At 41.0% G+C, this 57,671-nt stretch carries 45 protein-coding genes and 1 pseudogene (2 of these 46 cut by a window edge); 9 read left to right on the top strand and 37 right to left on the bottom strand.

Translation table 11 applies throughout. The features are described 5' to 3' along the window. From ptsG to BN997_RS04605, 3 genes are all read right to left on the bottom strand, one after another. A protein-coding gene (ptsG, locus tag BN997_RS04615; protein ID WP_042530090.1) for a glucose-specific PTS transporter subunit IIBC crosses the window boundary here: on the bottom strand, positions 1-698 show its start. Its footprint begins 1,342 nt before the window's first position; only the first 698 of its 2,040 coding nucleotides appear in the window; it begins with the start codon at positions 696-698; the stop codon falls past the left edge of the window. 205 nt (positions 699-903) lie between these two features. Further along, entirely contained in the window at positions 904-1,764 is an 861-nt protein-coding gene (glcT, locus tag BN997_RS04610) for a glucose PTS transporter transcription antiterminator GlcT (RefSeq protein ID WP_042530088.1), read from the bottom strand. Positions 1,765-1,973: 209 nt separating this feature from the next. Next, positions 1,974-4,139 carry a DNA topoisomerase III gene (locus BN997_RS04605; protein ID WP_042530086.1) on the bottom strand — a complete coding sequence of 722 codons (2,166 nt, stop codon included), beginning with the start codon at positions 4,137-4,139 and terminating at the stop codon, positions 1,974-1,976. A gap of 260 nt (positions 4,140-4,399) precedes the next feature. On the opposite strand from BN997_RS04605, the gene ytaF reads away from it, so the two are divergent. Continuing rightward, a complete protein-coding gene (gene ytaF, locus BN997_RS04600) occupies positions 4,400-5,035 on the top strand; it encodes a sporulation membrane protein YtaF (RefSeq protein ID WP_042530084.1) in 636 nt (211 codons plus the stop codon). 105 nt (positions 5,036-5,140) lie between these two features. Here ytaF and BN997_RS04595 read toward each other — a convergent pair whose 3' ends face one another. Both BN997_RS04595 and BN997_RS04590 read right to left on the bottom strand, forming a co-directional pair. Further along, on the bottom strand, positions 5,141-5,797 hold the full coding sequence (locus BN997_RS04595; protein ID WP_042530082.1) for an HAD family hydrolase: 657 nt from the start codon (positions 5,795-5,797) through the stop codon (positions 5,141-5,143). Between the two features lie 31 nt (positions 5,798-5,828). Continuing rightward, positions 5,829-6,725 (bottom strand): AEC family transporter, encoded by an 897-nt coding sequence (locus tag BN997_RS04590; RefSeq protein WP_042530080.1) that lies wholly within the window; start codon positions 6,723-6,725, stop codon positions 5,829-5,831. A 998-nt stretch (positions 6,726-7,723) separates the two neighbouring features. On the opposite strand from BN997_RS04590, the gene BN997_RS04585 reads away from it, so the two are divergent. Continuing rightward, positions 7,724-8,584, top strand: a complete 861-nt coding sequence (locus BN997_RS04585; protein WP_042530079.1) for a CvfB family protein — start codon at positions 7,724-7,726, stop codon at positions 8,582-8,584. 57 nt (positions 8,585-8,641) lie between these two features. Here BN997_RS04585 and BN997_RS04580 read toward each other — a convergent pair whose 3' ends face one another. Together BN997_RS04580 and argJ are read right to left on the bottom strand one after the other, a co-directional pair. Then, entirely contained in the window at positions 8,642-8,926 is a 285-nt protein-coding gene (locus BN997_RS04580; protein ID WP_042530077.1) for a hypothetical protein, read from the bottom strand. 105 nt (positions 8,927-9,031) lie between these two features. Further along, positions 9,032-10,222: a bifunctional glutamate N-acetyltransferase/amino-acid acetyltransferase ArgJ gene (argJ, locus tag BN997_RS04575; RefSeq protein ID WP_042530075.1), complete on the bottom strand. Its 1,191-nt coding sequence runs from the start codon at positions 10,220-10,222 to the stop codon at positions 9,032-9,034. 1,242 nt (positions 10,223-11,464) lie between these two features. Here argJ and BN997_RS04570 point away from each other — a divergent pair. Then, positions 11,465-13,162: a M3 family oligoendopeptidase gene (locus BN997_RS04570; RefSeq protein WP_042530073.1), complete on the top strand. Its 1,698-nt coding sequence runs from the start codon at positions 11,465-11,467 to the stop codon at positions 13,160-13,162. Between the two features lie 112 nt (positions 13,163-13,274). Then, the gene (locus tag BN997_RS04565; protein WP_042530071.1) at positions 13,275-14,060 is read left to right on the top strand and encodes a Cof-type HAD-IIB family hydrolase; all 786 of its coding nucleotides are present in this window, start codon (positions 13,275-13,277) and stop codon (positions 14,058-14,060) included. 62 nt (positions 14,061-14,122) lie between these two features. On the opposite strand, the gene BN997_RS04560 is transcribed toward BN997_RS04565, so the two are convergent. The 26 genes and pseudogenes from BN997_RS04560 to ilvD form a co-directional block, all read right to left on the bottom strand. Continuing rightward, on the bottom strand, positions 14,123-15,271 hold the full coding sequence (locus BN997_RS04560) for a mannitol-1-phosphate 5-dehydrogenase (protein ID WP_042530069.1): 1,149 nt from the start codon (positions 15,269-15,271) through the stop codon (positions 14,123-14,125). After that, the gene (locus tag BN997_RS04555) at positions 15,271-15,711 is read right to left on the bottom strand and encodes a PTS mannitol transporter subunit IIA (protein WP_042530067.1); all 441 of its coding nucleotides are present in this window, start codon (positions 15,709-15,711) and stop codon (positions 15,271-15,273) included. Before BN997_RS04555 ends, BN997_RS04560 begins: the two co-directional genes overlap by 1 nt. A 50-nt stretch (positions 15,712-15,761) precedes the next feature. Next, positions 15,762-17,855 carry a BglG family transcription antiterminator gene (locus tag BN997_RS04550; protein ID WP_042530066.1) on the bottom strand — a complete coding sequence of 698 codons (2,094 nt, stop codon included), beginning with the start codon at positions 17,853-17,855 and terminating at the stop codon, positions 15,762-15,764. A 78-nt stretch (positions 17,856-17,933) separates the two neighbouring features. Next, positions 17,934-19,364, bottom strand: a complete 1,431-nt coding sequence (locus tag BN997_RS04545) for a PTS mannitol transporter subunit IIBC (protein WP_042530064.1) — start codon at positions 19,362-19,364, stop codon at positions 17,934-17,936. Positions 19,365-19,643: 279 nt separating this feature from the next. Continuing rightward, positions 19,644-20,171, bottom strand: a complete 528-nt coding sequence (locus BN997_RS04540; RefSeq protein WP_042530062.1) for a chromate transporter — start codon at positions 20,169-20,171, stop codon at positions 19,644-19,646. After that, on the bottom strand, positions 20,168-20,731 hold the full coding sequence (locus BN997_RS04535) for a chromate transporter (protein WP_042530061.1): 564 nt from the start codon (positions 20,729-20,731) through the stop codon (positions 20,168-20,170). The genes BN997_RS04540 and BN997_RS04535 overlap by 4 nt, the downstream gene beginning before the upstream one ends. 40 nt (positions 20,732-20,771) lie before the next feature. Further along, entirely contained in the window at positions 20,772-22,382 is a 1,611-nt protein-coding gene (locus BN997_RS04530; protein ID WP_042530060.1) for a gamma-glutamyltransferase family protein, read from the bottom strand. A 210-nt stretch (positions 22,383-22,592) separates the two neighbouring features. Next, on the bottom strand, positions 22,593-23,078 hold the full coding sequence (locus BN997_RS04525; RefSeq protein ID WP_042530059.1) for a DUF751 domain-containing protein: 486 nt from the start codon (positions 23,076-23,078) through the stop codon (positions 22,593-22,595). After that, on the bottom strand, positions 23,075-23,866 hold the full coding sequence (locus BN997_RS04520; RefSeq protein ID WP_042530057.1) for a DUF3100 domain-containing protein: 792 nt from the start codon (positions 23,864-23,866) through the stop codon (positions 23,075-23,077). The genes BN997_RS04525 and BN997_RS04520 overlap by 4 nt, the downstream gene beginning before the upstream one ends. A 77-nt stretch (positions 23,867-23,943) precedes the next feature. Beyond that, positions 23,944-25,212 carry a M20/M25/M40 family metallo-hydrolase gene (locus tag BN997_RS04515; RefSeq protein ID WP_042530055.1) on the bottom strand — a complete coding sequence of 423 codons (1,269 nt, stop codon included), beginning with the start codon at positions 25,210-25,212 and terminating at the stop codon, positions 23,944-23,946. 217 nt (positions 25,213-25,429) lie between these two features. Continuing rightward, positions 25,430-27,274: an asparagine synthase (glutamine-hydrolyzing) gene (asnB, locus tag BN997_RS04510; protein ID WP_042530053.1), complete on the bottom strand. Its 1,845-nt coding sequence runs from the start codon at positions 27,272-27,274 to the stop codon at positions 25,430-25,432. Positions 27,275-27,460: 186 nt separating this feature from the next. Further along, positions 27,461-28,141 (bottom strand): ribose-5-phosphate isomerase RpiA, encoded by a 681-nt coding sequence (rpiA, locus tag BN997_RS04505; protein WP_042530051.1) that lies wholly within the window; start codon positions 28,139-28,141, stop codon positions 27,461-27,463. A 1,927-nt stretch (positions 28,142-30,068) separates the two neighbouring features. Next, positions 30,069-30,416: pseudogene (gene tnpA, locus BN997_RS23435) on the bottom strand (IS200/IS605 family transposase); the annotation flags it as partial. Between the two features lie 245 nt (positions 30,417-30,661). Next, positions 30,662-32,509: an oligopeptide ABC transporter substrate-binding protein gene (gene opp4A, locus BN997_RS04490; protein WP_042530047.1), complete on the bottom strand. Its 1,848-nt coding sequence runs from the start codon at positions 32,507-32,509 to the stop codon at positions 30,662-30,664. Positions 32,510-32,635: 126 nt separating this feature from the next. Further along, entirely contained in the window at positions 32,636-33,529 is an 894-nt protein-coding gene (locus BN997_RS04485) for an ABC transporter permease (protein WP_042530044.1), read from the bottom strand. A 30-nt stretch (positions 33,530-33,559) separates the two neighbouring features. Next, positions 33,560-34,522 (bottom strand): oligopeptide ABC transporter permease, encoded by a 963-nt coding sequence (opp4B, locus tag BN997_RS04480; RefSeq protein WP_042530042.1) that lies wholly within the window; start codon positions 34,520-34,522, stop codon positions 33,560-33,562. Positions 34,523-34,529: 7 nt separating this feature from the next. After that, on the bottom strand, positions 34,530-35,462 hold the full coding sequence (locus BN997_RS04475; protein ID WP_042530040.1) for an ABC transporter ATP-binding protein: 933 nt from the start codon (positions 35,460-35,462) through the stop codon (positions 34,530-34,532). Then, the gene (locus BN997_RS04470; protein WP_042530038.1) at positions 35,449-36,456 is read right to left on the bottom strand and encodes an ABC transporter ATP-binding protein; all 1,008 of its coding nucleotides are present in this window, start codon (positions 36,454-36,456) and stop codon (positions 35,449-35,451) included. The genes BN997_RS04475 and BN997_RS04470 overlap by 14 nt, the downstream gene beginning before the upstream one ends. Positions 36,457-37,447: 991 nt before the next feature. Next, positions 37,448-38,464, bottom strand: a complete 1,017-nt coding sequence (ilvA, locus tag BN997_RS04465) for a threonine ammonia-lyase (protein ID WP_042530036.1) — start codon at positions 38,462-38,464, stop codon at positions 37,448-37,450. A gap of 77 nt (positions 38,465-38,541) precedes the next feature. Next, positions 38,542-39,123 carry a 3-isopropylmalate dehydratase small subunit gene (gene leuD, locus BN997_RS04460; protein ID WP_042530034.1) on the bottom strand — a complete coding sequence of 194 codons (582 nt, stop codon included), beginning with the start codon at positions 39,121-39,123 and terminating at the stop codon, positions 38,542-38,544. Positions 39,124-39,135: 12 nt separating this feature from the next. Beyond that, positions 39,136-40,542, bottom strand: coding sequence for a 3-isopropylmalate dehydratase large subunit (gene leuC / locus BN997_RS04455; RefSeq protein WP_042530031.1), 1,407 nt, complete (start codon positions 40,540-40,542; stop codon positions 39,136-39,138). 210 nt (positions 40,543-40,752) lie between these two features. Then, on the bottom strand, positions 40,753-41,859 hold the full coding sequence (gene leuB, locus BN997_RS04450) for a 3-isopropylmalate dehydrogenase (RefSeq protein ID WP_042530029.1): 1,107 nt from the start codon (positions 41,857-41,859) through the stop codon (positions 40,753-40,755). Between the two features lie 389 nt (positions 41,860-42,248). Further along, on the bottom strand, positions 42,249-43,286 hold the full coding sequence (ilvC, locus tag BN997_RS04445) for a ketol-acid reductoisomerase (RefSeq protein WP_042530028.1): 1,038 nt from the start codon (positions 43,284-43,286) through the stop codon (positions 42,249-42,251). Between the two features lie 44 nt (positions 43,287-43,330). After that, complete coding sequence (gene ilvN, locus BN997_RS04440; protein WP_042530026.1) at positions 43,331-43,858, bottom strand: acetolactate synthase small subunit; 528 nt, start codon at positions 43,856-43,858, stop codon at positions 43,331-43,333. Position 43,859: 1 nt separating this feature from the next. Then, positions 43,860-45,581, bottom strand: coding sequence for a biosynthetic-type acetolactate synthase large subunit (gene ilvB / locus BN997_RS04435; protein ID WP_042530023.1), 1,722 nt, complete (start codon positions 45,579-45,581; stop codon positions 43,860-43,862). 847 nt (positions 45,582-46,428) lie between these two features. Continuing rightward, entirely contained in the window at positions 46,429-48,114 is a 1,686-nt protein-coding gene (gene ilvD / locus BN997_RS04430; protein WP_042530021.1) for a dihydroxy-acid dehydratase, read from the bottom strand. A 502-nt stretch (positions 48,115-48,616) separates the two neighbouring features. Here ilvD and BN997_RS04425 point away from each other — a divergent pair. Beyond that, positions 48,617-49,774 (top strand): pyridoxal-phosphate-dependent aminotransferase family protein, encoded by a 1,158-nt coding sequence (locus tag BN997_RS04425; protein ID WP_042530019.1) that lies wholly within the window; start codon positions 48,617-48,619, stop codon positions 49,772-49,774. Positions 49,775-49,777: 3 nt separating this feature from the next. Continuing rightward, positions 49,778-51,364: a phosphoglycerate dehydrogenase gene (serA, locus tag BN997_RS04420; protein WP_042530017.1), complete on the top strand. Its 1,587-nt coding sequence runs from the start codon at positions 49,778-49,780 to the stop codon at positions 51,362-51,364. 104 nt (positions 51,365-51,468) lie between these two features. Here serA and BN997_RS04415 read toward each other — a convergent pair whose 3' ends face one another. Continuing rightward, on the bottom strand, positions 51,469-52,251 hold the full coding sequence (locus tag BN997_RS04415) for an HAD family hydrolase (RefSeq protein WP_042530015.1): 783 nt from the start codon (positions 52,249-52,251) through the stop codon (positions 51,469-51,471). Positions 52,252-52,390: 139 nt separating this feature from the next. Here BN997_RS04415 and BN997_RS04410 point away from each other — a divergent pair, with 139 nt between their 5' ends. Further along, a complete protein-coding gene (locus BN997_RS04410) occupies positions 52,391-53,485 on the top strand; it encodes a branched-chain amino acid aminotransferase (protein WP_042530013.1) in 1,095 nt (364 codons plus the stop codon). 250 nt (positions 53,486-53,735) lie between these two features. Here BN997_RS04410 and BN997_RS04405 read toward each other — a convergent pair whose 3' ends face one another. Together BN997_RS04405 and BN997_RS04390 are read right to left on the bottom strand one after the other, a co-directional pair. Next, complete coding sequence (locus BN997_RS04405) at positions 53,736-54,653, bottom strand: aldo/keto reductase (RefSeq protein ID WP_042530011.1); 918 nt, start codon at positions 54,651-54,653, stop codon at positions 53,736-53,738. 643 nt (positions 54,654-55,296) lie between these two features. Further along, positions 55,297-55,497, bottom strand: a complete 201-nt coding sequence (locus BN997_RS04390) for an alpha/beta-type small acid-soluble spore protein (protein ID WP_042530005.1) — start codon at positions 55,495-55,497, stop codon at positions 55,297-55,299. Between the two features lie 170 nt (positions 55,498-55,667). On the opposite strand from BN997_RS04390, the gene BN997_RS04385 reads away from it, so the two are divergent. Together BN997_RS04385 and BN997_RS04380 are read left to right on the top strand one after the other, a co-directional pair. Beyond that, positions 55,668-56,129 carry an SRPBCC family protein gene (locus BN997_RS04385; RefSeq protein WP_042530003.1) on the top strand — a complete coding sequence of 154 codons (462 nt, stop codon included), beginning with the start codon at positions 55,668-55,670 and terminating at the stop codon, positions 56,127-56,129. 81 nt (positions 56,130-56,210) lie between these two features. Next, on the top strand, positions 56,211-57,077 hold the full coding sequence (locus BN997_RS04380) for a YitT family protein (RefSeq protein WP_042530001.1): 867 nt from the start codon (positions 56,211-56,213) through the stop codon (positions 57,075-57,077). A 65-nt stretch (positions 57,078-57,142) separates the two neighbouring features. On the opposite strand, the gene BN997_RS04375 is transcribed toward BN997_RS04380, so the two are convergent. Continuing rightward, positions 57,143-57,671 carry the 3' portion of a dipeptidase gene (locus tag BN997_RS04375; protein WP_042529999.1) on the bottom strand. It continues 413 nt past the right edge of the window, so 529 of the gene's 942 nt are visible here — the last part of the coding sequence; its start codon lies beyond the right edge, outside the window; the stop codon is at positions 57,143-57,145.

Genomic DNA, 57,671 nt, shown 5'->3' with positions numbered 1-57,671 from the left:
GGAGAGTGAAAAATATGATGCAGTCCAAAAGGAATCAATAGACGTTTAATAAACCCAAACATAAATACAGCAATATATGTACCTTCTTCAATCAGCCAATAGGAAGCGCTGTTCATGATATGTTGGATTGTCGGCCAGATAAACATTAATAAAATGCCAGCAAGGAAAGAAACAGCTGCAGTCACGATGGGGACAAACCGTTTTCCTGCGAAGAATCCTAAGTAGGATGGCATCTCCATATGATGAAACCTGTTAAAACAATAGGCAGCTATCACCCCGGCAATAATTCCGCCAAATACACCGGTCTGTAAGGTTCCTATTCCAAGCACGCTTGCAAATCCGGGATCCTCCGCTATCAATTCTGGGGTTACCTGCATAAACGAACCCATTACCTGATTCATCACCAAATAACCTACCAGCGCAGCAAGACCGGCCGTTCCGTCACTTGCCAGCCCTATTGCCACACCAATCGCAAAAAGCAGCGGCAAATTATCAAATATAATACCACCGGCGTCTTCCATTACCGTTGCAGTCAGCTGAATCCAATCCGCTTCCAAAAAAGGAAGATAGCCAAGCATGGTATGCTGCTGGGCAGCATTGCCAAATCCAAGCAAAAGACCTGCCGCCGGCAAGAGTGCTACCGGCAGCATAAGCGCTCTGCCGACTTTTTGAAGACCTCCAAACGTTTTTTTGAACATCTATAACACCTCTTTCTCCTTCTTTCCGGCAATAAAAAAGGCATCAGTAAAAACACAAGGATAGCGCATACAGATACAGAAATACTGTACCCGCCGTTATCTTAGTATTCCTACTCATGCCTGATCGAATCAGTCACACGTATAAGAGGATGTGCACAAAGACCAATAAATAGCACTTTACGGGCAGAGACTACCAGTGCGAAATTTAATTCGTTTTTGATTTTAGCTGGATGTTTTCATGCAGCCGCTGCAAATGAATCGTCAAATAGACTGATTCCGCATCAAAAACAGGTTTCTTTAACGTCTGCTGCATAATTTTAATCAGCTTCCAGGACAGATTATAGAACACGGGATATTCTTCTTTTAGCAGGTCTGCCATTTTTCGCGGCTCCTCTACCTTGTCCCCATTTAACACTCGTTCTATCGTGTACCGGAGATGTCTGACAAAACGGACATAATCCATACTGTCTCTATCTAATGTTATAAATAGCTGATCCTCGATTATCTTGATTAAATTAGATACAAGCTGTGAATACCGGTTGATTTCATTTAGTGCTGTTCCCTCCATTGCACTATGAACGTGTAATGCAACAAAACCAATTTCTCCCTCCGGCAAATGAACTGGTAAAAATTGATTCATATATTCTACAATTTCGGAGGCAATTTCATATTCAAATGGATAGAGCACCTTCGTCTCTGCTAAAAATGGATTACGAATTTCTAACCCCTGCTGCAAACGGGCAATCGCGAAAATAATATGATCGGTCAACGCAACCAGCGTATGCTCATCCGTGAATGTATTGATGCGTTTTTTGATTATTTCTATCGAATCCACAATACTCTGCAGTGTTTTTTCATCGATATTGTCAATTATTTTTTTATAATTTTCCTGTTCCTCTCTATCCCGAAGAACAAACAGCTTCTCCACGGTTTTGGATTCAATGAGATCTCGCTTCTTTTTAGCAAATCCGATGCCCTTCCCGATAAGGATAACTTCATTTTGATTCATATCTTCGGCAATAAGAACATTGTTATTGAGTGATTTGATTACAGAAAAGGCATCCATATCAATCATCCCTTCTACATTTTAGCCGTCTCTTCTTCCTATTATATAACACTTAAATCAAACTGCAAATTATGGATTTTTCAGGAAATACGGTCTTTTTATTCAGGCACATATTACTGCTGCTTCGTCAGATTTCCTGCTTCTCTTTTCTCTGCGTTTTACTTTTCCAGCAGAAAAGCCCCCGTTTTTCATACGGGGACTTCACTGCCTTATTTATCTTTTAATTTCGCAAGCGCATCCGCAAGTGCGTTATTTTTAAAATCATCCTGCTTTTTCATATACTTATTAACATCTTTTTTAGACACCTTCTGATTCTTTTCCTTCTCTTTTCTCGCTTGGAAGGTGGAAAGTTTTTCACGGTGACCGCAGGAGCACGTAAACATCTGACCTTCTCCCTCACCACGGAGCTCTAGACGCTTATGGCAATTAGGACAGCGGGCATTCGTATACTTTGCGATATTCTTTTTCCCGCCGCAGCTGCGGTCCTGACAGACGAGTCGTTTCCCGTGCTTGTTTTTCACTTCCAGCATCAGCTTGCCGCATTTCGGGCATTTTGTCCCTGTCATATTATCATGCTTGAACTTTTCCTCACTTGCTTTTATTTCTTGGACTGCCTGTTTGGTATATGTCTTAATTTCCTTTAAAAAGACATCCTTTTTCAGCTTGCCTTCTGCGATCTGTGCTAATTTTTGTTCCCATTCTGCCGTTAAAATAGGAGAACGGAGCTTTTCTGGTGCTAATTCTAGTAATTGTCTGCCGGTTGAGGTCAGATAAATATACTTTCCTTTCAGCTCCATATATTGATTATTGAACAGCTTTTCAATAATATCCGCACGTGTAGCAACTGTTCCAATACCGCCAGTCTGCTTCATTGTTTTCACAAGCTCTTGTTTTTTCGTTTCCATATATTTTGTCGGGTTTTCCATTGCCTGCAGGAGGCTTCCCTCTGTAAATCGTTCCGGCGGTGTCGTCTGCCCTTCTTTGATAGTAAAGCTGAGCGCCATTTCCTCCCCTTTTGTTACTTGAGGGACATTGGAACGAATCTCTTCTTCATCGTCTGCTTGATGCTGATAAATCTCCTTCCAGCCTAAAGCAACAACTCTGTTTCCTTTTGCTTCAAAGATTTCTCCGGCAGCTTCTACCGTAATACTTGTTTGTTCATATTCATACGGCTTGGAAAGTGCTCCTAAGAAACGTTGAACAATCAGCTGATAAATTTTCCGCTCCTGATTAGACAGCGCACTATAATCCACTGTTTCTTCTGTTGGGATAATCGCATGGTGATCGGTTACCTTGCTGTTATCCACAATAGCTTTGCCAGTGCGTAAATCATCTTTTAAAATTTTATTCGCTGCTTTCGCATATTCATCCACACCACATGCCCTTACACGTTCTTTTAATGTAGAGACCATATCCGTTGACAGATGCCTTGAATCTGTTCGCGGATAAGTGACAAGCTTGTGCTGCTCATATAATTTCTGCAGGACAGATAGGGTTTGTTTTCCGGAAAATTGATAAATCCGGTTGGCATCCCGCTGTAAATCCGTTAAGTCATATAAGGTTGGTGCATGTTTTTTCTTATGCTTTTTATCCACATGCTGAATAAATGCTTTTTCCTTCGATACCTTTGCCTTTAATTTATCCGCTGCTTCTTTCGAGAAAATACGGGACTGGTTCTTTTTGTCCTTCCACGTAACGGCAAACCCGCCTTTTGTTTTTCCCTGCAGCTGATAATAGGTTTTTGGCTTGAATTGATTGATTTCCTGTTCACGCATCGCAATCATTTCCAGCGTCGGCGTCTGGACGCGGCCGCTGGATAAGGAAGCATTATGCTTGGTGGTTAAAGCTCTTGTTGCATTTAATCCAACATACCAATCCGCTTCCGAACGCGCTACCGCAGATTGATACAGATTCCAATACTGATTTCCAGGCTTTAAATTTCGAAAGCCATCCTTGATTGCTTTATCCGTAACCGAGCTGATCCACAAACGCTGTACCGGCTTCTTAACACGCGCTTTTTCAATAATCCATCTGGCAACGAGCTCCCCCTCTCTCCCGGCATCAGTGGCAATCACAATGTCTCCTACATCCTGACGTGACATTTGCTGCTTCACCGCTTGAAATTGCTTGCCCGTCTTCTTCATGACCACTAATTTCAAATGCTCCGGAAGCATCGGCAAATCTTCCATATTCCATGTTTTATACTTAGGGTCGTACGTTTCGGGATCTGCTAATGTAACTAAATGTCCCAATGCCCATGTCACAATATACTGTTTTCCCTCTTGATAACCATTTCCTTTTTTGTTACATCCGAGGACTCTTGCTATATCTCTGCCTACAGACGGCTTTTCTGCTAATACCACTGTCTTACTCATATCTATCCCTCATTTTATCGATTTCTAGTCTGATACTACTTTAACATATTTCCTTCTAATACGTTCACCCAAGGCACACATTGCACCCAAAAACATAGAATATCATACACAAAAATTACAGGAATGACATGGCTTCATACTCTTTTTTGAAGCTTTTACTTCTACTTATTAGAGGATGCTCAAAAAACCCCCGAATAATAAGCAATGAACGCTTTAGTTGACTTTTTTGAGCATGCACTATTAGAAAGAGGATGTTACGTATGATATATACAGGTATGCTTTTACTCGTTATTGCGGTAAGTCTGGATGGATTTAGTGTAGGAATAACCTATGGGATGCGGCAAATCAAAGTGCCTCTTCTCTCTTTATTTGTTATTATGTTCTGCTCCGGTTTGATTGTCTTTCTATCGATGGAGGTAGGCGATTTCTTACGTTCCTTTATTTCTCCTCAGGGAGCCAGCATGCTTGGCGGAGGTATTCTTATCTTTTTAGGTGTCTTCTCCCTTATTTCCATGTTTCGCTCACGAGAAACGGAAGCAGCCAAAAACGGAGATCACGCTTCCTCCAATGTTAAATTTGAAAATATGAAAACGGTGCTCACTCGTCCAAAAGAAGCCGATTTAGATAAGTCAGGTATTATCTCTATTAACGAATCCATTCTATTAGGTTTCGCTTTAGCTCTCGATGCATTCGGTGCCGGAATCGGCGCTGCGATGCTTGGATACTCCCCGTTGATTACCGCGTTATTAACAGCCGGCATGAGTGGATTGTTTTTATTTAGCGGAATCATGTTCGGAAGTTATTTATGGAGAATACCTGCCTTACAGCGTTTATCTTTTTTACCATCTGTATTTCTGATTACGCTGGGGTGCTGGAATATCTTCAGCGGTTCTTAAAACATTAAATGTTGCATTAGGGCAACCTTTTGGAAGAAAAGAAATCCACCGTATAAATACATTCATGATACGGTGGATTTTTATCGTTTTATTATTCCATCACACTTATTTATTTAAAGAATGGATTACTTCCTGTAAAGGCATATCCATCATCGAATTTAGTTTTAAATGATAATTTTCAAAAGGCAGGGAAGCCGTTACAGGATTCGGAACGATAACGGTTGGAATATTTATTTCCTGTGCAGCGATAAGCCCATTTAAAGAATCCTCAAAAACAATTGCTTCATGAGATTCCAATTCTAATTTTTCAAGTGCTTTTAAAAATAAATCCGGTGCTGGTTTAACTCTGTCTACCATATCCTTTGTCACTACATAATCAAAATAAGAAAGCAGATTTAAATGCTTTAAATGCGATGTTGCCCATGAAGTATCTGAGCTGGTTGCCAGCGCAACGCCCAGCCCTGCATCCTTTGCATCCCGAAGATACTCGGCCACGCCTTCTCTGGCTTTTTCATTTCTGATATATTGCGTGTGAAGCGCTGCAGCCTGATACTGAATATCCTCTATATTCAGCTGATTTCCTAATTCCTTTTGCAAATAAGGATAAAACTGTTTGTCATCTGAACCAACACTTTTCACAAATTCCTCCAGCGGGAGTTCAAACTGAAATTGTGATTGCAGCACTTTTTTAAAAGCATGATACCAAGCAGTTTCTGTGTCTAAGATAAGCCCGTCGAAATCAAAAATAACACCTTTTATCATGAATTTCCTCCTTCACCAACGTCTTTCTTTTTTAAGTAATAATATTTAATAGAATCGTAACCGTAACAATACTGACCACCGTCGAGATAAACGTAATCGTTGATACAAGCTCCGGCTCCGTATCAAATTCAATGGCATACATCGTGGTTGTTGCGGCTGTCGGCATGGCAGAAATAATAATCAATACTGTCCCGATTAACGGGTCCATCGGCACAAGCCAGACAAAGATGGCTGCCAGAATCGGTGCAGCAATCATTTTTAAGGTAACGGAAGAAAGCACAACCTGCCAATCTATCTTTAATGCTGTTAATGATCCCAGCTGCATACCGAGCATAATCATCATCACCGGAATAGCGGCGTCTCCGACCATTTCAATCGTAGAATGGATATAATCTGGTATTGTAATAGATTGCAGCGAAAAGAAAAAGGCTAATATCGCCGCATAGGTTGTCGGCATTTTTAAGATATTCATAAATGCTCTCCGCATCCCGCTCGTACTTCTGGATGCATAGTAAATGCCAAAGAAATTATTCTGCAGGGATTGAACTACCATGATAAAAATGGCATAAGGCACTGCCGCATTGCCGATACTATATAAAACTACCGGCAGACCATAATTCCCCGAATTCATAAAGCCAGTTGAAAGAATGGCAGCACTCTCTTTATTCCCGTCCCAGCCAAAAATTTTTGCCAGCATTTTATTAATAAATACCATGACATAAAATAAGGCAAACATATAAATGAGAATCACTAAAAATCCAGAATCAAATTCTGCATCATACAACGTTACAAAAACAAGTGCCGGTGAAAGAATATATAAACAGACAGCAGACACCGACCGCACATCCAACACACGGATACGCTGCAGGATAAATCCAGTTGCAAAAACAGCCATAATCGGTAAAATAACTTCAATAAATAATAACATATGTACATCTCCACGCTTTTTTTCAATTAATTCAAGTGTATCATATGGCGTCAACTCTATTTTTATGCCAAACTGTCATCAGCTGTAAATTCCCTTCAAAATAAAGTTTCTATATAAATTGAAGTAAGAAATTACACTTTTATTTTCATATAAAAATGGCGAAACAATGATTGAAAACAGTAACTAGCGACGGTTTTTGATGGGGCGAGTAATCGCAATGGTTTTCGGTGGGACGAGTAATCGCAGTCCCAGTCCCAGAAGAAAAACACGGAGACTCCTGGTCGGCTAAGAACGGTCACGTCCTGTGACCAACGACCGACACTAGGACGTCCTGTCCATCGTGGGAAAGCGCGGAGGGAAGACCCCGCAGAAAAAAAGCGAACTTTTTTTCTACCCGCGGGGCATAAGTGCGACTTTGCTTCTGTCTGCGCCTGACGGCTTGCCAATCAGCAAGTCTTCTTTAAAGGAGATGAGCTCGGGGCCCACGGAAAGCGTAGTGTTTTTCTGTAGCGGTAGCTATTAATATTAATTTCAACTTAAATATTTAGTTATCATTCCTTAAGAAAATCCTCACAAACTAAAAAAAGTTGACAAATCGAAAGAAAAAGTACATACTAGTAAAGTTAAGAAGTAACAGTTGTGATTTGGCATTCTGTGAAGCTTTTTGTAAATGCTTATTCACACTGGCGCGGCTAAGGGGCCGCAAGGATGCAGCAGAAGGTTTGGGGCTGCATTGCTTAAGTTAGAAAAGATGATTTTAGAATATTTACCGCGGACATTCCGTAAGCGTTATACGGATAGATGGCTCAGCAAATCTAACTGAGTCAGGACAAATAAACGAATCATATGATTTAGGAATGGATTTAATTTCTCCTGAATTTTATGTTCCAACTTAAAATTAATTTTGATATCACGTGTTACTTTAATCATAAAGGGGTACTCTTTAAAGAGAGTATCCCTTTTCCAAATTTCACATATTTTTGAAAGGAGCATCTAATATGCCGACAGACTTGCCAATCGGTTCCATTATAGCCATGACCGTTTTACGAAAAATAGATACCGGATATGTTTTATCTGCTTATGGAGAAGAAGTGCTGCTTCATCATAACGAAGCACAATCCGCCTTAGAGCTGGATCAATCTGTGGATGTCTTCCTCTATGTAAATAAAAAAGGACAGGTAAATGCCACTACATATTTGCCCTCTGTCACACTTGGATTATATGACTGGGCGGAGGTTGTGGGTGTTCTTCCCCGTTTAGGTGTTTTCGTCAACATCGGCACCTCGAAGGATATTCTTGTCTCCAAAGACTCCCTGCCTTTATTTCAGGAAAGCTGGCCGCGCTCCGGAGACCGTTTATATATCACGCTGCAGCTTGATAAAAAAGGACGCCTGTTAGGTGTGCCTGCTTCTGAAAACATTATTGCGAATAATGTTTTTGCCGCACCGGAACAACTGAACCAGCAAACGGTTATTGGCACAGTTTATTATACGAATAAAGAAGGGGCAGCGATTATCACCAGTGAAGGCTATCGCGGTTTTATCCATCGAACAGAGCGAAAAATGGAACCTCGCGTCGGACAGGTGATTGAAGGAAGAGTGATTGCCGTGAAAGAAGACGGATCCATTAATGTCTCTCTCCGCCCGCTGAAGCAGGATAGTTTATCCGATGATGCAGATGCTATTTTAAAGCATCTGGAAGCGAATAACGGCGCCATCCCTTTTCATGATAAAAGCGACCCCGAAGAAATCCGGGCCACGTTTCAAATCAGTAAATCTGCTTTTAAACGTGCAGTAGGAACATTATTAAAGCGGGGACAAATCAAACAGGAAAATGAACAAATCATTAAAGTGGAATAATCCAGTCATAAAAATAAAAGCAATGTCTGCTTTTTCGTACAGACATTGCTTTTATTTTTATGCTGCTGTATTTTTGTAAGAATCTAAAACTGCTGATATAATGAACCCAATTGCTCCCGCAAACATACAGGCAATTCCGATTCCGCCAAATCCAGCTCCTGCAAAATCAACTTTTGGTGCGATTGATGCTACAAGAATCAATAAAATTCCCACAAGTGCCAAGAATAGATTTGGATAATAACCAGCATGGGATTCTTTGGAAGTCATTCTAACGAGAAAAATACTGATAAGTGCTGTAATCGCTGTTAAAATAGCTCCAAATGTGATAACCGCTTCTACCATTTCCTCACCCCGCCATTAATTAATTACACTACTTTTAGTCTACAATTGAAGAATAAGAAAGTCAATATTCATCTCATCTGCACAAGGAGGAATATTGAAAAGGTATCAGGTTGTATATTCGCCATTAATCCGCACATAATCATAAGACAGATCGCATCCCCAGACAGTAGCCTGATCTGTCCCCAGCGCTAAAGACACCGTTATCTTTATTTCCGGATTCTCCAGATAGGATTGAATTTGGTCCAGGTTCTCCTTATCGCCAATCGGTTTTCCTTGATAAATTAAGGTATCTCCAAAATAAATTGCTATCTTTTCCAGATCCACTTCTATTTCATCTTCACATTTTCCGATTGCCATGGCGATACGCCCCCAATTGGCGTCTTCTCCAAAAATAGCCGTTTTCACAAGTGGCGAATTAACAATGCTTTTCCCTATCTTCTTCGCTTGCAGAAAACTGGAAGCTTCATTTACAGTTACCTCCACCAGCTTGGTTGCTCCTTCTCCATCACGGGCAATTTCTTTAGCCAGATCGATACTCATTGCTGTCAGAGCTTCTTTGAATGCTTGTAAATCTACCTTTCCAGCAGCCCCGTTTGCCATAATTGCTACCGTATCACTTGTACTCGTATCCGTATCAATACTGACCATATTAAATGATTGATTGACCGCTTCCTTCAATAATTTCTCCAGCTCATCTGCAGAAATAGCTGCATCTGTAACAAAATAAGAAAGCATCGTAGCCATATTCGGCTCTATCATTCCAGAGCCCTTCGCCATTCCAACCAGGGTAGCATCACCGATTTTGCACATTTTTAGTTTGGGATAGGTGTCTGTTGTCATTATTGCTTCCGCCGATTTATCTAATCCGCCTTCCACCAGATTATTTTTAAGATTTTTTATGCCTGCCCGCATCTTATCCATTGGCAGCTGGTACCCTATCACTCCTGTCGATGAAGGTAAAATATCCTCTGGAGCGATGTCTAATTCCGCAGCAATTAATTCGTTTAACTCGATCACATTTTTTATGCCTTCTTCTCCTGTCGCTACGTTTGCATTTTTACTATTGATCGCAAAGCATTTTAATTTTCCATTCGCAACATTTTGCTTTCCAATAGGAATAGGCGCTCCGCAAAATCTGCTTTGTGTAAACATGGCAGCCGCATTTGCCAGCTCTGTTGATAAGATAACCGTGAAATCCAGCGTTTCATCTTTGATTCCCAGGCTTTTCGAACATGTATAAAAACCTTCAGGCATATTTTCTAAAATATATTCCTTATCTTTCAGTAAATTTTTCATTTTTATGTACTGCCCCTTTTATTTAAAATCTCAACTTTCGCACATTAAAAAGTAACTTCATTTCCATAGAAACAGGAGTTGATTGTTCCTTCGCTAACACCCTTGATAAAGATTATAGAAGGTGAAGTGTAAAGCACCGCTGCGGCGACCATTTAGCTTCCCTAGGGGCACGCTCTTCAGCTAACTTTTTCCAAGAAGAGCACTTAGCAAAAGTGGATCTTCAGATGGTGCTGATCCCTCAGGAGTCAAAACGGTCCGCCTCCGCTAGCAGGATATTCTATGCGTGAAAAACAACTCACCAAACAGAAGTTTAATCAGATAGAACCTATTTTTCATGCTGCATGGTAACATGATCCGCCAAGATTCCTTTCTGTGCATCGAAGCGATTCCCTGTATTTCATATCCATGCTGTCATGATTGGTTATTCAGGCGAAAGCTGCTATTTCCTTCAGCTTATTAAAATCTTATTTCTTTCATTCGCTGTAGAATCCTGTCAGAGCGCAGGCCAACCACGCAGACTCCTATGAGAACAGGGCGAGCTGAAGATCCACTTGAAAAGCGGTTTTCTTTTCAAGTTAGCTGAAGCCGTCCCCATGGCAGACTAAAAGCGCAACGTCCTGGGGTTGCGATTACTCACCCCATCGAAAAGAGTTGTTGCAACGTCTGCACTAGTACGTCCTGGGACTGCGATTACTCGTCCCATCGAAAACATTTGTACGTCGGAAAGCGGAGTGGTTGGCCGGAGCGGAGCTATGCACCATCATCAATTCCAAAAAGGCCGGATATTTCACCAAAATGCAAGCATGGTAATGAAGAACATGTTCATCTTGGAATAGCAATATATATTTGCTTATTCTTAGGTGCGAAAATTGAGTTAATATCTTAAAATATACTAATCTATAGTTGTCGTAAGAAACTTTCTGATGAAAAATAATATATAATAAATATGCACTAAAATGATTAAATATGCAATATGTATTTTGAAATTATTCGAATAAATAGACGGGTAACATGCAGGGGACCCAAGATAGCACTTTTTCTTCTAAAGAAAACATGACATTCACAAATGCTTTAGCTAGGACTCGGACTGCGATTACTCGTCCCATCAAAAGCACTGCACTTATACTTTATTCCTTTAATTCTTTATACTTAAAGTGCAAAAATAGAATACAATTCCCATAAATGGAGGTATACTTATAATTGGTATATATTTCTATGATATGAATATAAGGAGGAGGAAATATGCAAACGTTCGCAAATTACGCCTATGAACGACCGGATCTCCCGAAAGTGAAAGAGGATTTTTATCAAAAGCTGGAGCAATTCCAAAACGCTGCTTCCATGGAGCAGGCAATCACTGCTATTGATACCATTAACGCGATTCGGAATCACCTTTCAACCATGTATAACCTTGTATTCATCCGTGCTTCCATCGATACCCGCGATGCATTTTATCACGAAGAACGGGATTTTTTTGATGCGCATCTTCCGGAAATTCAGGAATTATCTACCGCATTTTATAAAGAACTCCTGAAATCTCCTTACGAAGCCCAGCTTCGAGATAAGTATGGTTCCCAATTATTTGATTTGGCGGAATGCGAAATCAAAGCTTTCTCGAAAGAAATCATTCCACTGCTGCAGACAGAAAATAAGCTGACCTCTGCTTACTCCAAATTAATTGCATCTGCCGACATTGAATTCCGGGGTGAATCATATACGCTGGCACAGCTCGGCCCATTTGCAGAAGACCCGGACCGCCAAACCCGAAAAGAAGCATTGGAGGCCAGACAAAGCTTTTTTGCAGACAATAAAGAAAAGCTGGATCGCCTCTATGACGATTTAGTGAAAACACGTCAACAAATTGCGGAAAAGCTAGGTTTCAAAAACTTTGTTGATGTTGGCTATCTTCGCATGCAGCGTGTTGATTATAACGCAGAAATGGTCCAGCGTTACCGCAAACAAGTGGAGGAAGTCATTGTACCGATTGCCACAAAGCTTTATGAAAAACAGGCTAAACGAATTGGTGTAGATTCCTTGAAATTCTATGATGAAGCCTTTGTTTTCGCTTCTGGAAATGCCGCTCCGAAGGGCAATCCAGATTGGATTATTAAAAATGGCAAGCAAATGTATGATGAATTATCAGAGGAAACCAGTGCATTCTTTCAGTTTATGCTGGACCGCGAGCTGCTGGATTTAGAGGCAAAAAAAGGCAAGGAGAGCGGCGGATATTGTACGTATATAGAAGATTATCAGTCTCCGTTTATTTTCTCTAATTTTAATGGAACCTCTGGAGATATCGATGTCTTGACGCATGAAGCAGGACATGCTTTTCAAGCTTATTCCAGCCGTCATTTTTCTGTGCCGGAATATTATTTTCCGACAAGCGAATCTGCTGAAATTCACTCCATGAGCATGGAATTTTTCACCTATCCGTGGATGGAAAATTTCTTTCAAGAGGATGTGGACAAATATAAGTATGCACATCTCTCTGACGCGATTCAATTTCTGCCATATGGCGTTGCAGTAGATGAATTCCAGCACCTTGTTTATAAAAATCCAGACTGGACATCAGAGGAGCGTAATCAGGCTTGGCGCAATCTGGAGAAGAAATACCTGCCGCATCGCGATTACAATGGAATAGAAAGCTTAGAATCAGGTGCTTTCTGGCAGAAGCAGGGGCATATCTATGAGGATCCGTTTTATTATATCGATTATACGCTCGCACAAATCTGTGCCTTTCAATTTTTAAAGAAATCACAGGAAAATCGGGAAAAAGCATGGCAGGACTATCTGGACCTGTGCAAACTCGGCGGCTCCAAGCCATTTTTAGAGCTTGTTCAATCTGCCGGTTTAGCGTCTCCTTTTGAAGAAGGAACGGTCGAAGCGGCGGTTGATTTTATTGAAGATTGGCTTGATCAGGTTGACGATCAGGCGCTATAACACATTTAGGTGAGAAGCTGATAAAGAAGGCTTCTCTCTTTTTTTGTCTGCTGGGTTTTGCCCTGACATTATGATAAAATAGGAGTAGTTTTAAGGAGAAAAGGAGATTACAATGACTTATCGCGCATTATTTTTAGATATTGACGGAACCATCCTGCAGCCGGACCACACCTACACGCCGTCCACGCAAGAAGCAATCCGGCAAGTAAAATCTGCTGGGTTAGATGTGTTTTTATGCACAGGCAGACCGTTTGTGGATATCCAAAATTTAGCCTCTAATTTTGAGATCACCTCCACGGTTACCTATAATGGCGCCTACGCGCTTCATCAAGGAGATGTTATTTTTAACGCACCGATGAAACAAGAGGATGTAGAGAAAATGGTATCCATTGCCGGTCAAAGTGAAAGTGAGCTGGTGCTCTACACAACCGAAAATAATTACTTCACTTCTCTAACGAATCCGTATGTGAAGGATTTCAATAACGTATTCCAGCTGCATCAAAATAAAATCTTCAGACCGGATGTCGCAGATAAAATTGTTTCAGCTTCCGCAATTAATGTGACAGAAGAGCAGGTAAAGGACTTTGAAATCACCGAGGATTACCACCTCTCCAAGGTCAACGTGCCTCATGCGAGTGAATCCTATGATGTGCTTCGGACTTCTGTCAATAAAGGGATTGCTATTAAACACATGCTGGAGCATCTGAATATCTCTCCTTCTGAGGTAATTGCTTTTGGAGACGGAATGAATGATAAAGAAATGCTCCAGTTTGTCGGCACAGGCATTGCCATGGGAAATGCCGATTCCAGATTAGTGGAATATGCGGACTTTCAAACAACATCAGTGACAGATTCAGGTATTTTTAACGGATTGAAAAAGCTTGGTCTGGTGAAATAGGTTAACGAAAAAGCATGGAAAGGCAGTATTTCCATGCTTTTTCTATCTAGCTAATATATCATTTAGCGCAGCTTCTCATACTCCAGCATGACCGCTTCCGTAATCGGATGATTCTGTTCTAATCCGCTTACCTCTGCAAAAGCTGCCGCCGGCCCTTTTTTTTGAATCATTCTTTGAAGCTTCACTGCTTCTTCATCGCTTTTATTTTGAAACCGTAAAGCAGCTGCCATCGCTTTGGCTAAATATGTCGGCGCAGCAGATGTAAATTCCAAATACATACTTGCCGGTCGTACAAATCTGTCTTTCGGCCCCAGCTTGCGAACCGGTCCTCTGCCCACACGGGTAACTTCATCGGAAATATGCGGGTTTTGGAATCGGCCGATGATTTTTTGGATATAGTCTGCATGCGCTTTGGCGTCAAATCCATAGGCTTCTATTAAAGCCTGGCCAGTCTCCTGTAATACGCCGTTTAAGGTATCCATCACCGCTTCACCCTGTAGTGCTTCATCAATGGTTTCATATCCATGGCAGCTTCCCAAATAAGCTGTCGCTGCATGCCCGGTATTGACAGTGAACAGCTTGCGCTCAATATATGGCCCAAGTTCTTCAACATAGGTGATTCCTTTAATATCAGGTAGCTCGCCTTGAATAAATGTCTTCTCCACGACCCATTCATAATAAGGCTCCACACGAACATCCAGCAAATTCGCATTTGTTTGATTCGGTACTATTCTATCTACTGCCGCATCTGGAAAACCAAATAAATCGTCAAAGCCTTCCTGATCTGTTTCACTGATTTCCTGGTAAACATATTCCTTTAATAACGTACTGCCGCCAATCATATTTTCGCAGGCAATGATGGCAAGCGGCTCGCGGTGAATATCGATTCTTTCCACAAGTCCTTTGGCAATCGCTTTTGCGATGACAGGCAAAATATTCGGCCCGACAGCGGTTGTAACGATATCCGCATCGATGATAGCATTCGTCACAGCCTTCGGGTCTTCTATACTGTTAATACCAGAAATATGTTCTACAGTGACCGCATCACTTGTTTCATCTGCAAAATGAACCTGGTATGATTTGTGTTGATTAATGCTTGAGATAATTTCATCGTTAACATCTACAAAGGTAACCTCGTACCCTGACTGATCCAGTAAAAGTCCAATAAAGCCCCTGCCGATATTTCCTGCACCGAAGTGAACCGCCTTCATCAGTCATTCACCTCATTTAGGGTTGCTATAATTTCCTCCTTAGTAGCTGCCTGTGTCAATTTCTCCACATTCTCTTCTTCTGAGCAGATAATAGCAATCTGCGATAATATTTCTAAATGCTCATCCCCTTTTCCCGCAATACCAATCAACAGTTTTACGATATTTCCATCGCCAAAATCAACGCCGTCTGGAACCGTGACAACTGACAGTCCGGTTGCTAAAACTTCTTTTTTCGCATCTTCTGTCCCGTGCGGAATAGCTAATGCATTTCCCATAAATGTCGTTGCAATCGCTTCACGCTCCAGCATCTTATCAATATAGCTTTCTTTCACATAACCATTATTTAATAAAATGCCGCCAACGTAACGAACCGCTTCCTCCTTAGATGCGAGCTGTACACCTAATTCAATATTCTCTGCGCTTAAAATTTCTTTTGTCATGGATATGCACTCCTTTTTTAAAACTTGGATAAAGTAACTACTTATCTTAATTAACGGTTTTCCTCTTGGTAAAACTTTTCCTGAATAAATAATTGAAACTGCTTTGTCAAAGCTTGCTTAATTTCTTTTTCTTCTGCTTCCTGAAGCAGCTTCAGATACGTATCATCCTGAATAATCAAACCGCTGATAAAGCTTAAAATATCTAATGCTTCCGGATGCACGGCTTCCGGAGCAAGCATGATCAAAATACGTGATACATCCATCTTTGTTCCGTCCATTGCCTCTACTTCTTCCTTCTTAGGTAATTGAAAAACATAGAATCCCGGCCCGTTAATCGTATCTGATCTGGTATGAAATAAAGCAAGCTTTGAATCAGGAATCCCTAAACCGCCCTGAGCTTCTCTCTTGGTCAATTTTTCAAACAGAATTTTTTGATTTTCAATCAGGCCGTGCTGCTGTAATTGAAGACAAATAGATGCCAAGAAACGCCGCTTCCCTTCTTTCAGATGAAATAATTTAAACCGGTTTAACACCTGTAAAATGGTGTCTGAATAACGATGCATTTCTTGAAGGTTTACTAGAAAATCTCCTTCCATCATCTTATTTGTTTTCACTGATGATGAAGGCCGTGTTAATGCTGCTTTTCGGATGGCTGTCTTCACTTTGGCAGCCTCGTCCTCTGTCAGCATCGGTGAAATGTGCACATAGCTTTGATTCAAATTTTCTAAAAGAACGGTCGAAACAATGACATCATATTCTAAAAACTCCTCTTGCTTTAAATCAAAAATGGATTGGTGCCTGGCCAGCTCTATTTCTGGAAATTTACGTTCTAATTTGGTGGCCAGCATTTTTGATGTCCCAATCCCTGTGGAACAAATAACCAGAACACGTACATCTTGACGCTCCTCGGTCTGCAGAAGTGTCGCTGCAAAATGCAGGACAATATAAGCAATTTCTTCTTCCGGAATCTGCAACTCCGGAAAGACAGATGCAGTACATGCTTCAATTATTTCGAAAAGCTCCATATAATCCCGTTTGATTTCTGCCAGCATCGGATTATGAATATTCATCTGCTGTTTCATTCGATAGATAGCTGGCTTTAAATGCGTGGTTAAATCGTTTAAAAAGCGGTTATTTGCCGATAAATCAATCTGCAGCTCTTCTCCTGCTTTGCGAATGAGCTCCTTCACCCGATGTGCCAGATCCATACTGGCCTCTTCCAGCAAATAGGATTGATTTTCTCTAAGCTTTGCTCCCATTAAATGCATCGTAATATAGCCAATCTCGTCCTCCGGAATCTCGATGGAAAAAGCAGTCTCCAGTTTTTCAATTAATTTAGCTGCAATGTGGTATTCCTGCTTCCCCTGAATCTCCTGTTTATACCCCTCATCAAAATGGATGGTATCTCCTTTTTGCAGTCTTTCAATCGCAAGCGCCAAATGAACAACCAGCCCGACATACGCACTGTCTGCCAAATGATAAGGAAGCTCCCTGCCGATTGCCTGCACCTGCTCTTCTATTTTCTCTAATTTCAGCGGGTCAACGAGACCTAATAACCGGTCAGAAATTGTTTCACCCTTTGCTTTTTCTTCCTTATTTTTTGCTTTGATTTTCTCCACAAATTCAAATAAATCAATATGACGGGAGATTAAATTACTTAATACAGCCCGTTTTTTCACTTCATCCCCTTGAATTTCTACGCCATATCCTTTTTTCCGGACAAGCTCTAAATCAAAAGTCTGGATACGCTTCTCAATGTCATCCAAATCCTGAGAAATTGTAGCGATCGTCACATTCAATTCACTGGAAAGGGTAAATAATTTAATCGGCTCATGAACTTGAATCAATGTATTCAATAAAATAGATTGTCTTTCTTCTTCCGATAATTCGACCCCGTCCAGCAGTGCAACCTGTTCTTTTAATTGCTGCTTCTGCTGCAACTTTCCGTTAATCCTAATTCCAGAACCTGCCTTTTTATAAAAAGTCAGCTGATAAGCCGCTAATACATCCTCTAATTTCTTTAGTTCACGGTGAATGGTTCTGGTACTGACGTTCAGTTTATCCGCTACTTGTTTTACTGTTTTTTCTTCTTCATCCGATAGTAAAAAAGACAGGATATTTCGTTCACGACTAGTAAGATACATTGCCATTCACCTCCCTTCCGCAGATAGCCTTCCCTTTACAGAGAAGGCTATTACTTTATTATAACTGCACCAGCCACATCAATCCTTTAATCGTTCGACCAATTCATCGTAGCGCGGGCTGTTTAAGAAATTATCGACAGAAATATGCTCTGCATCCGGACGTTTTGCTTTCGCCCTGTCTGTCAGTGTTTTTTGCGTAATGATAATATCTGCATCATCCGGAATTTCATTAATTGCTTTATTCGTTACATCGATGGCAATATCGTTTTTCTTGAATTTATTCTTTAACAACGAAGCGCCCATTGCACTGGAGCCCATTCCGGCATCACATGCGAAAATAATTTTATTTATTTCTGCTGGGTCCTTCACAGGTGTTTCGATATCCGCTTCTTCCTTTTCTCCTGTCAGAGAACTGCTGACGCTGCTTTTCTTTCCTTTCATTGCTTCCATTTTTTCTGTGGAAGCGGTAAGGTCCTCTTCCCCGCCTTTTGAAGTCTTCAGGATAAAGGAAGCGATACCAAAGGAAACGGCAGTTGCTATAATCACACTTAAGATAACTCCGACATAACTGTTAGCAGGTGTCATGAATATAACAGCGAAAATACTTCCTGGTGAGGCAGCAGCTCTCAACCCTGCATCAAATAATTGAAGTGTAAATATTCCTGACATACCACCAAAAATGGCTGCAATAATTAACGTAGGCTTCATTAAGATATAAGGGAAATAAATTTCATGAATACCACCTAAGAACTGAATAATTGCTGCCCCTGGCGCAGATGCTTTGGATACGCCTTTTCCAAAGAAAGCAAAAGCAAGTAATATTCCTAGACCAGGTCCAGGATTCGCTTCAAGAAGGAACAGAATAGATTTTCCTGTTTCTAATGACTGTTCTGATCCAAGCGGTGTCAGAATACCGTGGTTAATCGCATTATTTAAAAATAGTGTCTTGGCAGGTTCGAGAATAATACTGGTTAACGGTAATAACCCCGCACTGACAATAGCTTCAACACCTCTTCCTAAAGCATTTGTTAAGCCAGAAACGATTGGTCCAATTCCAGCTACCGCAATCATCGCAAGGATAGCGGCTAAAATCCCAGATGAGAAATTATTATATAACATTTCAAAGCCCTGGCGAATTTTTGCCTGAAATAGATCATCCACTTTCTTCATCAGATAACCGGCTAACGGGCCCATTACCATCGCTCCAAGGAACATTGGCTGTTCTGCTCCGACAATAACCCCCATTGTCGCAATGGCACCTACAACTCCTCCACGGAAATCATAGACCATACGTCCGCCCGTGAAACCAATCAATAATGGCAATAAATATTTAATCATTGGATCAACTAAGCTAGCCATCGTTTCATTTGGAATCCAGCCATCCGGAATAAATAAAGCTGTAATTAACCCCCAAGCAATAAAAGCACCGATGTTCGGCATAATCATTCCACTGAGGTTACTTCCAAATTTTTGTACTTTTGCACGTAATCCACCGTTTTGTGTTGACATATTGTTAAACTCCTTTCCCTTTTGAATTCATTTCTTATCTTTATTTTATGCCGTGTCATCAAGGGAAAACAACCTAATCAAAATGCAACTTTGTCACGTGTTTGTTGCCAAAATAATATTAGAAGGTTGTCATGCTTGGATACGAGAAGAGATGCGATATAGCGTTAAATGGGAAAAAAGAGACATCTGCCAGACAGGTAAAATATATCCTCTCTAACAAAATGTCTCTGGTAAGCCTCCACAAATTATCATGTTCTTCATTTTTTTGACCAAGCAATTTCACAAGAAAAAGCCGCCATATAACATGGCTCCAGCAATAATAAATGCCGGATGCACCTGTTTTATTTCTATCAGGTAAAAACTGATAACAACGATAATGGCTGTTTGCAGCAGTCCAATACTGATATATGCTTCTGCCCAGAAATTCCAGGCAATCACACCCAGCAGCACTGCAATAACGGGCTGGACAAATACCGTCAGCCGATGGACGCGTTCGGATTTTTTATATTTGAGTAAAATGCCGCCCAGTAAAATCATTAAAATCAACGAAGGGGCAACCGTGGCAAAGATGCCAACAATGGAGCCTGCCACACCGCCTAGTTCATAGCCGACGTATCCTGCCATTTTGGTGGCTATCGGTCCGGGCAGTGAATTGGCAAAGGCCAGCACCTCGCCAAATTCCTGCACAGACATCCACCCATAATTACGCACGACCTCATTTTCGACCAGGGTTATCGAAGCAGGACCGCCTCCATAGCCGATGATTCCCGGAATAAAGAAAGCAACAAAAATATCCCATAAAATCATGAGCGTTCACCTTCTTTCTCCTTCTTTTTCACCGGAAGAGCAAAAGCGATAATTAAGAGAAAGCCAATCACAATGCCCGGATGAATATGCAGGTAATTTAGTACTACAAATATCACTGCAAGCATAATAATCGCACGAGCCCAGCCGAGACCTTTTCCCGCTTTATGAAGGAACTGCCACGTCAGAACGGCCATCATCATCCCTACAACAGCTACCACCGCTGCAGTCATGCCCTTCACCCAATCAAATTCACGGACCTCTGATAACGTTCTTAATAAAATAATAACTAATAAAACAGTTGGAATCACAGAAGCAACCAACGCATTCAGCATGCCAATCCAGCCGGAGACACGATAGCCGATATAGCCTGCCAGCTTGGTGGCTATCGGTCCAGGCAAGGTATTGCTGATGGATAACATATCAGTAAATTCGTCCTCATCCAGCCATTTATACTTCTCGACAGCTTCCTTCCGCATAAGCGGGATCGAGGCCGGTCCGCCGCCGAAGCCCAGCATTCCTATCCGGAAGAAAGCGATAAAAATATCCCATTGCTTTTTCATGAATATAACAATCCTTCTTTATCTCATTTTCAAGCCTGTTCTACCATACAGCGATATGCCCGTCTGCCCTGGACTCGGTTCCTCCAGAGAGCACGCCGGTTTCCGGGCTGCGCCAGATGATTTGCCCGCGTCCGAAGCTGTTCGGCTCCAGCTGTATGTGTATATCATGTCCTTTTTGACGCAATTCTTGAGCAATTGTATACGGAAATCGATGCTCTACTTCTATCCTTTTCTCTTTCAACCATTGCCATCTCGGTGCATCCAAAGCAGCCTGCGGATGAAGCCCAAAATCAATCGTATTCATCACAACCTGAACATGTCCCTGCGGCTGCATAAACCCTCCCATCACGCCGAATGGACCAATTGCGTCGTTGTCCTTTGTAATAAAGCCGGGAATAATCGTATGATAGGTTCTTTTCCCGCCTGCCAGCACATTGACGTGCGTCTCATCCATGGAGAAATCCCATCCTCGATTTTGCATCGCAATCCCTGTTCCGGGAATCACTACTCCTGAACCAAAGCCCTTATAATTACTCTGGATAAAGGAAACCATATTCCCTTCTTCATCTGCTGTTGCTAAATAAACTGTTCCGCTGCCGGCAGGGTCACCTGCATTAGGAAGAATCGCTTCCTCGCCAATCAATGCTCTTCTCGAAGCCGCGTATTTCTCACTCAAAAGCTGCTTCGTTGTATAGTGCATTTGGATTTCCTCGGTAATATGCCGTTTCCCGTCTTCAAAAGCCAGCTTCATCGCTTCCATTTGCTTATGATATGTATCTACCGATTCCTTGGCTGTCATCGAATAGCCCTTTAAAATATTCAACGCCTTCAGCGCAATGATTCCCTGCCCATTCGGAGGAATTTCCCAAATATCATACCCACGGTAATTGACCTTTATTGGAGTTACCCATTCTGTTTCATGCTTTTCTAAATCCGTTTTTGTTAAAAAGCCGCCAGCTTCCTCAGAGGCCCGGGCAATTTTGTCAGCCAGCTCGCCTTCATAAAAAGAGGCTGCATCCGTTTCTGCAATCGCTTCTAACGTCGCTGCATGATCGGCTGATTTCCAGATTTCTCCCACTTTAGGAGCTCTGCCGTCGGGGGCAAAGGTTTCAAACCAGGCAGCAAAATCATAGCCTTCTTCCTTTTGATACATTTGATAGGCTTTCTTCCAGAAGCGAGCTAATATCGGCGATACCGGGAAGCCTTCCCTGGCATATTCAATAGCCGGCTGCAGCGTTTCTTTTAAGGACAATTTGCCAAAGCGTCTGGATAATTCCGCCCATGCTTTAGGCACACCAGGTACCGTTACAGGTATCCACCCAAATTGGGGAATCGTATCATATCCTTTTTCTTTGACTGCCTCTATGGAAATATGTTCAGGAGACCTTCCGCTGCCATTCAAACCATGCAGCTCCCCTTTTGTCCATACAAGGGCAAACGCATCTCCGCCAATTCCATTGGATGTCGGCTCTACCACTGTTAAACAGGCCGCTGTCGCAATCGCAGCATCAATGGCATTGCCGCCTTTTTTCAAAATTTCTAACCCCGCCTCCGCTGCCAAAGGCTGGCTCGTCGCAACCATCCCTTTTTTTGCGTATATGGATTCTCTTGCAATTGCATAAGGATTAAATTTTTGATGTATCTGCTCCATCTGCTCATCCTTTCAAGGACTATTTTGTTATCGTCTGACCGGCAAGAAAAACCGGATATCCCATCAAAAAAACACGGAATATGAAAGACTCTATCCCCTTTCTTTAAGTCTATCATACTTGTTCTGGAATCTGTAAGCGTTCTTGCTAATCTATCCATCTAAAAAAAGACTCTTCCTGCCATTCATAGGAAAAGTCTTTTCAAATCAAATTTAATTACCTGCGAAAAACAGTCCAAGCTGTGCTAATAAGGCACTGCACAGATACGTTCCTGCAAATACAAAGACAGCAACAATCGCAATTTTCCAGGAGGTTCTCCGCAAATCAACAAGCCGGTTGGCTACGGAAATACCGGCAACCGTCAAAATTGGTGTTGTAATCGCAAGAAAGTCTACAGACTGGATTGCTTCAACGAAAAAATCTGAAATCAGGCACATCGTTAAAGATGTAATTGATACCCAGCCTAAAATAGGAAAATCACGGATGACTTTGATTGGAACTAATTTCATAAGATCAGCAATAATCACACCCATAAATGAAAATAACCAAAGGATTCCTAACCCGACAAAGGTCATGGATGTAATTGGTGTCGAATCCGGGTTTTTAATCAGCTTGATTTCTTGTGCAAATAAAATCAATGCTACACTTAATAAAAGTACGAACGCATATCGGATATAACGGCGCATGGTCGGGTTCATTTTTTGTCACCTCTAACTAAGAACTTATATACAACCTGCTGTAACGGAGCGGCAAGGAATACCATCGTAAATGTACCGATAAAGCTGGTTAACAGCTGACTGGCGGAAGCATAGGCTAAAATGGTGTTTTCCATTTCAGGAACTCTTGCTACCAGCGTGGCAGATGCCGCACTCATCATGCTTCCTGAACCTACTCCGGAAGCCATCGCAAGTGCCTCAACACGAATACCGAAATCAAGCAAAATCGGTGCAAATATACTAAAGAACATCGTCCCGAATAACGTACCGATGACATAAAGCGAGATAACTCCCCGCCCTTCCGGAGATTCCAATGTATACTTTTCGGAAATATACGCAAGCTCTCCTTCCCTTCCTAATCCTAAGGTGGCTCCAATTGCTTCGCGGCGCAAGCCTATCAATATAGCAATTGGCAGTCCGAAAAGAACTGTTCCCAGATTACCAATCTCCTGAATAATAAACACCCAGCCGACCTGCAGAATCTCTCTGATCTGCGGAGCAACATCGGATCCGTACCGAGCCATTAATGGAAGCATAATAAAAATTAAATATTTGCTTGCAAAATCAACATTCTTCTTACTGTATATCTTTTTCAGAATACCTTTCCGCAAAAACGGCAGAGCAAGGATCATCGCAATGGCAATCGCAAAAACTAATGGAAGCATCGAAATGGTCATTGAACCGATTGTAAACGATTGAATACCAATCAGCTCAGCTGCCGCAATAACTGCCAGGACAAACAATACAAAATAAACAAAATTTTTCACCATATCTATTCCCCAATTCTTAAAGTACGTGTTTAAAAAGCCCCTTTTATTAGGCCTTTTGAACATCCTTTTAAACGCAACTAGTTGGAACCATCCACAATCTGATTAATCACCGAAAGATATTCCGAATAAGAACGTTTATACAATTTTTCCTTGTCCACATTTTCATCTATATTCTCTAATACTTCCGCAACAAATTCCGGGAAAATGCTATAAATAAATTCCGGATCCACATCAATGAAATTATCACCATGAATCGTTCCTGTAAAGCCGCTATAGCCGATTTGGATACATGGAATCATATACGATAAATCACCAATATCCCCAGCCGCACTAATAAAGCTCTCGTTATCGATTTCATCAATTTCCGAAAAATTATCAAAAACAGCTTGTACAAAGGTGGAAAGGTATCTGTTCTGAATAAACGGAAGGTACCCCATTTGTGTATGTGTTCCCACGTCCCCCTGCAGGGCAATCGCGCTTCCCTTAGCTGCATCATCCAGTTTGGCTGCCGCTTCTTTTAAATAATCCACGGTTTTTGTCCGGAGATCGGTGCCAACTGTGATTTCATTCGGAACCACATTGGTCGACATATCGGAGCCCATTACAATAGGATTAATACGAACATGCTCCTTCTCATCCAGCTGCTGTCTCATTAAACCGACTGCAGTATTGAAAACCGTGGACATGCTGTAGGCATTCTTGCTGGAAAACGGATCAAAACCGGCATGCGTTGCTTTTCCTTTAAAGGTATACTTTTTATAAAGAAAACCAGCTAAATCGCAATTCACATTCACTGTCCGGTTATCAAACTCGCCGCCAATGGCATGTACGCAAATAGCTAAATCGATATCATCAAAAACACCCAGCTTCATCAATTCCGGCTTGCCGCCATAATGCGTGATCGTTCCCTGTTCAATCAATGCATCACGATAAGCCAAATCTAAATACTCTTCTGCTGGGACAAAGATAAAACTTATTTTATTTTTCCAATTCTTGCTGGCATTCGTCTTCACGTAATAACGATAGATTGCCAGTGCGATGCCCACTTGCGTATAGTGTCCACAGTTATGAGCCGCTCCTGTCTCTTTATCAGCGTACATATGTGATGGTGCATACACTGCATCCAGCTCAGCAATAAACGCAATATGTGTATCCCCTTCTTCGGGCCCTAATGTCGTCTTGAATCCTGTCGTACTGAAATGCTCGATGTCCACATCTGGATCAACTTCCTTTAAAAAGCGGATGATATTCTCTTTTGTCCGCTGTTCTTTATAGCCTAATTCCGGGTGGTAATAAATATCCTCTGCCACGTCTTTTATCAGCTGATATTGCTCTTTAAAAAACATAATGGATTCTGAACGCTCCTTTTCAACATGTTAAAGTGTTAAAGCATGATAATATCTTATCATTCGACAAATTTCACGTCAATACAGCTTTTTCACACTTTTTTGATATTATTTTGAACATCATGGTACAGGCTTCCAAAAAAGAAAAAGCATAGGAAACAGAGGTATCATAAAACATCTGCTTCCTACACTTTTTTTGCTATATCAACCGCATAGCCTATTCACTGACTTCAATATCATATTTCCGTAACCAATAATCAATCTGGCAGAGATGAGCAATTAACTGCGGCCCTCTCATCAGCTGACCATACCACGGATCCTTGAACTCTTTCCCCGTGCTTTCTACAATTTTCTCTACCTTATCCTTCTTCAAAAACTCAAAGATCCTTGCTTCGGAGTCGGTTAAAATCTTCCGCATCCACTGCGACACCTGCTCCGTATATTCCGGCTGAAATGTCCTTGGATAAGGGCTCTTCTTCCGGTAAAGCACCTCTTGCGGCAGAACGCCTTCCATCGCCTTTCGTAAGATCCCTTTCTCCCTGCCATTCGCCATTTTCATTTCCCAGGGAATATTCCAGACATATTCCACAAGATGATGATCTGCATATGGAACACGCACTTCCAGCCCTGCACCCATGCTCATTCGATCTTTTCTGTCCAGAAGCTGGGACATAAACCACTGCATATTTAAATAAAACAATTCCCTGCGCCTTGCATCTACCTTGCTTTCTCCATCGAGGCGAGGCGTTTCATCTATTGTCGTTTGATATCTGTCCTGCACATAATCTGCAATTTGTAATTTGCTCTGCCAATCATCATGCAATAATTCAACTCTTCCATCTAAAGACCGAATCCATGGAAAGCTGTCTCCCACGGCCGTCGGATCATGGAACCAAGGGTACCCGCCGAATATTTCATCTGCACACTCTCCAGACAAAGCCACGGTTGTATGCTTCTTCATTTGCTGGCAGCACCATAATAAGGAGGAATCAATATCTGCCTGCCCCGGCTGGTCTCTCACTTCGACCGCTTCTTTCAGCAGGGAAGCAAGCTCCATCCCTGTAATCACTTCTTCATGATGATCTGTTGAGAAAGCTTCCACCATTTTTTCAATCCATTGCTGATCACTGGAAGGCTGAAATTTACTCTCCTGAAAATGCTTTTTATTACCTTGGTAATCGAGGGAGAAGGTCGATAAAGCGCCCAGTCCTTTTTCTTTGTAGTGATTTGCCGCTATGGCTGTAATTGCACTGGAATCTAAACCGCCTGACAGGAAGGTAGCCACAGGTACATCTGCTACAAGCTGCCTTTGAACGGAATCGATAAACAGCGTCCGTACTTTTTCTGCTGTCTCTTCTAAGGAATCCTTATGCTCTTTACTTTCTAAATTCCAATAACGCCAGACCTTTATTCCTTCTCTCGAAACAGCCATCGCATGCCCGGCTCTTAATTCATTGACATCTTTAAACAACCCATGCCCCGGTGTTCTGGAAGGCCCCAAACCAAAGACCTCCGAGAGCCCGGTCCGATCAATTTTTGTTGTTACCTGCGGATGCGCAAGAAGCGCTTTTATTTCGGAACCGAACACAAACGTTTTTCCTTTTTCACTGTAAAAAAATGGCTTTACCCCTAAACGGTCACGTGCAATAAACAGCTTCTCCGCCGCATTATCCCAAATAGCAAACGCAAAAATACCGTTTAAGTGGTCCACACAGTCTTCCTTCCATTCCATATAACTTGTTAACAGGACCTCTGTATCCGAGGTTGTCGCAAATGTATACCCCCGCTGCATCAGGCTTTTCCGTAATTCCTCTGTATTATAAAGCTCTCCGTTATAACAAATAACGTATTGCTTATGTTCCGCCTCTTTGGTCATCGGCTGTCTGCCGCCCTCTAAATCAATAACAGAAAGACGGGTATGGCCAAATCCTACGTGACCATCCAGCCAATAATCCGTTGCATCTGGACCGCGCAAAGACAATGTAGCTGCCATCTTTTCTAATGTGTCTCTCTCGTCCCTCGCACGTTTATCCCAGCTAATGAATCCGGTAATTCCACACAAATGGCCTCATCCTCTCTGGCAATGTCTCCAGTTCCACATTAGCCTATGCTATGCCGGCCAAGTTCGTGCATAACCAGAGGAATGTTTGGTTAGAAAAATGGATTGTTATGATGGTGTTCAAGTTTCATTTCATACTTTCCGCCAAAATAAAAAGACCATCTTCACGATGATCCTTCATTTGCAAATTTATTTATCTTTTATCGTTACACCCTCTGAGCTTCCGATGATGACAGTATCCGCCATATCAATGAACAGACCAGTTTCCACCACACCTGCAATCGCCTGTATTTTCCGGTCTAAGTCAGCTGGATCCTCTATCCTTTCAAACGGACAGTCTACAATATAATTTCCATTATCGGTGACAAGCGGCTCTCCATCCTTCAAACGAAGCACCGGCACACAGTCAAGCTTCTCTATTTCATGAGCTGTACGTTCCCAGGCAAACGGCAGGATTTCTACCGGCAAAGCATACGCTCCTAAATGGTCAACCATTTTTGACTCGTCCACGATAATAATTAACTTCTCGGCAGCCTGCGCAATGATTTTCTCTCTAAATAACGCTGCACCGCCGCCCTTGATTAATTGAAAATCCGGATCCACTTCATCTGAGCCGTCAATGGTTACATCCAATTCCTTTGTTTCCGCAAAATTAGTCAGAGGAACGCCGAATTCCTTTGCCCATGCACCGGTCTGAATAGAAGATGGAATTCCTTCTATTTGAATGCCTTCCTGCTCAATTCTTTCACCTAAAGCGCGAACAAGCCAATATACCGTGGAACCTGAACCTAAACCGACTTTCATTCCATCCTTCACGAAGGTCGCCGCTTTTTCGCCGACTGCTTTCTTTAATTGCTCCTGTGTATTCATCATATTTGCCTCCTGAATGAAGATTCTTAATATCCGAGATGATCTGACGCTTATAAATTACTCATTATGTATCCGTATCCATTATAGCGCAAATGAGAGTTTTTAGAAATAATCAAATATGTAATTTGAATGAATTTAATGGCAAACAAGTATGATGGTCCCCGCGTCAACCGTCAACTTACAAAGAAGCATTATTATGATATAATCCACCATATAGGGAACACTTATCGAGATGGGAGTGAACTGGCAATGAAACGAGTTTAGCAGAGATTTTTCGGAATGAAGGCAAAGCGGAAGACAGATCAGCTTTAGCTAACACAACCGTTGAACTAATTACAAAGTTTTCAACTCCAATTCCTGAAGACTGGAAGAATAAACTGCACCAACAAGAAATAAGCACATTGGGGTCACTTATCAAGCAAGTAGATGAATTTCAAACCACAGAGGAAATAAACCAATATTTAAAATAGATAAAACACGGGGATTTCCGTGTTTTTTTGTACCTGTAGAAATGTAAAGCTTCAGTACCTTTTTTGATGAAATTTTTAAGTACAAACAATATCAAACGTTAACTAACAAGAACGTTCCCAAGGACCAGCATGTAATATTGAAGCATACTCTTTAATGAATAAGCATAAATGGTTATTTTCCAGTAATACCCTTTATTAATCAATGCTCCTGCAACAGCTTCATCAATGGACTTTTTAAAATGCTCGTCTACATTTATATAATAGTTAGTTGGCGTTAGATACTGATTGTGTCTTTCGGGTTGTAATCCATAACAATGCCACTAATTGCATTTAAAACTGATTTGGAGGATTCTTTTCTGTCATCCTAATATACAACCTTGTTGCCAAGACCATTCACATATTCCCGATACTTACTTAGAGTGACAATATAAGAATCGTGTACAAATGGCTTAAAACGATTCAATGTATCTTCAACCATCAAGTTGTCACTAGATAAATTAATAAACTACTTCGATTTTTATTCAGTAGATTAAGGATATATTCTGTTTCCTGCTTCCCTAGCTAAAGCTAAACTGACAGTATTCATGTGGTCATCTCATTTATTTAATTTATATTAAGAAAAAGAGCCACCACCTGAAAAGTTGATAGCTCTTTGATAGGGTGGAAGGATTTATTGCAGTTTTATTTCATTTTTTCTTACTGGTTAGGGAGGTTAAAACATCTACATAGGTGTTAGCATTTAAATATAGGAGTGAACCTGAGTTTTGTGAACAGTGCAGATGCAGCAATAGGACCAGATAGGACAGAAAAAGAAGGTTTATCCACTTACTGATACTTTCCAAGATGCTGAAGCACAAGGTAAAGGAGTCAGAACACAATATGAATTTCGGAACGGGAATGCTTCTCCATCTTCCCATAAAATAAAAAATAAAAGTGTTACAATAGAGTAAGATAAGAATTGAAGGGAAGTGAGTAAGGTGGAATCAAAATTTAAATTTAAATTGAAACAAATACTAATACTTCTAGCTTTTGTTGCAGTGCTGATAATTCTTAATATCACGTTAGAATTTTCACCCTTAGCAAATATTCTGGTTATGGTTCCCTTTATTTTGCTAGGATGTTGGTTCACTTACCAAAATTATAAAAGAAGAGAGACGGAGATTAAACATTCCAATAAAAAGGATTACTCTTAGGGGAAATCAGGCAGTCGAAAAACCCTCGGCTGCCTATTTTCATGTTGAAAATGGCTCCAAATTGACCGTAATTATTTGGTATAATAGAAGTACCACACAAAGGCAGTGATGAGCTTGTTTCACACTAGAAAACACACGCAAAACGAAATCGATTTTGTTTAGAAGACTTAGTTCCCCAAGATCAATTACTACGAAAAATAGATAAATACATTGATTTCTCTTTTATTATTTAAAAAGTAAAACCTTATTATTGTGATGATAAGTTCCACCCGTGGCGCAAAAGTACCCTCTTGCCCACAAATGCTGTCCCCAATATCTTTTCTTTAGTTCTGGAAATTCGTCTTGTAATAACCTTGATGATCTTCCTTTCAGATATTACATGATTTTACTTGGGGCAACACTTGGTGTACAAGATAATAATAAATGGATATGATCTTTGCAAACACTATCTTGCAAGATGGTTATTCCTCTTGCTTCACAACCTTGCCTAATCAATTCTCTTGCTCTTACTACTATATGTCCTTGCAACACCTTATATCTATACTTCGTTACCCATATAACATGATACTTAATATCATATACTGCATGACCGCTTTTTCTATATCCGTCCATACCATCACCTCTTCTGTTAGTATGGACAAAAAAGATAAGGCTAAAAGCGGATATCGTCTAAAGACGGTGGAGTTAGTCCACGCATTTGGAAATTAAAACTTCAGCACTTCTTTTAATGAAACAAGCAGTCTCTGTCCGAGATTTTTGTGAAACAGGGCCAAAACTGTCATGGATAATTATTCTTGATTAAGAATACACCCTAAAAGAAAAGACCCGCAAGCTGCGAGTCTTTCCCAATCATTCTATTAAGGCAATACTGGTTCGTCCTGAGTCACACCAACTTCATAACGAAGTATTTCCTGTCCTTCTTGTCGAATATCCCAATTTACTACGCGTTCGTTAACCGGAGCTAATTCTGCACGGTAAACCGTTGGGAACACAGGCACTTGTTCTACCATATATTCTTGCCACTCACTATACACTTCTTGTCGATATTCTAGATCCATCGCTTCTGGAGAAACTCCTTCTTCTAGAAGACGTGTATTTTCTTCATCCTCCCAGCGAGTGAAATTATATATTACATTTGGTCCCCATAAGCCTGTCGGGTCAACATCCGTTCCTACTGACCAAGCAGCTGAATAAACATCAATGTCTGGATCATCATTACCCTGCTGTCCAATTCGATCATAGAAATCATTAAATTCTAATAAACGTCCATCAATTTTTTCGACTTTAATTCCAACTTGTTCCCATGATTGGATATAATAATTTGCTAAAGGTTCTGCGGTGTCTCCGCCTTCCATCGTTGCATAATTAAGCACTAGCTCTTCTCCGTCTGGATTTTCACGGATGCCATCTCCGTCTACGTCTTCATAGCCGGCTTCATCTAAAATTTGATTTGCCATATCCGGGTCATAAGTTGGCGTTTCAATAGAGTCATCATGATAAATTTCATAGAAAGACGGCATTAATGTGGTTGCATTCCAACGTAATCCATTATAAAAGCGTTCTCCTACAGCATCATTATCTACTGCATACCACATTGCCCGGCGCAATTCGACATCGCCGACTTTTGAATTTTCTAAATCCATATCTACTTTTCCATTCTCATCATCCCATGTTCCTAGTTTAAATCCGACATATGAATAAGATCTGTCGAGTCTTCCTAAGAAATCTACATTTGTTAAAGAATCTACTACATCTGGATATTGATCCGTAGGGAAAGAATCCACCATATCTACTTCTCCAGTTTCCAAGGCCTGTACGACAGTTTGAGGAGCAATTACTTTTAGTGTTACTTTATCTAAAGAAGGCTCGCCTCTCCAATAATCCTCATTCTTCGTATATGTTACAGACTCACCTGGAGTGATAGACTCCACTTTAAACGGGCCAATCCCAATCGGGTTTTCACGTACCGCATCAGAAGAAGACATATCTGCTACTGGAATATCTTCAAAGATATGTTTTGGCAACGCATAAGACCATATTCCGCCTGAAAGTAAGGAAGGTGTTGCTTGTTTAAAGGTCATTTTCAACGTTTTGTCGTCAATAATCTCTAATCCTTCTATACTATCTGCTTCCCCATCATGATATTCTTCTGCACCGACGAGGTTTACAACATCCCCATAACGCGGACCGTCATAATCCGGGTCAGCTATAACTTCAATGGCAAATGCCCAATCCTCTGCAGTTACTGGTTCGCCATCATGCCAATTAACTTCATCACGAATTGTAAAAGTAAATTCATTTCCTTCCTCATTGACCTCAAATTGAGCTGCACCCTCTTGAGTATAAGTGAACGTATCGTCAACTTCTAAAAGCGCCTCATCGAACCAATCAATTACTTCCGAATCATATACGTCTGAATAAAAATTAAAATTCAAGGTTCCAGCAAAAACGGTATCTGATACAAGTCCAAAATTCAACTCTCCGCCATCCATTGCTTCCCCTTCTTTACTAGGACTAAAATCAGCTATATCATATATCTCCCCATCAGCTTCTTCTGAATCATTATTTTCTTCTGAACCGCTATCTCCGCTGTCTCCGCCTCCGTCACCCTCAGCATCATCAGAACCGCCGCTGCAGGCTGCAAGTACAAGAAGTAGAACCAACATCATTGCAAATAAAAGCTTGCTAAATTTTGCTTTACTCATCCTTGTAAACCTCCCTTTTAATTATATTTCTTTTACGCCGGCAAGGACTACCGGCAATATATACTAAACATCAAGCTGCTGTAAGCAATTGATGTAAGTAATTGATGTAAGTAACAGAATAAATTTCTAACCTCTCCGTTGTCTTGCATCTGCCGCACGCCGCAATGCTTCTCCGACATTACGGACACTTAGCATTAATAATAGAATCAATACTGCAGCCGGCACCCATATCCACCAGCGAAATTCCAATGTTTGCGGATTTGTTGCATAAGCTAATAATGTTCCTAAACTCGGCGTGTCCTCAGGAAAACCAAATCCTAGAAAGGATAATCCAGACTCTATTCCAATATTTTGCGCTAAATTCAACGTCATCGTTACGATAATTAAGGATGTAATGTTGGGTAAAACCTGTTTAAAAATAATGCTAAAGTTAGAAGAGCCTAATGTTTTCGATGCTTGTGCATAATCAAGCTCTTTCTCCTGCAATGCTTTGGAGCGGATTAACCTTGCTATTCCCATCCAGTTAAAGGCTGCCATAATGACAGCGAAAGTGAAGATATCATAACTTGGTGTCATCGTTACAAAAACAATAATAATCATTAGAAATGGCAATACCATAAAGAAGTCGATAATACGCATCATGAAATTATCGATGTGCCCTCCAAAATAACCAGATACAACACCAAAAGCGATTCCGAATACCCCGCTTATAACTGTTACTAAAAACCCAATTGCTAAAGAATTACGTGTGCCAATAATTAATTGGCCAAATACATCACGTCCGCCATAATCTGTTCCTAATATAAATTGGTCAGAAGGCGGTTCATTAATAGCGAATAGATCCACCGTCACAATTTCAGCCTGATTTAGAAATAAAGAAATTCCAAATACGAAAGCGGTAATTAAAATTAAGAAAATCAATGAAACCAAAGCCAGTTTATCCCGAACCAACTCCCTTAATAAGATATTAAGGGAAGAAGGACTCTTTTGTTCAGCAATTTTAGCCGTATTAGCTTCCATATATTATTCACCTCAGTGTCTGTCAAAATTCTATTTAATACGGATCCTCGGATCTACCATACCTAAGATAATATCCGATAATAAAGCACCTAAGATGCTGGCAATACCGAATAATAAGGTAAGTGCTGTCACAACACTAAAATCACGCTGCCCGATTGATTCTAAGAATAAAAGCCCCATCCCTGGATAACCGAAAATCCTCTCGACAAACACAGTACCTGTAATTAAAGATGTGATTTCCCAGCCAAAGAAAGCTGCAATCGGCAGGACTGAGTTCCGGAAAATATGTCTGTTATAAACACGGTTTTCAGAAGCTCCCTTTGCTCTTGCTGTAATAATAAAATCCTTTTGCTTTGTATCAACAATTTCACTTCTTAAATATTGCACCGTGCCGACAACAGAAATCAATGCGATGGATATTCCTGGTAAAAGTGAATGATTTAATTTACTCAGGTAATATTCCATTGTCCCGGGTTGCATTCCAGGAGCCACACTGCCGCTTGTCGGAAACCATCCCAGCTGGTACCCAAAAATCCAAAGAATAACTAAAGCGAATATAAAAATAGGTGTAGCAAAACCAAGGTAGGTGTAGCCTGTAATTGCTGAGTCCAAAGGCGAATCATTATAACGCCCGCTGATAAGTCCAAGCGGGATGGCAATTAAATATGTAAATACAAGTGCAACAACAGATAACAGGACTGTATTATTTAATCGCTCAGAAATGACCGCTGTTACATCCGTTTTAAATCGATAGGACTGTCCTAAATCTCCCTGTACCAGGCCAGTAACCCAATCTGCATATTGGATATACCATGGATTATTAAGCCCTAACCGCTCACGCTGAATTTCCAAAGCTTCCTGTGTAATTGTCGGATCAATCAAACCGGTGAGTGCATCCCCAGGCATAAGCTGTGCCATAATAAATACAAGCACACTTAAAAATACAATTTGGGGAAATGTAATTAATAGCCTTCTAACAATAAATTTCCACATAGACGAATCAACCTTTCTCTGGCAAAGCAACTTTATGAGTGCTAGAAATAGACTGAAGACCGAAAGCCAGCCCATTACCGTCAAAATACCTATCATAAGACTCACGATATTCTTTTGCTATTTCTTGTCGGAATTTAAATTGCCTCTCACGATTTTTAGGATCAATATCGGGAATAGCTGCAATTAACCGTTTTGTATAAATGTGCTGTGGGTTTTCAAAGATGTCTTTTGTGCTGCCCTGTTCCACATACCTTCCTTTATACATGATTGAGATATTGTCACACATATGCTTTACCACTCCCAAATCATGGCTGATAAAGAGATAGGTTAGATTCAATTCTTTCTGGATTTCCTGAAGAAAATTAAGCACCTGCGCCTGTACAGAAACATCCAAAGCAGACACAGGTTCATCTGCAATAATCAGTTTCGGTTTTAAAGCAATCGCTCTGGCAATTCCGATACGCTGTCTCTGCCCGCCAGAAAATTCATGCGGATATTTAAAAATACTGTCAGAACTCACATTAACGATATCTAAAAGCTCCTGTACACGTTTCCTCTCTTCTAATTTTGATAATTTTTCATAGTTCCGAAGGGGCTCTGCCACAATGTCCAATACCCTTTTCCTTGGATTTAACGAAGAATAAGGATCTTGAAAAATCATTTGGACATCTTTTCGGAAGTCTTTGGTTTTTGCTTTTTTATCAGTAACGTCTTTTCCATTAAACAAAACTTGTCCAGAAGTCACATCTTCCAAACCAATAATCGCACGCCCTGTGGTTGATTTTCCAGAACCAGATTCTCCTACCAATCCATATGTCTTCCCTTGCTCCAGTTCAAAAGATACCCCGTCAACCGCACGTATATGGTCAACCGTTCGATTTAAAATTCCACCCTTAATCGGGAAGTATACTTGTAAATCTTTCACATCAAGAAACGCCATTTTCCTGTTCCTCCTTATTATCCGGGAAGTAAAAATGCTTATAACAAGTACATCTGACAAAATGCCCAGGTTCCACTTCATGTAAGTCTGGGTTCTCCTCGTGATGAGATGCATCGACCCAAGGGATACGCTCTGCAAAACGACAGCCTGTTCTCGGCAGGTTTTTTAACGTCGGCACAACACCTTGAATCACATGAAGCCTGTCCTGTCCTTCTGTCGGCACCGAATTTAATAAGGATCTTGTATAAGGATGAAGCGGATTAGCAAACAACTTATCCACAGGTGCTATTTCTACAATTTGCCCAGCATACATAACCGCCACCCGGTCAGCCATTTCCGCAACAACGCCTAAATCATGAGTGATCAAAATAATCCCTGCATGTATTTTTTGTTTTAATTCTTGGATTAAATCAAGAATTTGCGCCTGAATCGTCACATCCAAAGCAGTAGTCGGCTCATCAGCAATCAACAGCTCTGGATCATTGGCAATTGCAATTGCTATAATGACACGCTGCCTCATCCCTCCGGATAATTCATGTGGAAATTGCTCATAAACTCGCTCTGGTCTTGGAATGCCTACTAAATTAAGCAATTCAATCGTGCGTTTCTTTCTGCCCTGCTGCCCCAGTTTTTTATTATGCAAAAATAAGTTCTCTTCAATTTGCCTGCCAATGGGCATCAATGGGTTTAATGCAGTCAGCGGATCCTGGAAAATCATCGCCATCTCGTCTCCGCGTATTTTGTTCAGCTTCGATTTTGGCATCTTAACAATATTTTGATTATTTAACGAAATTTCTCCCTCTATTTTCGCTCTCGTGTGTAAACGCATGATTGAAAATGCCAAAGCGCTTTTTCCTGAACCGGATTCTCCAACAATCCCCAATATTTCATTTTTATTCAACGTAAGCGTTACATCATCCACCGCTGCGTAATATTCATCGTCAATCCGAAAAGATGTTTTAAGGTTTTTTATTTTTAGCAATTCATTACTCAAACCCGTGTCCCCCCTTACTCAAATTGTTTTCTCTACGCTGTATGAATCTCTCCGTAAAAATTTCAGCCCCCTCCTTTTCTATTTATTGAATACTCAGATGACAAAAATTTGAGTAATTTCTGAATAAAAAAATGCATGTACACTCATTCATTTTAATTAATTCCTAACTAAAAAGATTTGTACAAACATTCCTGGTCTAAGCTCTGCTCTTCTACTAAATCATATCTGTTTTATCACGGAGAACCGTCCGTTATCTCCCTGAATCACTCAACTTCCACTGGCTGAAGTTTCGTTTTATAATTGCTGCAGCAATCATCTATGATATAAATCTAGTGCACCGATTAAGCGACTGTTTTATCTCGTATAACATTATGTAGTATGATAAAAGTATAACTGTTGAAATTTTTCTGAAAATTGTCCGTAAATAAACGAGAATTTTATCGCTTTAATACAGTAAAATCTATTCTATTTTCTCTCATCTCTGACTCTTATAAAATATTGCATTTTTATTTCAAAAAGTTAAAGTTCGAAAACTTATCGTAAACAAACCTTAATATACTTTGAAATTATAGTTTATAACCTCCCTAAAATCAATAGATTTTGGCAAAAAATAAAATTGGAAACGATATACATTTTTTCCTTTACGACATTAAAATCCTTTAAAACCAAGGGATTATTCCAATAATTTACTACAAAAACCGGAATAATTTTTTTCATTCTTTCTCTTTTCTTTCGTGTCGTTTTATCGGTCAGAGTCATCTACATACCGTCATTTTTAACATATATTAACAATTTAATAAAGGTGGATATACCTTTAAAACAGGATTAAATTGGATATTTTAACGTTAAACATTTATCTATTATCTTGAAACGATTTTAGAAAATGCAACAAAATTTGATTTTATCTGCAGACCTTTTTGTTTCTATTCATTTTTCACAACACTAAAAAACTTCATTCCATAAGGTTTCCCTTACGGAATGAAGTTTCATTTTACAAAGCGACATATGATTTAACTTTTTTTGGCTTATACTTTTCGGATAACTCTTGAATTCGCTGCATGTTCCCGATATCGAGGTTCCCACCACTCACGATGACTCCGCAATGTCTAGAACGAAGCTGATGATGATGTGCGAATAGGGCTGCCAGAGCGGCTGCTCCAGCTCCTTCCATCAATGTTTTATTCCGTTCAAGCATATATATAATCGCTGCAGCAATTTGTTCATCAGTTACAGTGACAATATCATCGACATATTCCCGGATGATCGGTAAAGTATGCTTTCCGGGTTCCTTTACTGCAATACCTTCTGCAATGGTGTTCACCTGCGTCCATTTTTTCACCTGTTTAGTGCGATAGCTGTCATAAATAGCTGCAGCTCCTTCAGCCTGTACACCAATCACTTTGATATTTCGGTTGATATGCTTAGCAGCAACTGCAATTCCACTGATTAAACCGCCGCCGCCAATTGGTACTAAAATCGTATCGATACGGTCTTCCTGACGCAGCAGCTCCATAGCAATAGTACCTTGTCCAGCCATAATATCATGATCGTCGAAAGGATGAATATAGGTTGCGCCAGTTTTCAGCTGATGCTCCAGTGAGGCCTGATAAGCTTCTTGAAAGCTCTCTCCTGTCAGGATAACATCTGCACCATAATTTCTGGTTGCATTCACTTTCGCAAGCGGTGTGCCCTCTGACATAAATATTGTTGCCTTCACACCTAATTTGGATGCGGCATGTGCAACTCCCTGCGCATGATTTCCGGCAGATGCAGTAATAACACCATTCTCAAGCTCTTCATCTGTCATCTGCATCAGTTTGTAACTTGCGCCCCGAAACTTAAATGCACCCGTTTTTTGCTGATTTTCCATCTTACAATAGACATGCTTCCCTACTAATTCATCTGTTGTATGTGATGTTAACAGCGGTGTTTGATGAACAATTGGCTTTAATTTCTTCCATGCTTGATATACTTTTTCACCAGTTAAGCGATCCCCAAGTGAATCCACACTCCTTCAGTCCTCTTATTCATTATAGTTTTCTATCTATCTCTCTATTTTCTCATAATTAAAGCTGCTTATCATCTCTAAGCACGTTTTTCTTCAAATGCCTTAATCGCATCTTCTTCTAAAAGCGTCAGTGCGATATCGTCCCAGCCGTTAAGAAGCTTTTCCTTATGGTAAGCTGGAATATCAAAGGAAACAACCGTGCCATCTGCATCTGTAATTTTCTGATTTTCTAGATCAACATCCAGGGTTAAACCATCTTCCGCTTTTTTCATCCATTGCTGCACCTGTTCTTCATTCATCTTTATTACTAATATGCCGTTTTTCAACGAATTATTATAAAAAATATCGGCAAAGTCCGGAGCAATAATTACTTTAAATCCGTAATCCTCCAATGCCCATGGTGCATGCTCACGGGAGGAGCCGCAGCCAAAATTATCGCCTGCTAAAAGCACTGTAGCATTTTCATATTTGGGCTGATTTAAAACAAAATCATCACGTAAGTTCCCGTCATCGTCAAAACGCCAATGGAAAAATAAAAATTCACCAAAGCCGGTGCGTTCAATTCGTTTTAAAAATTGCTTCGGTATAATCTGATCTGTATCTACGTTACTGCGATTTAACGGAGCAGCAATTCCTTTATGCTCTTTAAAAGCTTCCATCATCTACTCCTCCTAACTCGGTACTCCAACATATTTTCTCACGTCTACAAAATGTCCTTCAATTGCTGCTGCAGCCGCCATTTCTGGACTTACCAAGTGTGTGCGCGCTCCATTTCCTTGTCTTCCTTCAAAGTTCCGGTTTGACGTCGATGCACATCTGCCGCCAGCAGGGACAATATCATCATTCATTCCCAGACACATACTGCAGCCTGAATTTCTCCACTCAAATCCGGCATCTATAAAGATTTTATCAAGGCCGATTTCCTCCGCCTGCTGTTTTACCAAAAATGATCCAGGTACCACGATTGCTTTAATACCGTCTTTTACCTTCTTGCCTTCTACAATTTTCGAGGCTTTTTTCAGGTCACTCAATCGGGAATTCGTACAAGACCCAATAAAGACATGATCGACATGAATCGATGTGATCGGCTGATTTTCTTCTAAATCCATATAGGTCAGAGCACGTTCTACTTCGTCCGGATACTCTGAGTCGGCAATTGTCGGTGTAGAAGCATTGACTGGAACGCCCATTCCAGGGTTTGTTCCCCAGGTTACCTGTGGTTCAATTTCGTCTGCATAGATGGTAACGGTATGATCAAATTCTGCACCCTCATCTGTTGCCAGTGCTAACCATTCTTCTGCTAAAGCTTCAAAAGCTTCTCCTTCTGGAACCATTTCACGGCCGCGAAGGAATTCTACGGTTGTTTCATCCGGACTGATTAAACCGGCACGTGCGCCAGCTTCAATGGACATATTACAAACCGTCATTCTCTCTTCCATCGTTAATTTACGAATGGCGTCACCAGTGTATTCCATTACATATCCTGTTCCAAAACGAACGCCGAATTTTGCAATAATCGCCAGAATCAAATCTTTCGCTGTCACTCCAACGCCTAAATCTCCAACGACTTGAACATTCAATGTTTTAGGTTTGTCTTGCCAGATTGTCTGTGTTGCCAAAACATGCTCTACTTCACTGGTTCCAATCCCAAATGCAAATGCTCCAAATGCTCCATGTGTGGATGTATGGCTATCCCCGCAAACAATGGTTTTTCCCGGTTGGGTTAAACCTAACTGCGGCCCAATGATATGGACAATCCCTTGATCCGGATGATACATATCCGCCAGCTTCACGCCAAAATCGGCACAATTCTTTTTTAGAGCTTCCATTTGTTTTTTGGAAATTTCGTCCTTCATGTTTTCTCTGTTAATAGTTGGAACGTTGTGATCCATTGTAGCAAAGGTTAAATCCGGACGCCTTACCTTTCGTCCATTCAGCCTTAAACCTTCAAACGCCTGCGGAGACGTTACCTCATGAACAAGATGCTGGTCGATATATAAAAGAGCCGGCTTTCCTTCCTCTTCTTTTACAACATGCTTATTCCAAATTTTTTCAAATGCTGTCAAAGCCTTTCCCAATTTCTACACCTCCGAAACGATACATATCGTCCTTAAAATAGTTCAACTTTCTTATAATACGTGTTCAAAAAGGCGCCAAATTAGAAGCAAGAAGGTCAAGGCGACGTGGCTTTTACGAACGGAGCGTATGTTTTTAAATACGTGAGTATCGGAAAAGACACGTCAACGCGGAGATTCGCCGCTTATCATTTGGTGACTTTTTGAACTTCCTTATACATAAGAGCTACAAATTGAATCAGAAATACACTTTGTCGTTAAATTTTCGATAATCGCTTCTGTTATTTCATCTGTACTCATTTGTTTGCCATCTTTAATTTTTAAATCTGCTGTATGATAGCCCTGCTCCAGGCAATCCATCACCGCGGATTCGATTGCTTTCGCTTCTTCCTGCATCCCCAGGGAGTATTCCAGCATTAATGCCGTGGATAAAATCATGCCGATTGGATTCGCAATTCCTTTTCCAGCGATATCAGGAGCTGAACCATGGACCGGCTCATACATTCCTAAACCGTCTGTGCGGACACTTGCTGATGGAAGCATGCCAAGCGATCCTGTCAGAACCGAAGCTTCATCGCTTAAAATGTCGCCAAATAAATTCTCTGTGACAACTACATCAAATCCGCTTGGGTTGGTAATCAGCTTCATTGCAGCGGCATCTACCAGCAAATGCTCTACTTCTACATCTGGATAATCAACTGCTTTTTCATTTACGATTTCTCTCCAGACCCGGCTGGATTCTAATACATTTGCTTTATCCACCGAAGTTAGATGCTTATTACGTATTTGTGCAGACTCAAAGCCCTTTTCTACGATTCTTTCAATCTCGTGTCTCGAATAAGCGAGTGTATCTACCACGTCTTCTCCATTGTTTCTGCGTTCACTAGGTTCGCCGAAATACAAACCGCCAGTCAATTCACGAACAATCATCATATCAGAATCTTTGACAATTTCTTCTTTTAAAGGAGAGGCATGTAACAGGGGCGGGAATGTCTTCACAGGGCGCAGATTTGCAAATAAGCCTAAGCCTTTGCGAATTCCCAGCAACCCTTTTTCCGGTCTGAATTTCGGCGGCTGATTATCCCATTTAGGACCTCCCACTGACCCGAGCAAGACAGCATCTGCTTCGTTACATGCATGAAGTGTATCATCTGGCAATGGCACACCATAACGGTCAAGAGCATCTCCGCCAATTGCACACTCCTGGAGAATAAACCGATGATGATATTCACTTTCAATCGCTGCGAGTACCTTTTTTGCTGACTCCATAATTTCTTTACCAATTCCATCTCCAGGTAACAGGACAATTTTCTTTTCCATTATTATTTCTCCTTCTTCTTACTCGTGAACGAGCTGTTTAATAGTAGTATTCTTTTGAACAAAGTAACATTTCACCGCTTGAACAAATGCATTTATGGAAGTTTGTCGAAACACGTCGCATCTCCAAACCCCCTTTTACCTAAGAAAGCCTGTTTACACCTGTTTCGACAATTTCCTCAGGTGCCTGGTGCCTTCTTTTGATTGATACGCGCTATATACAAACAGGGCTGCAAGGAAGATCTGAATAGCTGGTTTCATACGTCCATTGAAGGAGGCTGGAAATCCAGCCTCCTTCCAATCCATCTTCTATTTTTTCAAGCTGCTTAGATTATTAGTTTAAATCAACACTGGGCGACTGCTCACCATCTTTAAGAGCCGTATCAAAAAACTTAATTTTGAGCGTGTGCCTTTTCATTTTTTTCCGTTACATCGTTAATTGGTTTTTTAACAAATGGCATTAAAGCACGCAGTTCTCTTCCAACAACTTCAATTTGATGTTGATTTTCACGACGATTGATTGCGTTAAACTGCGGACGGCCTGTTTGGTTTTCGGAAATCCAGCCTTTCGCAAAGGTACCATTTTGGATATCAGAAAGAATATCCTTCATACGCTCTTTTGTTCCTTCATCAACAACACGAGGTCCAGATACGAAGTCGCCCCATTGTGCTGTATCGGAGATAGAATAACGCATGTTTTCTAATCCACCTTCATAAAGCAGGTCAACGATTAGTTTTAATTCATGCAGACACTCAAAGTATGCTACTTCCGGCTGATAGCCTGCTTCTGTCAATGTTTCAAATCCTGCTTTTACAAGTGCAGTAGCTCCACCGCACAGTACAGCCTGTTCTCCGAATAGATCTGTTTCTGTTTCTTCCTGGAAGCTGGTTTCCAATACGCCTGCTCTTGCTGCGCCGATACCATAAGAGTAAGCAAGTGCTACTTCTTTTGCATTTCCAGTGTAATCTTGTTCCACACCGTATAATCCTGGTACGCCAGCTCCTTCTTCATACGTGCGTCGTACTAAATGTCCAGGTCCTTTTGGTGCTGCTAAGAACACATCTACATTTGAAGGAGGCACGATTTGTGTAAAGTGGATATTAAACCCATGAGCAAATGCTAATGCATTTCCTTCCTGCAAGTTATCCTTGATGCTTTCTTCATATACTTTTGGCTGCATTTCATCTGGAAGTAATACCATTACTAAATCAGCCTGAGCTGTTGCTTCTGCTACTGAAAATACTTCAAAACCGTCTGCTTCTGCTTTTTGCTGTGACTTTCCTGGACGCAAGCCGACGATAACATCAAATCCCGAATCTCTTAAGTTCATTGCATGTGCATGACCTTGTGAACCATATCCAATAATTGCGATTTTTTTATCTCTTAGTACCTCTTGATTGATATCCTTGTTGTATAATACTTTTGCCATAATGTAATCTCCCTCTCATCTTTGTCTATTATTATAATTATTTATTATCCATGGGCTGACATATTGTTCAGCTCACTAAAACCTTGTTCAGGTTGATAACCTCTTGGAAATGCTGTTAATCCTGTTTTTGTTAAATCTTTGATGCCATATGGCCGCAGCAATCCAATCAATGCATCGACTTTTTCCGGCTTGCCGGTAACCTGTATCATCAGGCTGTCTTTGCTGATATCAATTACATCTGCACGGAATGCCGTAATCAGTGTCATAATTTCAGGTCTCGTCTGATTGTTCGCGACCACTTTTACTAAAGCGAGTTCTCTAGTCACAATGGCTTTATCTGTGACATCTAAAACCTTAATGACATCGATTTGTTTATTCAGCTGCTTCGTTAATTGCTCCAGCTTCTGCTTATCCGAAATTTCGACAACAAATGTCATTTTGGAAATACCTTTTACATCCGAAGCGCCGACAGAAATACTTTCAATATTGAACTGGCGTCTGTGGAGCATGCCAGTGATTCGATTTAATACCCCGCCGCGATCTTGAACGGTGGCAATGATTATCCGTTTCATTTTATTTTGTCACCCCAATCATTTCGTGCATTCCTTTGCCTGGTGCAATCATCGGGTATACACATGTCTGTCTTTCAATCCGGCAGTCAATAACAACCGGGCCATCATGCGAGAAAGCTTCCTCCAGCGCATCTGGAACATTCTTTTCATCCTCTACACGCATTCCTTTGATTCCATAACTCTCTGCCAGTTTCACAAAATCAGGGTTTTCTGAAAATAAGGAATGAGAGTAACGTTCTTCATAAAATGTTTCCTGCCACTGTCTTACCATTCCAAGTGCTTCATTATTCAGAATAACCACTTTTACTGGCAAATTCTGTGTTTTCAAGATAGACAGCTCCTGCAATGTCATTTGAAAACCGCCATCTCCTACGATAGAGATAACCATCTTATCCGGCTTGGCGATTTGTGCGCCGATTGCTGCAGGAAAACCAAAGCCCATCGTGCCAAGCCCTCCAGAAGTCACCCAATTATCCGGGTTCTTGAAGGTGTAGAACTGAGCTGCCCACATTTGATGCTGTCCTACATCGGTTGTCACAACCGCTTCTCCATTCGACTTTTCATATACCTGCTCGATTAGCCATTGCGGGCTGATTGGGTTATCCTCGCGGTTGTACCATAACGGATATTCTTTTTGATTCTTCTTGATTTTATCTAACCAGGCTGTATAATCTCCGCGGTTTACTTCCTGCAGCAGAAGTACGTTCAACGCCTGTTTCGCATCTGCTACGATTGGGATTGCTGTTTCAACGTTTTTCCCTATTTCAGCTGGGTCAATATCGATATGAGCTACTTTTGCATTAGGAGCAAAATGCTGCAGATTTCCAGTCAATCGATCATCAAACCGTGCTCCGATATTGATAAGCAAGTCACTTTCATAAATGGCTCTATTTGCTGCATACGTTCCATGCATTCCGCCCATGCCAAGCGACAGGTTATCTCCGCCGGGATAGCTTCCCAGTCCCAGCAGTGTCGTGACAACCGGAATCTCCCAATTGTTGACAAATTGCTTTAACTCTTCTGTTGCTCCTGCAATTAAAATTCCTGCTCCAGCGAGTATGACCGGCTTTTCTGCTTTGCTTAGTTCATCCGTTACTTTTGAGATTTGCATCGGGTTCGGATAAACTGTCGGCTGATAGCCCGGCAAATAAAAATCATCCTCGTAATCATTGATTGTTACAGTTTCGGAAATACTTTTAGGAATGTCAATAACTACCGGACCTGGTCTCCCTGTTGTTGCAACATGAAATGCCTCGTTCACGATTCTCGGCAAGTCCGCGATATCATTTACCTGGTAATTATACTTTGTAACTGGTGTCGTGATTCCCATGACATCTGCTTCCTGAAAAGCATCTGTCCCAATAACCTGCTTCGCAACCTGCCCCGTGAATACAACTAATGGAATCGAATCCATCATGGCATCCGTAATTCCTGTAATTAAATTCGTTGCCCCCGGGCCTGAGGTTGCAATAACAACACCTGGTTTCCCTGACACTCTTGCATAACCTTCCGCCGCATGTATGGAGCCTTGCTCATGTCGCGAAAGTACATGCTTGAAGGTTGTATCGTTACGGTGCAGCGCATCATAAATTGGTAAAACAGCACCTCCCGGGTAACCAAACACTACTTCAACACCTGCTTTTTCCAATGCCTGCACTAACAAATCAGACCCTGTGACCAAATTACTCTTCACTTCTACCCCTTGATTTGCATTAACTTTCACAACAATGCCCCTCCTTTTTCTTTTAGAAAACGTGCCATTCACCACGCTTTCGGATGAATGATTGTGTTACACAAATGGAATACGCTGATATTTTCCTATTTGCTAAAAAAACTGAAATTTTCAATTAAACTAACTATTTGTCATGCGATTGGTTTCGGGTTTTTACGAAAATAATTAAAAAAGACCCTTTTCCCCCCATGTACATGCTTTCCTATCATGTATGGGGCGAAAAGGATCTGCTTTTCACGGTACCACCCAGTTTTACAAAGTTCTTTCAAACTTTGCCTCAATAGCTGCTAGAGCTATGTTTGATAACAGGTACATAGATTACCATGCACCTGGTCACATATAATTGGAATATTCCTTTCCATGTGACACTCAGGGACGATGTCGGAATAAGTAGCTATTCTGGGCTTCCAGCACCCCCAGATCTCTGTAAAAGCTATGGTCTTTTCCTTTTTTCCCGTCAACGTATTTAATATATTGGTGAAGTAATAACTTCTTGATATTTTAAAAATGTTTCGTTAAGAAATATCTTATATTGCGAATAATCATATCTTGTTTCCGTATGATAGTCAATAGTATTTTGTAATTTTTTTAATAATTCTATTTAGTCTGATTTTATGTATGCGTTTACATTGCTGATATATATTGTCATCGTATTTTTTGTTAAAATTAGATTACAGCTTATTTTTCTTAGGTTAGATACTTTGGCAAAGTGCTTATACTGCTGCTTCAACCCGGCCATCCTAACAAATTAATTTAAATCCCCCTCCATTTAAACATGAAGAACTTCCATCAGATGATAATCGAATCACCTGATGGAGGTTCTATAAATTTAATTATGTTAATCACGATTCAAATAGTCAGTGACAGCACCTTTAGAAGAACATTTTACATTATGTGCGTATTTGCCTAAGATACCTTTTTTATATAATTCCGGCGCTTCCCATGCTTTACGACGCTTGTCCAATTCTTCATCAGACAGATCCACAAAGATTTCCTTCGTGGATGAATCGATAGTGACACTGTCGCCTTCTTCAAGGAGTGCGATTGGTCCGCCAGATTGTGCTTCCGGAGAGATATGTCCTACTACTAAACCATGTGTGCCCCCAGAAAAACGTCCATCTGTCAGCAATGCTACGGTTTCTCCCATTCCTTTCCCGACTAGAATACTGGAAATTGAAAGCATTTCCGGCATCCCTGGTGCGCCTTTTGGACCTACATAACGGATAATAAGTACATCGCCGTCTTTAATTTCATTATTCATCACGGCTTTTGTTGCTTCTGCTTCGGTATTAAATACGCGTGCAGGACCGGTATGTCTGGTTACTTTCACTCCGGATACTTTTGCTACCGCGCCTGTTGGAGAAAGGTTCCCTTTTAGAACAATCAAAGGTCCATCTTCTCTTTTTGGTTCATTTAATGGCATAATTACTTTTTGACCTTCTTTTAATGATGGTGCATCCTCTAAATTCTCTTTAATAGTTTTCCCAGTAACCGTCATACAGTCTCCATGCAGATAGTCATTTTCATAAAGCATTTTCATTACTGCCTGGACACCGCCAACATTGTGAAGATCCTGGAATACAAATTGCCCGCTTGGCTTTAAATCAGCAAGATGCGGCACTTTTTCCTGAAGACGGTTAAAGTCGTCTATGGTTAAGTCCACTTCTGCTGCATGAGCAACTGCCAGCAAGTGAAGAATAGCATTCGTAGAGCCGCCTAGTGCCATCACAACAGTAATCGCATTTTCAAAAGCCTCTTTAGTCATTATATCTTTTGGATAGATTCCTTTTTCCAACAATGTTCTGATGGCTTCCCCTGCTGCTTCCACATCGGCAAGTTTTTCCTGTGATTCTGCCGGATTGGAAGAGCTTCCCGGTAAGCTTAATCCCATGGCTTCTGCTGCGGAAGCCATTGTATTTGCGGTATACATCCCGCCGCATGCCCCTGCGCCCGGACAGGCATGACATTCAATCCGATTCATCTGTTTATCATCGATTTTCCCTGCATTATGCTGCCCGACACCTTCAAATACAGAAACAATATCAATGTCTTTTCCATCAAGATTTCCAGGTGCAATGGTTCCGCCATATACAAAAATTGCCGGAACCTCTGCATTGGCAATTGCCATCATACATCCAGGGATATTCTTATCACAAGCGCCTATCGCAACAAGACCGTCTAAATTTTCTGCACCGACAACTGTTTCGATGGAGTCAGCAATCAAATCTCTGCTAGGAAGAGAATAGCGCATTCCCTGTGTTCCCATAGAAATACCGTCAGATACGGTGATTGTGTTAAAAATTAACGGCACACCGTCAACTTTTCTAACTCCTTTTTTAGCAACTAAAGCTAAATCATTCAAATGGATATTACACGGCGTTACCTCTGCCCATGTACTGGCAACTCCGACCATCGGTTTTTTAAAATCCTCATCGGTCACCCCGACTGCACGTAGCATCGCCCTATTAGGAGCTCGCATGGTGCCGTCAAAAGCTTTACTTTTTATCCTTAAATCTTTCTCCATTTTTACACCTTCCTTTTTCGACTATTATAGGTATAATATTCGCATAGTTCAATTTATTTAGTGTTTTTTCTTTTTTATAAACATCCTGGAAAGCGATTTCTATGCCGGAATGAACGGGTTTTAAATTTTTTAATGTCTCTCCTTAACGACAATTCTCTTCTCTGCTGCGCCCATATAATATGTAACTTTATGTTGACAATACGGTTGAGGTTGCTATATTGGTAAGAAATACTTTTTCATATGAATCTGCATTTTTAAATACTTTTATGTTAAAATATCCGTATGTTATTAATTGGATATCGATAAACATCCGTTTTTAACCTCACAAAAGTATCTTAACCTTATAAAAAATGTTACATTGTTTGCCAATAAAACATTTTAAAGACATTGTATTTTTTTATAAAACTGGATTCTTGAAAAGTTGCTATAATATCCAATAATACCAGTTTGGTACTTATTGATATTCCATTTATTAAATTCATTTTAAAGGAGCTTACCATTCATGCTAAAAGATCAGCACATTCTAAGAATACCTGGGCCGAGTCCTATCCCTCCAAGTGTAGGGCGCGCAATGAACCAGACTATGATCGGTCACCGCGGGAAAGAAACGAAAGAATTATTAGAACGGATTCTTCCAAAGCTAAAATCTGTATTTGGAACGAAGCAGGATGTGATTCCTGTTGCCGGGAGCGGGACAGCAGGTTTAGAAATGGCTGTCAGCAACGCTGCACACCCGGGAGATGATGTTCTTGTTATCGTCAGCGGAGCATTTGGTGATCGTTTTGCAAAAATATGCGATGCTTTTCAATTAAAGCTGCACCGAATTGATGTGGAATGGGGAGATACAATTGATCCTCAAGCCGTTCAAGAATATTTACAAGCACATCCGGAAATCAAGGTAGTCTTTGCTACATATTGTGAAACCTCTACCGGTATTTTAAATCCAATTGAGCAGCTTGCCAAAACCATACATGAATCTTCTGATGCTCTTTTCGTTGTGGATGGTGTGTCCTGCCTGGGCGGCGTGGAAGCTAACATGGACGAATGGGGTGTGGACATTTATGTAACAGGTTCACAGAAAGCATTTATGCTGCCGGCCGGTTTAATGTTCATTGCAGCAAGCGAGCGTGCCTGGAAGGTTATTGAAGACAATCCGCAGCCGCGCTTCTATTTAGATATGCGCGTTTACCGGAAAAACTTAGAAAAAGTATCTACACCGTATACACCTGCGCTTTCCCTTTTATTTGGACTCGATCAAGTTCTGAATCTGCTGGAAGAGGAAGGCCTGGAAAATGTGTACCACCGGCATATCGTTATGCGTGATATGACAAGAGCTGCTTTTAAAGCACTGGATATTCCTTTACTGGCAGCAGATGAAGATGCTTCTCCAACCGTAACAGCGGTCCGGCCCGCTGACTTTGATTCAGAGACGCTCCGTTCTGCAGTCAAGGAACATTTCAATTTAACCATGGCCGGCGGACAGCAGCACCTGAAAGGATCGATTTTCCGTGTCGGGCACATGGGCTATTGCTCTCCTGCTGACGTGCTGCAAACAATCAGCTTAATCGAAATCGGTCTTGTGAAAATCGGAAAAGATATCCAGCTTGGCAAAGGGGTTCAGGCTGCCCAAGAAATTTATTTGCAACAGGAGGAAAAGTAACTCATGACATATCGTGTATTAGTCAGTGATCCATTAAGTGACGAAGGAATTAAACCATTAAGAGAAATAGAAAATATAGAGATTGTTAAAAATCCAGGCTGGGATGAAGCAGCGCTCTTAGAAAATATCGACCAATTCGATGCTTTACTCGTTCGCAGCCAGACACAGGTTACACGTCCTTTACTGGAAAAAGCATCCCGCTTGAAAATTGTCGGACGTGCCGGAGTCGGCGTAGATAATATTGATTTGGAAGCAGCAACAGAAAATGGAATTATTGTCGTAAATGCACCGAACGGAAATACCAATTCTGCTGCTGAGCATACTGTGGCTATGATTATGTCCCTGTCCAGAAATATCCCGCAGGCTTTCTATGCTTTAAAACAAAAGCAATGGGACCGCAAACGTTTTGTCGGTGTGGAATTAAAACAAAAAACACTGGGCGTTGTAGGACTGGGAAGAATTGGTGCCGAAGTAGCGAAACGCGCCAAAGGACAGCGCATGAATGTAGTTGCTTATGACCCATTCTTAACCGATGAAAAAGCAGAGCGGATGGGAATAACAAATGCTACGTTAGAGGAAGTGCTTCGAGCGGGTGATTTCATTACAGTGCATACACCGCTGTTAAAAGAAACAAAACATCTAATTAACGCAGAAGCCTTTGAATTGATGAAGGATGGCGTACAAATTGTTAACTGCGCCCGCGGCGGAATTATTGATGAGGATGCTTTGTATGACGCGATTGTTTCTGGAAAAGTAGCGGGTGCGGCATTGGATGTATTTGAGCAGGAGCCTTTTACAGAACATAAATTACTCACCCTGCCAGAGGTTGTGGCAACACCGCATTTAGGCGCCAGCACAATCGAAGCGCAAGAGATTGTAGCCATCGATGTCAGCCATGATGTTATCCGCTTCTTAGAAGGTAAAGCAGTCCGCCACCCAGTGAACATGCCTTCTATCCCTAGTGAAGCAATGCATCAAATCGAGCCTTATTTCTATTTAGCGGAAAAACTGGGTACATTTATTATCGATTTAGCAAATGAAGTCATAAATGACATTCGTATTACGTACTCCGGCGAATTAAGTGACATCGAAACAGGTCCGGTCACTCGCAATGCAGTGAAAGGTATCCTGAAACGATTCCTCGGCAGCCGTGTAAATGATGTCAACGCATTATACTTGGCGGATCGTAAAGGAATTACTGTCAGCGAAAGCAAAACATCGGCACAAAAAGGATTTACAAATCTGATTACGATAGAAGTAACTGGACCTTCCGGAAGCAGAAAAGTTGCCGGAACACTATTAAACGGTCTCGGAGCACGCCTTGTCCGTGTTGATGGCTATCAGGTGGATGCGACTCCAGAAGGACATATGGTTGTTATCCAGCATATTGACCAGCCTGGTGTTATCGGACGCATGGGAAGTGCATTTGCAGAGCATAATATCAACATTGCTACCATGCAGGTGGATCGTTCAGATGTAGGTGGAAATGCCATTATGCTGCTGACCATTGATCGTCATTTAGAAGATAAAGCTCTTTCCGAAATTGCATTATTAGACGAAATTAAATCTGTTACTGCGATTGATTTGTAAAATATATTAAAAAAACCGTTTGAACCACGGCGTGCAACTGTGTTCAAACGGTTTTTTCATGGATAAAATTCCTTTATAAATTAAGGGTCCAGACACCCCCCCAATTAAGGTTGCAGGATATTTTTTAACTCCGTAAGTGATTTGATTTCATAGGCTGGTTCGATGTCCGTCCTATTTTCTGTATCAAATCGATTCAACCAGACAGAATCAATACCTGTCCGATTAGCTCCAATAATATCTGTATTCAAATTATCACCGACCATGACTGCCTCTTCCGGATCAATAGCGAGATGCTGTAAAACATGATGAAATATCTCCGGATCTGGTTTTCCTGTTCCGATATCTCCAGAGATAAAAATTTTCTCGAAATAAGGAGGTAATTCAGGTGAAATCTCTAATTTAAGGTTTTGGAGACTTGGCGAACCATTTGTAACCAAAGCAAGGCGATAATCCTTTCCCAGCTCTGTAAGAACAGACAAAGCATCCTCAAATAAACGCGGGCTCTCTATCCGATATGATCTAAAAGCCTCTGCCAATTTTTTAGCAAGTTCCGGCAGATCCGCCCCAGTATCTTTTAACCCCTCCAGCCAGGCTTTCTCCTGGTATACAGGAGCGATTTCCCGCAGCTTGCGGAACTCCTCCCCCGGGTCTTCAAACGTTGCCCACAGACCTTCAAATGGATTGATGCCAATTTTTTGTGTATAGGCATAGGTCGGGTAAGAAGCATATAATTCTCTTGCCCTCGTACGAACATTTTTTTCCAATTCAACCGGATTAGTACCTGCTTCCTTTTCCGCCAGCCGACATGTTAAATCAAAAGCATCCTGTACACTTTTTTTGTCCCATAAGATTGTATCGTCCAAATCAAATAATACCATTTTTTTCATTATTCATTTCCTCACTTTTCCATTTTAATCGTACCCGTAATCATAATTTAATAAATTAATTTAAAATTTAGTCTTGCTAAAATCTTTGATATGTCTTATGATATATAGAAATTTAATCAATGGCAAGGAGACTTTTGATATGGAAGAACAAACTATTCGCGTGCAGCGTTGTGAGACAAAAAAAGAAAAGCCACAGGATGATCAATTAAGTTTTGGGAAGATTTTCACGGACCATATGTTTGTGATGGATTATTCAGAACCGTTAGGGTGGCATAATGCGAGCATTGTACCATATCAACCACTACAAATTGAACCTTCTGCAATGGTATTCCACTATGCACAGTCTGTTTTTGAAGGTTTAAAAGCCTATCGTACGGATAACGGAAGCATTGAATTATTTCGTCCAGAGAAAAACATGGAACGTTTAAACAGATCAAATGATCGTTTATGTATCCCTCCGATTGACGAAGAATTTGCTTTAAAAGCCATTAAACAACTGGTTTCAATTGATCGTGATTGGGTCCCTCATACAGAAGGTACATCGCTATATATTCGCCCGTTTATTATTTCAACAGAAACTTACATCGGCGTGTCTGCATCTACACGCTATAAATTTATTGTCATTTTATCACCGGTAGGCGCTTATTATAAAGAAGGCATCAACCCGGTAAAAATTGCAGTAGAAGATGAATATGTACGTACCGTAAAAGGCGGTACCGGCGAAGCGAAAACAGGAGGAAACTATGCTGCAAGCTTAAAAGCACAGGAGCTGGTTGCTCAAACTGGTTATACGCAGGTTCTCTGGCTGGACGGTGTAGAAAAGAAATATATTGAAGAAGTTGGAAGCATGAATGTTTTCTTCAAAATCAACGGTGAAGTAATCACACCTAAACTGAACGGCAGCATCCTTTCCGGAATTACACGTTCCAGCGTCATCGAGCTGTTACAGCACTGGGATATCCCGGTGGTTGAAAAACGCATTTCTATCGAAGAATTGTATGAAGCTTACCAAAGAGGAGAATTAGAAGAAGCATTCGGTTCTGGTACAGCTGCAGTTATCTCTCCGATCGGCGAATTAAAATGGGGAGATAAACAACTGATTATCAACGATGGAAAAACAGGAGATATCTCGAAAAAAGTCTACGATACGATTACAGGTATTCAATATGGCCATATGGAAGATCCATTTAACTGGATGCAAAATATTGAAACCGAAAGTCCTGTAAAGCATTAATATTGAAAAACCAGACTGGAAAAATCCAGCCTGGTTTTTTTAGTTTCATAATATAAAACGAAACTTCATTCAGTGGGCGTTATTGCTTTTCTCCCGCTGAATTAGCCTAAGTGATTCAGGGAGTTAGCGTCCGTTATCTCCCGCCTAAATAAATTTATTTTCGTTCTTTATTTTGAGGCGGGAGTTGTACGGACGATTCTCCGTGATAATCAATAATTATCTGATGCTGTATACATTTTTAGAGCTTTCTTTACAGTAATTTATTACCTGCAGATTGCCATAATTGATACCATTCTTCTCTCGTAAGCGTAATATCCGCTGCTTTTACCATTTCCGACAAACGTTTTGGAGTCATTGTTCCAATAATTGTTTGTATATTCGCAGGGTGACGCAATATCCATGCTATTGCTATCGTCTCACGGGCCACACCATATTTTTCTCCAAGCCTGTCCAGTTCTTTATTTAATTCCGGATAAGCATCCCGATCCATAATAAACCCGCCGAAGAAACCGTAACGGAGCGGGGACCAGGCCTGAATTGTCATATTATTTATCTGGCTATAATCAATCACTCCGCCATCTAAATCCTTTGCCTGATCAAAGGCCGTATTTGCATATAATCCCTGATCAATCATACCGGAATTTGTAACACTTAACTGTAACTGATTAGCCACGAGATCCTGCTCCACATATTTTTTTAATAACTCGATTTGACGCGGCCGGAAGTTACTTACCCCAAAATGCCGGACTTTCCCGCTTTTTTCTAACTCTGAAAATGCTTCTGCCACTTCTTCCGGCTCCATCAGCGCGTCCGGACGGTGAATCAGAAATACATCTAAGTAATCTGTCTTCAAACGCTTTAAGCTTTCTTCAACAGATGAAATCAAATATTCCTTGGAAGAATCATAAAATCCGTTACGGATGCCTGCTTTCGACTGAATTATCATTTTTTCGCGAATAGCGGGGCTCATATTAATCGCATCCGCAAATACCGACTCAGACTTTCCTTTTCCGTAGATATCTGCATGGTCAAAAAAATCGATTCCATGATCCAATGCATTATGAATCACTTTATTCGCTTGCTCTTTCGTACTTTGCTGCATCACCATACATCCCAAAGAAATGACTGGAACAGATAATTCGCTGTTTCCCAATTGTATACGCTTCATAATAATTCCCTCCCTGCTTTCTATTTTATCACAAGCTTCGACATTCCCGATAATAATCCGAGCTTGTTTTACTTTTTTCTTTATGGGAAATCAAGAACGTCAATGAACCTTTAAAACATCGGTGTTCTTGCCAAAGAGAGGTCCGCTACGACGGGTTTCGATGGGACGAGTAATCGCAAAAGCTCTTCGATGGGGCGAGTAATCGCAGTCCCAGTCCCAGTCCCAGTGTGAAGACCCCGCAGAAAAAAAGCGAACTTCTTTTTTCTACCCGCAGGGCATAAGTGCGACTTTGCTTCTGTCTGCGCCTGACGGCTTGCCAATCAGCAAGTCTTCTTTTCACCCGCAGGGCATAAGTGCGACTTTGCTTCTGTCTGCGCCTGACGGCTTGCCAATCAGCAAGTCTTCTTTAAAGGAGATGAGCTCGGGGCCCATGGAAAGCGTAGTGTTTTTCCACAACGGTCGCATTAACCTGACAACGTTGAAGATTACTCCCTCAATGAAACCCATTGGAGCGAATATATTCAGCATTTTTTTATATACTTTCCTATTCTACAAGAAAAACCTGTGGTGAGAAGGAGTTTCTCACCACAGGTTTTTCTATTCAGAACATTAGAGCGGGTAATTTTTCAAGCTGAAAGTCAGGTTATTTTTTCCGATTCGCAATGCTGCCCTCAGCCATTTGAATCATTCGTTTAACCATCTCACCGCCGACCGCACCGTTTTCACGAGCAGTCGTGTCAGCTCCTAAATTCACATGCATTTCATCAGCGATTTCCTCTTTCATCTGATTCACTGCACGTTCTGCTTGCGGTACTAACAACGCATTTCTTCGTTTGTCAGCCACCAGAGACCCTCCTCTTTTATTCAAAAGCAAGTATCATACTTGCTTGCTCCTATCTTGTGCAGAACGTTATAAACTATACAAGAAGTTTTAGCATAAGTGCTGGAAATTGTACATATGTATATCAAGGTGATTAAAAAAAGCTGAAAGCATTTTTAAGGAGGAACTACTTGATGTTAAAAGCAGATTACAGTATGGATATGAACCTGCCTCAATCAGACGTATGGCGTTATTTAGAAGATTGGTCTAATTGGGCGAAGCAGGTGCCCGGTTATCAAACACATAAGAACATATCCCCGACAGACTCGATTTGGGAGCTTCACGGAAAAGCAGGCTCCATTACTAAGGATGTAAAGCTCTATGTCAAAATCATAGAAATAACATCTCCGTCTACCGTTCAATTTCGGGTTCGTGATTCAGAAGACCGTTGTTTAGGAAGCGGCTGTTTTGAGCTTTCCCAGCTTTCTTCCCGTTCCTCCACACTGACCTGTCTATTAGAGCTTGAATTAAAAGGTTTAACAGGAAAAATAAGCGCACCATTGATTGGCTCCCTCCTTCCCGGCTTGTTGGAAAAGTTTGTCCAGCGAATTGCAAAGCCTCTGACAGAAGCGGATTCTGTTGCTTTACCACTTTAAAGCTATGCTGTTTACTCTTATTCTCAACAGTGATACATTTATATAGGTCTAATTATCATTGTCGGGAAAGGAACATAGCACATGGTTAACGCAAAACAATCGCATGCATGGAAGCAATATGCCTATATTATTATTGGAGCAACCATTGTCGGACTATCCTATAATATTTTCTTCCTGCCAGCACGATTAGCTGCTGGAGGTCTGTCCGGAATCAGCACGATATTATTTGAATTATATACGATTTATCCAGCACTCAGCCAATTTATCATTAATATCCCTATTTTTATTATTGGATGGATTACTTTAGGGAAGGATTTCAGCCTAAAAACATTGATTGGAACGTTTTGGGTTCCATTTGTCATTTTTTTATCAGGAGATATTCCGATTACAGTGACCAATCCATTTCTGAGCGCACTTTACGGCGGACTTATTCTTGGTGCGGGATTAGGGATTGTATATAAAGGAAATGGTTCTACCGGGGGTACAGCAGCTATTGCCCAAATTGTGAAGAAATTCACTGGTATTTCCAGCGGCTACTCGCAATTTATCGTAGATGGACTCGTTGTGATTACTTCGATTTTTGTATTCAGCTTCGAACTGACACTGTTTGCATTAATGGCAATTTATATCAGCGGTAAAGCAATAGATATTGTCCAATTACGAACATCCGCAACGAAGCTGGTAATGATTATCACGGATGAGGAAGAAAAAGTACAGCAGCTTATTCAGAACGGTATTGACCGGGGTCTTACGAAAATCCGTTCTGTCGGCGGTTATACGAAATTGGATAAAACCATGATACTGGTGGTGGCACAGCAGGCGGAAGCAGTTAAGCTGAAGAAATTATTACAGGAAGAAACACCTGACGCTTTCACTATTTTTATCAGTGCATCCGAAATTCTCGGGAGAGGCTTCTCACTCGATAAATACGATGGACAAAAATTTTAAAACAGGAATGGAAAGAGCCAGAATATCCGGATATTCTGGCTCTTTTGCTATCTATATGGTTTTTTCTATGCCGGCAGCATATTCATTATATTTTGATAAGCAAAACCTCTGACCTGCTCCTCTGAATAATGTTTTTGCAGTTCATTCAGCAAATACGTATAGCCCGAGGCGTCCGGAATATGATCAATATAACAGCTGATGCCGTCAAAGTCTGATCCAAAACCAATATTCTTCTCTCCGCCAAGAGTACAGACATGATCAATATGCTCCAAAAGGTCAGCAACCGTTGCTGTTTCTGCCCTTTTTTTCAAGAAGACCGGATAGAGCGCAAAATGAATAGGCGCTTTTTTTTCAATCAATGCTTTCAACTGGTCATCGTATAGGTTTCTTGGATGCTCACAAATTGCCCGGGCGTTTGAATGCGAAGCAATTGGATAATCAGCCAGCTCCATCACATCCCAAAATGCTCGAACAGAAAGATGAGATACATCTGTCAAAACATTATTCGCATTATTTAACTGGACTACTTCCTTGCCTAATCTGGTAAGTCCGGCTCCCCGGGGTTCTTCAGCGCCATCAGCACATAGATTTGCC

Source organism: Oceanobacillus oncorhynchi, assembly GCF_000821065.1.
GTDB classification, from domain to species: Bacteria; Bacillota; Bacilli; order Bacillales; family Amphibacillaceae; genus Oceanobacillus; species Oceanobacillus oncorhynchi.
Note: the sequence above shows the minus strand (reverse complement) of the source record. Positions and strands in the feature narration are given on the sequence as shown.

Coding starts and splice junctions, on each gene's coding strand:
- glcT (WP_042530088.1), bottom strand. CDS start 1,764: ATGGATGCCTTTTCTGTAATCAAATCACTCAATAACAATGTTCTTATT.
- BN997_RS04605 (WP_042530086.1), bottom strand. CDS start 4,139: ATGAGTAAGACAGTGGTATTAGCAGAAAAGCCGTCTGTAGGCAGAGAT.
- ytaF (WP_042530084.1), top strand. CDS start 4,400: ATGATATATACAGGTATGCTTTTACTCGTTATTGCGGTAAGTCTGGAT.
- BN997_RS04595 (WP_042530082.1), bottom strand. CDS start 5,797: ATGATAAAAGGTGTTATTTTTGATTTCGACGGGCTTATCTTAGACACA.
- BN997_RS04590 (WP_042530080.1), bottom strand. CDS start 6,725: ATGTTATTATTTATTGAAGTTATTTTACCGATTATGGCTGTTTTTGCA.
- BN997_RS04585 (WP_042530079.1), top strand. CDS start 7,724: ATGCCGACAGACTTGCCAATCGGTTCCATTATAGCCATGACCGTTTTA.
- BN997_RS04580 (WP_042530077.1), bottom strand. CDS start 8,926: ATGGTAGAAGCGGTTATCACATTTGGAGCTATTTTAACAGCGATTACA.
- argJ (WP_042530075.1), bottom strand. CDS start 10,222: ATGAAAAATTTACTGAAAGATAAGGAATATATTTTAGAAAATATGCCT.
- BN997_RS04570 (WP_042530073.1), top strand. CDS start 11,465: ATGCAAACGTTCGCAAATTACGCCTATGAACGACCGGATCTCCCGAAA.
- BN997_RS04565 (WP_042530071.1), top strand. CDS start 13,275: ATGACTTATCGCGCATTATTTTTAGATATTGACGGAACCATCCTGCAG.
- BN997_RS04560 (WP_042530069.1), bottom strand. CDS start 15,271: ATGAAGGCGGTTCACTTCGGTGCAGGAAATATCGGCAGGGGCTTTATT.
- BN997_RS04555 (WP_042530067.1), bottom strand. CDS start 15,711: ATGACAAAAGAAATTTTAAGCGCAGAGAATATTGAATTAGGTGTACAG.
- BN997_RS04550 (WP_042530066.1), bottom strand. CDS start 17,855: ATGTATCTTACTAGTCGTGAACGAAATATCCTGTCTTTTTTACTATCG.
- BN997_RS04545 (WP_042530064.1), bottom strand. CDS start 19,364: ATGTCAACACAAAACGGTGGATTACGTGCAAAAGTACAAAAATTTGGA.
- BN997_RS04540 (WP_042530062.1), bottom strand. CDS start 20,171: ATGATTTTATGGGATATTTTTGTTGCTTTCTTTATTCCGGGAATCATC.
- BN997_RS04535 (WP_042530061.1), bottom strand. CDS start 20,731: ATGAAAAAGCAATGGGATATTTTTATCGCTTTCTTCCGGATAGGAATG.
- BN997_RS04530 (WP_042530060.1), bottom strand. CDS start 22,382: ATGGAGCAGATACATCAAAAATTTAATCCTTATGCAATTGCAAGAGAA.
- BN997_RS04525 (WP_042530059.1), bottom strand. CDS start 23,078: ATGAACCCGACCATGCGCCGTTATATCCGATATGCGTTCGTACTTTTA.
- BN997_RS04520 (WP_042530057.1), bottom strand. CDS start 23,866: ATGGTGAAAAATTTTGTTTATTTTGTATTGTTTGTCCTGGCAGTTATT.
- BN997_RS04515 (WP_042530055.1), bottom strand. CDS start 25,212: ATGTTTTTTAAAGAGCAATATCAGCTGATAAAAGACGTGGCAGAGGAT.
- rpiA (WP_042530051.1), bottom strand. CDS start 28,141: ATGAATACACAGGAGCAATTAAAGAAAGCAGTCGGCGAAAAAGCGGCG.
- opp4A (WP_042530047.1), bottom strand. CDS start 32,509: ATGAGTAAAGCAAAATTTAGCAAGCTTTTATTTGCAATGATGTTGGTT.
- BN997_RS04485 (WP_042530044.1), bottom strand. CDS start 33,529: ATGGAAGCTAATACGGCTAAAATTGCTGAACAAAAGAGTCCTTCTTCC.
- opp4B (WP_042530042.1), bottom strand. CDS start 34,522: ATGTGGAAATTTATTGTTAGAAGGCTATTAATTACATTTCCCCAAATT.
- BN997_RS04475 (WP_042530040.1), bottom strand. CDS start 35,462: ATGGCGTTTCTTGATGTGAAAGATTTACAAGTATACTTCCCGATTAAG.
- leuD (WP_042530034.1), bottom strand. CDS start 39,123: ATGGAAGCTTTTAAAGAGCATAAAGGAATTGCTGCTCCGTTAAATCGC.
- leuB (WP_042530029.1), bottom strand. CDS start 41,859: ATGGAAAAGAAAATTGTCCTGTTACCTGGAGATGGAATTGGTAAAGAA.
- ilvC (WP_042530028.1), bottom strand. CDS start 43,286: ATGGCAAAAGTATTATACAACAAGGATATCAATCAAGAGGTACTAAGA.
- ilvN (WP_042530026.1), bottom strand. CDS start 43,858: ATGAAACGGATAATCATTGCCACCGTTCAAGATCGCGGCGGGGTATTA.
- ilvD (WP_042530021.1), bottom strand. CDS start 48,114: ATGGAGAAAGATTTAAGGATAAAAAGTAAAGCTTTTGACGGCACCATG.
- BN997_RS04425 (WP_042530019.1), top strand. CDS start 48,617: ATGCTAAAAGATCAGCACATTCTAAGAATACCTGGGCCGAGTCCTATC.
- serA (WP_042530017.1), top strand. CDS start 49,778: ATGACATATCGTGTATTAGTCAGTGATCCATTAAGTGACGAAGGAATT.
- BN997_RS04415 (WP_042530015.1), bottom strand. CDS start 52,251: ATGAAAAAAATGGTATTATTTGATTTGGACGATACAATCTTATGGGAC.
- BN997_RS04410 (WP_042530013.1), top strand. CDS start 52,391: ATGGAAGAACAAACTATTCGCGTGCAGCGTTGTGAGACAAAAAAAGAA.
- BN997_RS04405 (WP_042530011.1), bottom strand. CDS start 54,653: ATGAAGCGTATACAATTGGGAAACAGCGAATTATCTGTTCCAGTCATT.
- BN997_RS04385 (WP_042530003.1), top strand. CDS start 55,668: ATGTTAAAAGCAGATTACAGTATGGATATGAACCTGCCTCAATCAGAC.
- BN997_RS04380 (WP_042530001.1), top strand. CDS start 56,211: ATGGTTAACGCAAAACAATCGCATGCATGGAAGCAATATGCCTATATT.